Here is a 44,277-nt window from a genome sequence, read left to right on the forward strand (position 1 = left end):
CCGTCTTGCCGGACCCCTCCTTGTCTGTCTCTTCCCCGTTCCCCCCCCCGTCTCCTGCTCTCCCCTCCGCCCCTTCCTCCCCTCCGTTCCCCCCCCCCCCCCCCCCCCCGGCCTCGGGTGCGGCGGGCCGGTGCCGGCCCGGCTTGGCGGGCGTGCGGCGGCGGGCCTCCACGAAGAAGGTCGCCGCCAGGCTGAGCACGAAGCCCAGCGCACCCACCATGACGAGGTACTGGAGCCGGGTCTTGGTCTGCGCCTCCGGCTTCTGCGGCGGGACGATCGTCGCCATGCGGATCATGGCCTCCGGGTTCACCTGCTGCTGGGCCTGGAACTCCTGAAGCCGCTTCTCGGCGTACGCGGTCAGGATCTGGTCCGACTTCAGGACGGCCGCCGGGTTGGTCCCGGTGACGGTCAGCCACATGAACGGCCCCTGGGCGTTGTCGGCGATCTTCGCCTCGTACGCGCCGGTGAGCCCCTGCGCCTTGAGGCCGGCCTTCGAGTCGTCGGAGTTGAGGTTGCGGGCCAGGCCGTCGGCCATCCCGGTGAGCGAGGCCTGGGTGCTCAGGAAGGGGTTGCCGTCGAAGGCCACCGTGGCCTTCTTGGAGTTCAGCAGGGTGACCGTGCTCTGGGACCGGTACTCCACCGGGACCAGCAGGTACACGCCTGTCGTGAGCGCGGCCGTGATCAGCAGTCCGGGCAGCAGGACGTACCAGCGCCTGCGCATGACCCGCCAGATCTCCGCGAGATCCATCATTCTCCTTTCGAATGAACCACCGACCTTGGCCCGTGGGGGAATCGATTACTTGGGGTGTACGCGCGGAGAACCGGTAGTACGCTGCGGCTCTTCTTCGGGAGCGGTCAGGGCTTGGCCGTCATGCGGGCTTTCGGGCCTGAGTGAGAAGCCTTCTCGGCGACGAGGGGGAGGAGTCACGGTCTTCCCCCTCGCGGCCTGGCCCGCGTCGGGGCTAGACGACGGGCGCGGTGCCCGGGACGAGGTCGGTGGGTCTGAGCCGGGTGTGCGCGGTCCCGCCCTCCAGCAGGACCCGGGCGATGCGTTCGCTCGCCTGCCCGTCCCACAGCGCGGGGCAGCGGGGCGCCGGCGGGTCGTCGAGCACCCGGTTGACGGTGGCCGTGATGCGGTCCGGGTCGGTGCCCGCGAGGACGTTCGTGCCCTCCTCGACGGTGACGGGGCGCTCGGTGTTCTCCCGCAGGGTCACACAGGGCACGCCCAGCGCGGTGGTCTCCTCCTGGACGCCCCCGGAGTCGGTGAGCACGACCCGCGCCCCGTCCTGGAGCGCGATGAAGTCCAGGTATCCGGCGGCCGGGACCGGCCGGATGCCGCCCGGGACGCCGATCGCGGCCAGCCGCTGCGCGGCCCGCGGGTGCACGGGCAGCAGCAGCGGGCAGCGGCCGGCGATCTCGCCGAGGGCCTTCAGCAGGCCGCGCAGGGCGTCGGGGTCGTCCACGTTGGCGGGCCGGTGCAGGGTGACCAGGCCGTAGCCGCCGCGGGTGAGCCCGTACCGGTCGAGGACGTCCGAGGCGCGGGCCCGTTCCAGGTTGGCGAGGAGCGTGTCGATCATGACGTTTCCGACGACGTGGATCTGGTCCTCGCGGTACCCCTCCGCCCGCAGGTTCGCGGCCGCGTCGGGCGAGGGGGCCAGCAGGTAGTCGCTGACCCGGTCGGTGGCGACCCGGTTGACCTCCTCGGGCATGCTCCAGTCCCGGCTGCGCAGGCCCGCCTCCACGTGGGCGAGCAGCGGGCCCGCCTTCGCGGTGACCAGGGCGCAGGCCAGCGTGGAGTTGATGTCGCCGACGACCACGACCGCGTCCGGGGACAGCTCCTCCAGCAGTGGCTCGAAGGCCGCCATCACCCGGCCGGTCTGCTGGGCGTGCGTCCCGGACCCGGCGCCGAGGTACCGGTCGGGGGGCCGGATGCCGAGGTCGCGGAAGAAGACGTCGTTCATGGACTCGTCGTAGTGCTGGCCGGTGTGGACGAGGACCACCTCCGCGCCGCGGCGTTCCAGCGCGTCCATCACCGGTTTGATCTTCATGTAGTTGGGCCGTGCTCCGGCCACGCAGACGATCCTGGTCCGGGCCATGGCGTCAGAGCACCTCCACCGCGGGTCCGGACAGCCGGTTGCGGCAGTCGAGGACGAAGGAGGCGTGCTCGGTGACCATCGCGTAGTCGAAGGAGTCGTGGTCGGTGAGCAGGACGACCACGTCGGCGGCGGCCAGCTCCCGGCGGGTCGGCTCCACGCGTACGAGCCGGGCGTCGACCTTGATGCTCTCCACCACGTGGGGGTCGGCCGCGCGGACCCTGGCCCCCATGTCGAGGAGCAGCTGGGAGATGCGTACCGCCGGCGACTCCCGGGCGTCGCCGGTGTTCTTCTTGTACGCGAGCCCCAGGAGCAGGATCCGGGAGCCGTTGACCGAGCGGCGCCGGGCGTTGAGGGCGTCGATGACGCGGCGCGTGACGTACTCGGGCATGTGGTTGTTGATGTCGTTGGCCAGTTCGACGAAGCGGAAGCTCTGCCCCAGTTCGCGCTGCACCCGCCAGGACAGGTACGACGGGTCGATGGGCAGGCAGTGGCCGCCGACCCCGGGCCCGGGGGTGAACTTCATGAAGCCGAACGGCTTGCTGGACGCCGCCTCGATGGCCTGCCACACGTCGATGTCGAGGTGGCGGGCGAACATGGCTATCTCGTTGACGAGGGCGATGTTCACGTGCCGGAAGGTGTTCTCCAGGAGTTTCGCCAGCTCGGCCTCCTTGGGGGAGCGCACCGGCACCGTCTTGTCGACGAGGCCCCCGTAGAACTCCTCCACCGCCTTGAGGGAGGCGGCGTCGACGCCGGAGACGACCTTGGGGGTCTGCCGGAAGCCCCAGACGGCGTTGCCGGGGTCGATGCGCTCCGGGCTGTAGCCGAGGTGGAAGTCGGTGCCGGCGGTGAGGCCCGAGCCGTTTTCCAGGATGGGGCCGAACAGCTCCTCGGTGGTGCCCGGGTAGGTGGTGGACTCCAGGACGACGGTCGCGCCGGGCCGCAGGAAGCGGGCCAGGGTGTGTGCCGACTCCTCGATGTAGCTGAGGTCGGGGGCGCCTTCGTGCAACGGGGTGGGGACGGTGACGACGGCGACGTCGAAGCCGCCGCAGTCGCGCGCCTGGTCGCTGGGCCGGTAGGTGCCCCGTTCCAGCGCCCGGTTGATCCGCTCGGAGGAGACGTCCTCCACGTAGGACTCGCCGGCGGCGAGCCTCTTGACCCGCTGCGTGTCCACGTCGTACCCGATCACCTGGTGCCCGACCTCGGCGGCCCTGATGGCCAGCGGAAGGCCGACGTATCCCTGTCCCACGACGACTACGCGCATCAGCAACTCCTGTTCGCGGAACCGGCAGCAGACGGTGTGCGGCGGATGAGCTCCCGGGCCGTCATGGCCAGGAAGGCGGCATTGGTGGTGAGGTAGCGCTTGCCCAGGCGCCGCGGCTCCTGGAGGGTGCGGTAGAACCATTCGAGCCCCATGCGCTGCCAGGCCAGCGGGGCCCGCTTGGTGATGCCGGCCAGGATGTCGAAGGAGCCGCCGACGCCGTGCACCACGTGGGCGCCGGTGCGCTTGCCGTAGCCGGCGGTGAACATCTCCTTCTTGGGCGAGGTCATGCCGAGGAACAGCAGTTGTGCTCCGCTGTCCGCGACGGAGTCGGCGATGTCGGGCTGCTCGGAGTCGTCGAAGTAGCCGTTGCGGCTGCCGGCGACGCGCAGCTTCGGGAACCGCTCGGCGATCCGGCGGAGCATCAGCTCCAGTACGTCCTGCCGGGCGCCGAGCAGGTAGACCGGGATGTCCGCGGTTTCGGCGGCGGCGAGCAGCCGCATGAACAGGTCGATGCCCGCGACCCGTTCGGGCAGCCGTACGCCGAGTACGCGGCCGGCCCACACCACCGCCTGCCCGTCGGCCAGGACGAGGTCGCAGCCGGAGACCGCCACGGCGAGGCGGGGGTCCCGGCGCATGGCGACCAGTTTGGCGGCGTTGACCATGCCGATCTCGATCCGCTCGCCGCGGCGTACCGCGTCGAGGCAGCGCTGCACGGTCTCGTCCATGGTCAGGGCGTCGAGTGCGACCCCGAAGAGGGACTGCCGTCGGCTCATCTCTGGACTCCCCCCAGCCAGGCGTGCAGCAGCCAGCCGAACTCGTACGGCCTGCACTCGCGGTCCACCGAGAGCGGGCGGAACAGCCGGTCGAGCGGGGCCAGCCGCGCCTTCGGGGCCAGCCGGGTGGTGAGTCCGCGGGCGGCCCGGACGGCCTTGGCGGGGTCGCCGCGGTAGACCTTGCGCCAGGTGACGCCGTAGTCCTCCCGGATCATGGGCTCGCGGGGGGTGCCGTCGGGCCTGCTGATCTCGGGTACGGCCGTCATCCAGCCGAGGCCGCGGCGGATGGCGGCGCCGAAGTCGGTGCCGCCCGCGTCCGCCAGGTCGAACAGGGCGGTCGGGGCCATGGCGTGCTGGTGAACGCTGTACACCGGGTAGCCCTCCACCATGCCGCCGGTGCGGGCGTCATAGTGCCACCACCACTGCCCGCCGTCCCCCTGGAGGGTGCAGATCCGGGCGGCGCACATGTTCGCGGCGCGGAGGGCCTCCGGGTCGGGGCCGCTGGCGTGGAGCCGGGCCAGCGCTTGGATCGGGTAGGTCTGGTCGGCGAAGCAGGCCACGTGGGAGCGGTAGCCGGGGACCAGCCCGGGGGCGGTGGCGTGCGGGAACAGCGGGCTGTCGGTGGTCGCCCTGGACCCCAGCAGGCGGTCGCGGGCGGCCGCCAGGCGGTCCTCCACGTCGACGGTCTTCCGGGCGGCGACGAGGGCGGAGAGCACCCAGGCCGCCTCGACGGTGTACTGCGGCCGGCCGGGGTCGTCCAGGGCGGCCACCCGGGCGAGGGCGTCGCCCAGCTTGGGGTGGCCGGTCTCGGCGGCGGCCCAGGCGATGAGCGCAGCGTCGCCCAGGTTGCCGACCCCGGGCAGCCGCTCCACCAGCAGGTTCGTGAACGCGGCGGCGGTGTGGCCGCCGAACACGGCCTGCTGCCGGTCCTCGGGCAGGTACTGCGCGCCGAGGGCGGTGATGGCCGCGTACCGGGTGCTGGTCCCGCGCCGCTCGACGCGGCGGGTGCCGTCGGCTGCGGCCGTTCCCACCCGGGTGAAGACGAAGGTCTCCGGGCCCGGCAGGTACATCTGCGGCAGGCCCGTCTCGGCGAGCGCGAGCAGGCGCTCGGCGAGCGCGTGCAGCGACGGGTCCTCGTGTGCCAGTGCTCCTAATCGTACTGCGGTCACCGGGTCCCCACCCCGGCTTCCCGGGTGCCCCGCGCCCCTCGGCCGGACCCCTGTTGCAGGGCCGGGCTGTACGGCTCCACCACACCTACCCCCTCTGAATCGCCGTTCCGGGGAGGGGAGCGCGCATGACGGCGCGCGCGTCGGCGGTGACGGTGTGATCGCCCCCGAGACGCGGCCGTCCGGGGCCGCCCACTGGATCCCCCCAGCGATACCCCGGACCGGAGCACGCGCGGACGGCAGCGCCGTGCAGGCGCGTCAGCGCGCCTGCCGCCACCTCGTCCGCGATGCCCCCGCCGTGTACAACCCCCCACTGAACAAAGCCTGTTGCCTGCTCAGAACCCGTGTACAGGGACAAGGTATGCCCAAGGGTGTTCGTTGATTGCGGTTTTGAGGAAATGCCGGTGGCCCAAATTCCGACGGCCCGTCAGCCGGGCTTCCCGGGCCGGCCTCCGGCCTCTGTTTCGGGCCCGGCGTCCGGGCCCGGTCCGGCCGTGCCCGCAGGCCGTCCGGGGCCCGGTCCGGCCGTGCCCGCAGGCCCGGACTTCAGCCCTTCTCCGGCCGGTCGTCCCGCTCGGCCAGCACCCCGGCCGCCTCCTCGTACCTCGCGCCGGTACGCGGGCACTCCCACACGCCCGGCTCGCCCTCGCGCTCCACCAGGCGGACCCCGGCCCGGCCCACCCAGCCGATCCGCCGGGCCGGCACCCCCGCCACGAGGGCGAAGTCGGGTACGTCCCGGGACACCACCGCCCCGGCCGCGACCAGCGCCCACCGCCCGATGCGGACGCCGGCCACGCATACCGACCGGGCGCCCAGGGAGGCCCCCTCGGCCACCACCACCCCGGCGGCCTCCCAGTCGTCGCCGCGCTTGAGCCGGCCGTCGGGGTCGACGGCCCGCGGGTAGAAGTCGTTGGTGAGCACGGCGGCCGGGCCGATGAACACCCCGTCGCCGAGCTCGGCGGGTTCGTAGACGAGGGCGTAGTTCTGGAGCTTCACCCGGTCCCCGATCCGCACACCGGGTCCGACGTACGCCCCCCGCCCCACGATGCAGTCGCTGCCGAGCCGTGCCTTCTCCCGCACTTGCGCCAGATCCCAGATGGTGGTCCCGTCCCCGAGTTCGGCAGTCTCGTCGACCTGGGAGGAGGGTTGAATTCGGACACTCACGGGGCGGTCCCCTTACGCTCGCGAGGCATTCGGACACGCGCCGCAACCGGCGCACGGACGGAGCATATGCACCGCCGTCCCGCCCCGCCCGGCAGTTCAACCGACTGCCCACGCACCGGACTTGGCGCGGGCGCCCGGGCCACTGGCCGCCGGCCGGCGGTCGGTTCGCTCGCCACCCCGCCGGCCGGCGGGTACCCTGCCCGTCAACGGCGGCGACCGGGACGCGGACCAGGGGCCGGGGACCAGGGGCACGGGACCAGGGGGAGTCCATGGAAGACGGCGTACAGCGCCACCGCTGGATCATCACCGCGGAGAAGCTCTCGGAGTCCCACGGGGACGACGGCGGGCAGTTGGAGACCCTCAGCGCGTTCGAGGGCACCCGGGAGGAGGCCGAACGGGCTCTGGAACAGGCCGCGCGCACCATGATCGTGGGGACCTTCCTCCAGGAGCGCCGCCGGCTCGTCTACCGCCAGCTCGACGGCTCCTACCTGGTGCGCTGCACCGGCCGGATGGGCGGCCAGCACAGCAGGGTGGTGCGCGCCGCAACCCTCGTCTGGGACTCCGAGGCCAAGGGCGGCAGCTGACGGGCAGCCGGCACCGGTCCCCTGGGAAATGCGTTGACGGGCGGGGCGAGGAGGCGCTCGGATGGCCGGGTACGCGCAACTCCCCACTGCCGGAAAGGGACCCGTGCCCGCAGCCAAGATGCACCCCGACGAGCCGGACACCGACACCGCGCTGGTCCACCGCCTGATCGCGGCGCAGTTCCCGCGCTGGGCGGGTCTGCCCGTGAAGCCGGTCGACTCGCACGGCACCACGCACGTGATGTACCGGCTCGGCGACCGGATGGTCGTACGCCTGCCCCGCACCGCGGGCGCCGCCGAGGACATCGAGCGGGAGTGCACCTGGCTGCCCCGGCTCGCGCCGTCGCTCCCGGTCCCCGTTCCCGAGCCGCTGGGCGAGGGCGCGCCGGGCGAGGGCTACCCCTTCCCCTGGGCCGTGTACCGCTGGCTCGACGGCGAGGTCCCGGCCGCCGGCCGGATCGCCGACCCCGACCGGCTCGCCCGGGACCTGGGCGGCTTCGTCGCCGCCCTGCGCCGGATCGACCCCGCCGGCGGGCCCGCCTCCTACCGCAGCGAAACCCTGGCCGCGCGGGACGCCGCCACCCGTACCGCGATCGCGGGCCTGCGGACCCCCGCCGACATCGACGCCGACCCCGCCGCGGTGACCGCCGCCTGGGAGGCCGCCCTGCGGGCGCCGGAGTGGCCCGGTCCGCCCGTCTGGATCCACGCGGACCTGCAACCCGGGAACCTGCTCCTGGCCGGGGACCGGCTCGGCGCGGTCATCGACTTCGGCTGCACGGGTGTGGGCGACCCCGCCGTCGACCTGATCGCGGCGTGGTACGTCCTCCCGGCCGGGGCACGGGACGCCTTCCGGGCCGCCGCGAACGTGGACGACGCAGCCTGGGCGCGCGGCCGCGGCTGGGCGCTGTCGGTCGCCCTCCTCGAGCTGAACTACTACCGGGACACGAACCCGGCGATGACGGCCACCGCGCGCCGCGTCGTCCGGGAGCTCCTCGCCGACCCCACACCCACAGGACCAGACCGGTCGTAGGCCCGCCCGCCCGTCGCCGGCGGGTTCCGGCCGGTGATCCACGGACGACGGCCCGGCCGATGCCCCGCGACCCGCCGGTGACGCCTGCGTCCCTGCCCTTGGGCACCGCCCCTCCGAGGCAACGCGATCCGGCGCGCGGATCCGTCCCCCGCGCACGGCCCGCGCGGGCCTGGCGGGCCGCAGGTCACACCCGGTGGACGCGCGCCAGGTGGGCCGCGAGTGCCGCGGCCGCCGTCCGGCGCCGTGACCGGGGCGGTGCGCGTGCCCAGGTAGCCGTCCGGGCGTACGAGGAAGGCCGCCGAGCCGGCGGTCTGGTACATCCGGCGGAACTCGCCGCGGCCGTCGAGGTAGACCGGCAGCGGTCCGCCGTCCCCGGCGCCGGCCGGGTCGCCGCCGGGCGGGGCGAGGACGACCAGGGCGGCCGGGATGTCGCCCGAACCCCCGCTGCCGGCCGACCGGCGGGCCCCGGCGGCGAGTTCGACGCACGCGCCCAGCGCCTCGCCGGAGTCGGCGCAGAGGACCAGCACGTGCCCCCGGTCGCGCAGCAGGTCGTACAGCCGCAGCGGCACGGCGGCCTCCAGGGCGGCGCGGACCACGGTCGGCCACCATCCACCGCCGCGCGACCGGGCATCCCTCCGTCAACAGAAATGAGTGGTCAATCGCTCGAGCCGAACGCCCCCGCCCCGGTGCTGCCAGGCAATTCACCGACCCGGCACGGAGGTTGGGCGCCCGGGCGGCACGGCGGCCCCTTCCCAGGGGCTAGGGTGGCCGCCATGTCCGCCGCTGAGTTGATCCGCATCGTGTCCCGGGACTCGCCCATGGCCCTCGCCCAGGTGGAGCGCGTCCGCAGAGAACTGGCCGTGCTCCACCCGCACACCGCCACCGAGGTCGTCGCCGTCAAGACCACCGGGGACAAGTGGATGGGGGACCTCGCCGCCGTCGACGGCAAGGGCGCCTTCACCAAGGAGGTGGACGCCGCGCTGCTGGCCGGGGAAGCCGATCTCGCCGTCCACTGTGTCAAGGACATCCCCGCGGACCGCCCGCTGCCCGCCGGCACCGCCTTCGCCGCGTTCCTGAAGCGCGACGACGTGCGCGACGCGCTCGTCCATCCCGCGGGGCTCACCCTCGACGAGCTTCCGGCCGGCGCGCGCATCGGCACGTCCTCCGTCCGCCGCACCGCCCAGCTGGCCGCGAGCCACCCGCACCTGACCTGCGTACCGATCCGCGGCAACGCCAACCGCCGGCTCGACAAGCTCGCGGCGGGCGAGGCCGACGCCCTCCTCCTCGCCGTCTCCGGCCTGGAGCGGATCGGCCGCGCGGACGCCATCAGCGAGGTCCTGTCACCGCAGAGGATGTGCCCGCCGATCGGCGCCGGCATCCTCGCCCTCCAGTGCCGTGAGGACGACACCGCGCTGATCGAGACGGTGAGCGGCCTCGGCGACCCGGCCACGCACCGCGAGGCCACCGCCGAGCGCATGCTCCTGCACGTGCTCCAGGGCCACTGCAACGCGCCGATCGCCGGCTACGCGTCCACCGAGCGCGACGGCGAGCTCGCGCTGTACGCGAAGGTGTTCACCCCGGACGGCAAGCGGGTGCTGCGGGCACACGAATGGGCCGGACCGCTCGATCCGGCCACGCTCGGCACGTCCGTCGCCGTCGCCCTGCTCCGCCAGGGCGCACGCGAACTGATCGACGGGATCCCCCACTGACCCCGGACCGCGCCACGACCGGCTAACCGGCCGCGGCGGAAGCGGTCAGCCGGTGAGCCCGTTCCGCACGGAACGGGTCGCGCCGAAGCCGCTCTCGTGCACCCAGACGTGGGTGCACCCCGGGCACTGGAGGTGCAGCAGGCTGCCGGTGTTCGTCAGCAGGTACCGCCAGTGCTGCGAGCACGTCCGCCCCGTGGCGCACGGCTCGCAGCCGCGGGCGTCGTTGCAGTTGGGGCAGGTCACCCAGGCCCGGCGGCCGGGGTCGGCCTGCGGGTCAAGCGGAAGCATGTCCGCCGCCTTCGCGCCGGGGGAGCACTCCGGCCGCGACGAGGTCCTCGTACACCCGCTGCTGCTCGGCGTCGAGGCCGGAGTACAGCAGGTCGTACGCCTCCTCCTCGCCGCGCATGACCTCGACCGGGTCCCAGTCGGGCCCGAGTGCGTCGAGGATCTGGGCGCGCCGCAGCATCTCGTGCGCGGCGAAGTCGATGTCGAAGCCGATCGTCCCCTGGGCGTCAGGTATGCCGGCGGGGTCGCGGGGCGGGTCGTGGGGGGCCATACCCCAGGAACTTAGGTATGCCTTCTTTCCCAGGTCAAGGGAGGGTGTGCGGAGTCACAGCCCGGACCCGGCTCAACGGGGTGCGCCGGGCCGTACCGGCCTGAGCCGCGCCCCCACGGCGAGGCAGACCAGGGTGGCGGCGGCCGCGGCGGCGGGCACGACCGCCCCGGCGGCCGGCCGCGCGGCGAGGCTCCCGGCGACGACGCTGCCGATCGCGCTGCCCACCCCCATCGACTGGACGAGCCAGGCGTTGACCTCGTTGGCGCGGCGCCTCGGGGTGCGGCGGCCGAGGGCCAGGAAGGCGGAGCCCACCACCGGCGTCAGGAACAGCCCGGGCACGGTGACGGCGGCGACGGCACCGACACCCGGATGCGGTCCGTCGAGGCACGCCAGGGGGATCCACCCCGCGAAGAACGCGGCCGCGGACAGCCGCAGCTGCCGCAGCGGCACCCCGCGGCGGGCGCCCCACCCGTACGCCAGGCCCCCGAGGAACGCGGACGCGGAGAAGGCGGCCGGAATCAGCCCCGCCAGGGCGGGCCAGTGCAGGCTGTCGGCCGCGGAGACGGCCCACACGTTCATCGAGCCGATGGCCGACCCGGTACCGGCGAGCGCCAGGTACAGCGTGACCATGTCCCGCGCCGGCAGGCGACCGGGCGGCACACCCCCGCGCGGGACGGGCCCGGGCGCGGCCCTGCGGCGGTGGAAGGGCGAGGTGAGGACGAGGAGGGTGCCGGCCAGGCTCGCCAGGCCGGTCGCCGCGACGGCCGCCGCCGGGCCGTGGGCCGCGGCGAGCGCGGTGGTCAGCAGCGGTCCGGCGACGTAGAGCAGCCCCTGGGAGCCGATGTCGAGCCCCAGGGCCGTTCGCTGCTGCTCCGGGCAGGCGAGCAGGGCCGGCCAGAGGGTCCGCAGGCTCGTCTCCAGCGGCGGCGTGCAGGCCCCCGCCACGACCACCGCCGCCACGGCGGAGAGGCGGCCCGCCCCGGGTGCGTACACCAGCAGCCAAAGGCAGCCGGCGTGGACGGCGGCTGACGGGCCGATGGTCCGGACGCACCCGTACCGGTCCAGCAGCCGCCCCTTGACGGGCTGGACGAGGGCCGACGCGAGCACGTACACCGCGCTGAGCAGACCGCCGAACCCGACCGATCCCGCCGCCTGCGCGGCCCACAGGACCAGGGCGAGGGGCGCCATGCCCGAGGGCAGCCGCCCGAGCAGGGCGCCGGTGAGCAGCCTCGCGACGTGCGGCGTCCTGAGGACCGCACCGAGGGTGGGCAGATCGGCGGAGGGGGCGGCCGGGGGAATGGGTCAGCCTCCCCGCGCCGGCACGGGGTCCGCGAAGCCCGGCATCGCTGCTGCTCCTTCCGGGAGGCAGGGAAGGGGGATGCCTCCGCCTGGAGATTCTTCGCAGCCGCCGGTCCGGCCGGGAGCCACCACGGCCGTGATCACCCGAACGGAGGCCCGGGGGTCAGCTTCCCGGGGCCATGTCGTACGTGACCCACATGGTCCGGGTGGCCACCCGGTCGTACTTGCCGCGCGCCCGGTAGTTGTCGTCGGCGGTGATCCAGCGCACCACGCTCCAGCCGCGCTCGGCGGCGATCTCGCGCAGCCGGGCGAGCAGCAGATCCGCCGCGCCGGAGCCGCGCCCGGCGGGGTCGACGAAGAGGTCGTCGAGGAAGCAGCCGACCGTGGCCGACAGGGGCCGCGCGAACGGCCGGTAGTGGGCCAGGCCGACCAGTCGGCCGTCGCCGTCTTCGGCGACGAGGGCCTGCACCTCGTGGTCGGGGTCGTTCACCCACGACCACACGCGCACGGCCATCTCCTCGGTCTGCTCGACCCGGTAGAAGTCGGCGTACCCGCGGTAGAGGGCGCGCCACTGGGCGAAGTCCTCCGCGCGGACCGCACGCACCTTGATTCCGGCCGACATGGCCTCACACTCCCCGGTTCGAGACGACGGACGCACCCGCACGGAGCCCTTCGCGGTGCCGGTGCCGGTGCATGATGCCGATGACAGGAGACGATCATCCGGGAGGCGCCGCGCCGGGGCTGCTTCCGGGGTGTCGAAATGGGCTGCCCCGATGCGCCGCGCCGGACAATGCGCCGGCGCCGCTCGCCGTGCCCGCCCGAGCGGGGGCCTCCGCCACCTCCGGGACGGCACACGGAGGGCACATGGAACGGCGGGGGTTTTTCGATGGACAACGCCCGCTGTGTCGGTGATGGTTGGGCGATGGAGCACAAGATCACAGTTGCCCCCGCCATCAGCCTCTGGGCCGAGGAACACGGCGATCCGGCCGCCCCGCCCCTGTTGCTCATCATGGGAGCGAATGCCTCGGGCCTGGCCTGGCCGGACTCCCTCGTGGCCGCCCTCGCCCGCCGCCACCGCGTCATCCGCTACGACCACCGCGACACCGGAGCCTCCACCTGGTGTTTCGACGAGCGTCCGTACCCCATCACCGACCTGGCCGACGACGCGATCGCCGTACTGGACGCCCTCGGCGTCGACGCGGCCCACGTCGTCGCCATGTCCATGGGCGGCCTGCTCGCCCAGCTGCTACTGCTCGACCACCCGGACCGGATCCGCACCGCCACCTTCATCGGAACCATGCCCATGGACGGCGGCCCCGCCGGGAGCGAGATCGACCCCGAGCTCGCGGCCCTGTGGAACGAGATGGCCGAACCGCGCGACCGGGCGGCCGAACTCGACTGGCGGGTGGAGCACTGGCGCGTCCTCAACGGCGGGGAAATCCCCTTCGACCCCGAGGAGTTCCGGCGGTCGGAGGAGCGCATCATCGAGCACTCCGGGCGCCACGACTCCCCGGTCGCCCATGCCCGAGCCAGTGCGGAAGGCCTCGACCGGGCGTCGGAGCTGGCCGCCGTCACCGTCCCGGCCCTGGTGATCGACGCGCCCCGCGATCCCGTCGCCGGGACCGCACACGCACGGCACCTGGCCGGCCTGCTCGGCCGCGCCCGGGTGGCCACCGTCCCCGGCCTCGGCCACGCCCTCCCGGAGTCGGTCGTACCGCAGCTCGCCGAGCTGATCCTGGAACACACCGGCCAGGGCGGCTGAACCGCTCGGCGGCGGCGGACCTGTCCGCCGCGGCCCGGCCGGTCACCCGTCCGGGCGCCGGGTGGATCGATTCGGCTTGGGCCGGGCGGGTGGCCCTGCCCGCGACAGCGTGTCCCCCCGCTCCCACCGCGGCTACAACGATGCACGTCAGCGGGCGGGGTCCGCCGAGGCGCCAGGGTACGCCGAGGCGTCAGGGACGGATGCCGTCGCAGGCCACCCACAGGTGGCGCGGCCCGCGCAGGACTGCGTTCTGCCGGTACGGCGGCGGGTCCTCCAGCAGCCGCGGGTTCTCCAGCCGCCGCGCCAGCTCGCTCAGCGCCTTCTGCGCCTCCAGCCGGGCCAGCGGGGCCCCGAAGCAGCTGTGGATGCCGCTGCCCAGCCCCAGGTGCTGGACGTCCTTGCGGTCCGGGTCGAAGCGGTCGGGGTTCTCGAACCGCTGCGGGTCCCGGTTGCCGGCGGCCAGCATCAGCCACATCGGGGACCCCTTGGGGATGGTCACCCCGCGCACCTCGATGTCGGCCAGCGGGGTGCGCTGCGGCAGCATCTGCACCGGCGGCTCGAACCGCAGCAGCTCCTCCACCATCGGCACCGCCAGCCCCGGTTCGGCGCGCAGCCGCCGGAGCATGTCCGGGTTGCGCAGCAGCGTCAGCATGCCGTTGGTGATCAGGTTGACGGTGGTCTCGTGGCCGGCGATCAGCAGCAGCGCGGCCGTGCTGAGCAGTTCCATGGTCGACATGGCCAGGTCGCCGTGCCCGGCGGCCAGCTGGGACAGCATGTCGTCCTGCGGGTTCTTCCGCCGCTCCTCGATCAGCCCGGCCAGGTACATGCCGAGTTCCATCCGGGCGTCGTGGGTGGCCTTCTCCCGTTCCCCCGGGTCCGCGTCCGGATCCGGGTCCAGGCTCGCCGCGAGGGTGTCGGCCCATTCGTGGAACCGGGCCTCGTCCTCACGCGGTACGCCGAGCAGCCGGCAGATCATGGTCACCGGGAACGGGTACGAGAACTGGTCGACGATGTCGAAGCGTTCGGTGCCCCGGCCGCTGCCGGACACCCCGTTCGCGATGTCGTCGATCAGCCCCTTGACGGTGTCCTCCAGGTCCCCGCGCATGTTCTCGATCCGGTGCGGCGCGTGCGGCGGCCCGAACGGGCGGTTGGTCAGCCGGCGCAGCCGGTCGTGCTCGGGCGGGTCCAGCTTCAGGAAGCTCGGCGGCAGGGTCCCGCCCTCGCCGCCCTCGCCCTCCTCGCCCAGCGGGTCCGCGCCGCCCGCCGTCCGGTTGCGCGTGTCGGAGCTGAGCCGCGGGTCGTGCAGCAGGCCGCGGATCTCGTAGTACGTGCTGACCACGTACGGCCCCTCGCCGTCATGGTAGACCGGCGTCTTGCGCAGCTCCTCGTACAGCGGATACGGGTTGGAGCGGTTGGCGTAGTCCAGGATGTCGGTCAGGATGCCTTGTTTCATGGCGGTTCGGGCTCCTCCGGAGGGCGCGCGGGTCGGTCAGTGCCCGGCGGGGGTGAACGTCATCCGCCGGTCGGCCGGCGAATATCCGCTGAGGGTCACGGTCGGTCCGTGCGTGGGAACCGACGGGTCGGGGAAGTCGGCGTCCATCGGCTTGCTCCCGTCGGTGCGCCGGTCCATGGTCGGGAACGGCGGGGGGAACGGCGCGGTCAGCTCGATCTGCTTCTCGTAGAACTCCAGCCAGCGCGCGTTGTCGAAGGTGACCGCACCGATCACGCGTCCCTGGTACCCGTACACCCCGGTGAACCGGCGCTCGGCGAGCGAACCCTGGGTGATCATGATCTCGGTGCCCATGGACGGCACGCCGACGGACTTGATGTTCACCCCGAACTGGGAGGACCAGAACGCCGGCACCCAGATGTGCGGACGCCGGTCCGCGCTCTCGCTGAGCATGTTGTGGGCCGCGGTCTCCGCCTGGCAGACCGCGTTGCCCCAGTGCTCCAGCGACAGGAACTGGTAGCCGAACAGCGGGTGGGGGGAACGCGCCACGTCACCGGCCACGTAGATGTCGTCGGTGACGATGCCCATGATGTCGAAGGCCCGGCAGCCCGCGTCGCAGGCGATGCCGCGCGGACCCGCGCCCAGCCCGGAGCCCATCAGCCACTCGGTGTTGCGCTGCGCGCCCAGGCAGACGACGACCACGTCGCACTCCACCATGGCGCCGTCGGACAGGTGCGCGGCCCGGACCCGCCCGGTGGAGTCGCCCTCCAGCCCGGTCACCATCACCCCGGTGCGCAGGTCCACGCCGTGCTCCCGGTGGAGTTCGGCGGCCACCTGGCCGATGACCCCGCCGAGCGCGCCCACCAGCGGGGCGGCGGCGCGTTCGGCGACGGTGACCTCCACCTCGCGCTCCCGGCAGGCCGAGGCGATCTCGGACCCGGTGAACCCGGCGCCGATGACCAGGACCCGGCGCGGTCCCGCGTCGAACCGCCGGGCGAGCGCCGCCCCGTCGTCGCGGGTGCGCAGGACGAACACGCCGTCGAGTTCGGCCTCCGCCTGGTTCGGCCAGGGCCGGGCCCGCACCCCGGTGGCGATCACGAGCCGGTCGTACGGGACCTCGTCGCCGCCGGCCAGCCTGACCCGCTTCCCGGCCATGTCCAGGCCGGTCGCCGCCACGCCGAGCCGCCACTCGGCGTCGATCGCGCGGCGGCGGGGGAGCGCGGTGCGCTCGGCCGCGGACCTGCCCAGCAGCACCTGCTTGGACAGCGGCGGTCGGTCGTACGGCTCGTACGGCTCGTCACCGACCATGGTGAGCGAGCCCTTGAAACCCTTCTCGCGGAGCGTCTCGGCGGCCCGCAGGCCGGCCAGCGAGGCCCCCACGACGACGATCCGGCCGCTGCGCTTGAGCTGCTCCAGCGGCGTGTCAGGCATCCGAGGCCTCCAGGTCCTCGACGAGGATCGCCTGGACGGGACAGGCCGCGGCGGCCTGGGCCACGCGCTCGCGCTGGGCGGCCTCCGCCTGCGGATCGTAGAGGAGTCCCTCCTCCCCGTGCATCGCGAAGACGTCTGGCGCCAGGAAGGCGCACTGCGCGTACCCCTGGCACCGGTTCAAGTCGACGACAAGCCTCAGCAAGGTACGGTCCTTTCGGTGGCCCCCTCGGCTTCCCGGCCCAGAGTGCGGGATGAGGCCGGGAACGGCCCGTCAGGCAAGGCCGTTGGAGTGAGGCGCCCGCTGCGGCCCGCGCCGGGAGACGCGCAGCACGTACAGGCTGATGACCAGGGCCCACACCGGGAACACCAGCTCGGACCACGGCACGGACGCGCCCACCACCAGCAGGGCCAGCCCGACGAGCGACCCGAATGCGCTCAGCGGGCGCGGGAGGACGCCGAGCCTGCGCCCGATGGCCGAGGTGGCGAGGACGAAGACGGCGGCCATCCGCATGGCGTACGTGGTCAGCAGCGTGTACGCGAAGTGGCGGCCGAAGGCCTCCGGCTGATCCGCGGCGAGCACGGTGCCCGCCGCGGCGGTGGCGCCGAAGAGCGCGGCGACGAAGACCAGCCCGCTGCCCAGGAACACGGTCGCGAGGAACCGGTCCTCGGCCTCCCCCGTGTGCTCCCGCAGCGCGCCCATGAACCACAGGAAGGCGATGCCGGCGAACGGGACCATGTGGACCGCCGCGGTCACGCCGGACCGCCCGGCTTCGTCGAGGGTGATGTCCTCCCCGCCGGCTCCCGACGGCAGCGCCGTCCGCACGAGGACGATCGCCGCTCCCAGCAGCACGGCGAAGGCCACCCCCGCGAACCCCGCGGCCCGCGGTGTGCTCAGACCGGCCGCCCGGGACCTGCCCGGCATGTGTTGTCTCATCCCACCAGCAAGCCGCCTCGGCCGCGCTGCTGCCAGCGGGACCGCCCGCACGGGTGATTTGTTCCACCGACCTTGACGGAGTTCGGTGCCCGGGTCCGCGCCCTGGTCGCCGAACTCGCCGAACTCGCCGGGCCCCCGGCCTTCCGCAGACTGTGGGCCGCGGACCGTGCCGCGGCCACGGCTCACTCAGTAGACCAGCTTGTAGCTCACGTCGTGCGGCACCGGCTCCGGCGCGGCCTCGGGGTAGACCAGGCGGATCACGGTGAAGCGGTGCGTGCCCGGATGCTCGGGCCACGGCTGCGGGCGGCTCAGGGTGACCTGCACCGGGTACGCCCGGAACCGGCCGGCCGCGCAGTACGGGCGGCAGTCGTTGACCATGTCGGTGCCGGTGGCCGTCGCGGTGGTCGGGCCCCAGGTGTGCCAGCGCAGTTCGACGAGGCGGTTGTTGCCGTCGCCGCAGGCGAGCAGGTACTCCTCGGGGCGCACCTGCGGCTCCTCGAAGCAGTCGACCACCACGAGCGGCGCCGGTGCGGGGGCAGGGGCGGCCCCGGGCCCGGGTCCGGCTGCGCGGGCGGTCGGTACGGATGCGACGGCGAGTGCGGCTGCCGCGCACAGGAGTGCCGCGGTCCGCGCCCGGGCGGCGATGGTGCCGGTGCGTCGACGGGTGCCCGCTGTGTCCACGAGACCCTCCTTGCCCTTGCCTTGCCCTTGCGTTCCGCCGGGGCGACGGCTGTGCCACGGCCACCGCCAGCTTCCCCCATCGGGGCCCGGCCCGCACCCGCAGGCCGGGCGGGGGCCCTGCGTACGCCCCTTTCGCCCTTCGGGTCGCCTTCACGGGCCCCGGACCGCACCGATCCGGTCAAGCTGGATGGCCGTTCGATGAACCGCGAGCGGCCGACAGCAGGTCAGGAGCCTCAAGACAGCACGTCGGCACCCCCGTCACGGCGCGTTGACGGACCGCTACGCAGGGGTCGCACCCCGTGTGAGCTGGCCGAACGTCCGGTCGGTATCCGATATCCGAACGCCGTGTCCGTAAATCGGCCGTGCATATGCGGCCCGCCTTCGTGTCGGGCAGACTCGGCCACGCCGAAACGCGATATCGCAAGAAAGTATCGCGCTCAACCTTTGAATCGAAAGTTGGTCCGTCGTGCGTTACCGCTTCGCTGCCGTCTCCGCCGCTGCCCTCCTCTGCGTGGCCGGCGCCACGGGTATGGCGGAGGCCAAGCCCGCAAGCCTGTACGCCCCGTCCGCCATGGTCTTCGCCGTCGCCAAGGGGGACGACGCCGCCACCGCCACCTTCCTGCGTGCCTCCACCCTCAGCTGCGCGCCCGGCGCCCAGGGGACGCACCCCGACCCCAAGGCCGCCTGTGCGGCCCTGAAGTCCACCGACGGCAACCTCGACCGCCTGCTGTCCGCCCCGAACCCGGACCGCGCGTGTCCGATGCACTACGACCCCGTCACCATCACCGTCGACGGGGTGTGGGAGGGCAGCCGCGTCGCCTGGAAGCGCACCTTCTCCAACAGCTGCGCCATGAACGCGACCCTGAACGGCAGCCAGGTCTTCGTCTTCTGACCCGATTTCGCACCCGGCCCGACCGCCACGGGCCGGACCGCGTCGCGCTCCCCTCGCGCCGCGCCTGCCTCCGCCCCCGCGCTCCCCGGTGCACGTCACCGGGCACGTCACCGGGGAGCCGGACCGGATCGCTCATGCGGACCCGCCTCACCAGTAGTGTCTGCGGCCCGCCACAGCGTGCCCGGCCGCACCGAGTATCCACAGCACCACGCCGACAAGGACGAGGATCAGGCCGATCGTCCACAGGATCGAGATCCCGGTCGCCCAGCCGATGATCAGCAGAATCACTCCGAGGACAATCACGACAACCTCCCGGCCCCCCTGGATAAGGACTCCCTGCGTCTACCACCGTTGGGCCGCGGCATGCCTGCGGGCTGACGGAATTCCGTTCCACCCGCCGCCGACGGGCGGGGGAGCAGGCGGGAGGAGGGGCTTCAGCGCTCCTTGAGCACCGAGAGGATGTTGCCCGCGGGGTCCTTGAACCAGGCGATCGAGGGGCCGCCTTCGGCCTCGCGGAGGATGCCCTTCTCGTCCTGGTCGAATTCCTCGTACCGCTCGAAGACCACGCCCCGCGCCGCCAGGCCGTCGACCGCCTCGTCGATGTCCTGCACGGGGAAGTTCAGCACGGTGAACGTGGCGGGCTCGTGCTTGTCCTTCGGGTACAGCAGGACGTCGTTGCCGCCGGCCAGGTGGAGCAGCAGCATCCCGCTGTCCTCCGAGACCCGCAGCCCGAGCGTCGAGCCGTAGAAATCCTTGACGTCCTCGATCCGCCGTACCGAGAAGCCGCTGAATGCCCTGCTGTCCGCAAGCATGGCGCGTCCCTTCTTTCGGGGTTCGACTTCGGCCACAGAGGTGCGGCCCTCCTCGTCCATCGTCCCTCCGGAGCGGGGCGTGCGCACGGCCTCTCCGCCGGCCGCCCGGACCGTTCGCGTGGGGGGCGGAACGATCCGTTCGTCCGGAGGAGTTCCCCGCGGCCGGCCGAGTTCCTCAAGGAGGCCGCGGCCAACCCCCGCTCCCTCGGGCACCGGCACCCGGCGCTACCCGACCCGGCGATTTCGGCGGAGCCCGGACACGGCCCGGCCGGCGGGACACAATGGGGGAGGCCGGTTGGGGAAGGGCTGGGGAGGGTGCTGATGGGCCGGGCTCTGCGTATCGCGATACCCGCCGTACTGGTGTTGCTCGTGGTGCTCGCACCGCTGTACGCCCCGTACCTCAGCACGATCTTGGTATGGGAGCTGCGGAAGGCGTTCGCCGCGCTGGCGCCGCCCGCGGCGGCGGTCGCCGGGCTCGCCGCGCTGCCGTGGCTGGTCGGCCGGCTGCGCCGGAACGGCGGCGCGCCGGCGGGCGACGGGGTGAAGACCCTCGGGTGCCTGGGCGCCGTCGTGGGGGTGGCCATCGGGGTGGCCTGGCTGGTCTACGGGTCGTACCTCCAGGACCGCGCCTACATGGCCGGAACCCGGATCGCGGCCGATCCGGTGCCCGACCTCGCGGCCCGGTCCCCGTACCTGGTCGGCAAGGCGCAGGCCGCACCGCACCTGGGCGATGTCACCGGTGAGATAGCCGACATCACCTACCTGCCCGACGCGGACAGGTTCGCCACCCTGGTCGAGCGGCGCGGCTGGCTGACCGGGTACGAGGTCGGCCTGGTCCAGGAGGTTCCGCTGGGCGGCGGCGGCCGCTCCCGGCAGCGCTGCGCGTTCGACGTGGGCGTGGCGGACGCGCGGATCGGCGGCTGGTTCGGCCACAATCTGGGCCGGAAGATATCTTCCCGGGATCGGTGGGTGCGCTTCGAGGCCTCCGACGCCTACGTGACGTGCTCGGGGGAGACCCCCGTCGTGGTCGTCCCCCTCAAACGGCAGACCGGGATCCTGGTGGTGACGGAACGTCCCGCCGGAGTCGCGCTCTACAACGGGCGCACCGGAAGGCTGACCCTCACCACCGACACGGCCGAAGTGCCCGGCCCCTCCTATCCGACGAGCCTGGCGGCCCGACAGCGGGAGTCGACCGCCGCGGTCGGCAGCTTCGCCGACTGGTGGTTCGAGCGCAGCGGCTGGGACGCCTCCGAGGACGGCGCCAACGAGGGCAACGAGTCGGAGTTCACCCTGCGGTACCGCGACGGGTCGGGGCGCAGCGCGTACGTCGCCCCGCTCACGCCGCAGGGCGAGGCGAGCTCCGTCGTGGCCGTTTCGACGGTGCCGACCCGGCACCGGGGCGGCGGACTGGCTCCGCTGACCGTCCACCGGCTCGACCCCACCTGGCCCTCGCCCAAGGCGATCGTCGCCCTCGTCAAGGCCGAGTACCGGGACGTCTGCTGCTACAACGACGACCAGGTGTTCGAGGTCGTGCCCACCGGCGGCACCACCTGGACCGCCACCATCGGCAGCGAACAGAACATCCGCTACCGGGTGGAGGGCAGGGGGCAGGTCGGCGGCCGCGAGGTGTCCTGCCTGAAGGCCGCCGACGGCGCGCTCATCCGCTGCGCGTACGCGGCCCCCGGCTCGCCGGAGGAGCAGGAGCTCAAAAGCCGCGAGGACGCCAAACCGAAGGAACGGGCACCGGGCGCCCCGCCGGACGTCGGCGACCTGACCGCCTACACCCCCGAGCAACTGGCCGAACTCAACCGCCGCGTGAACGAGGAGGTCAACCGCCGCCTCAAGAACGGCAATCCGTAGTGGGCAGTCGGTCGTCGGCAGCCGGTCGGCAGCCGGTCGGCAGTCGGCAGGTGGTCGGGCGGTCGGTCGTCAGCCGCCGTCCAGTACGTCGCGCAGGGCCCCGGCGAAGGCCTCCGGGTCCCCGTGCTGGCCGTACTCGCCGCCGAGGAAGCCCCCGTGGTGGCTGGGGAACAGCGTCAGCCCGATGCCCAAGCCGTCGGCGACGCCTGCCGCGGCCCGCGCGGGGAACTGGCCCTCCGACTCCTTGCCCGCCGCGAGGACGATCCGCGTGCCAGCGGCGCGCAGCGCCGGGAAGTCCGGCCGGTACGAGGTGCAGCCGCGCATGTTCTGCCCCAGCAGCGGGTCCCGGCGCGAGCCGTCGTCCTCGGCCGGCAGCCCGAAGTCGGCCGGGTTCGGGGCGGGCTCGTCCCGCCAGTTCTCCGGGAAGGGGCCCGTCCGCATGACCGCCGCGAGGAACTTGGCCATCGCCGACCCCATCCCGTCCCGCAGGTACGTCGTGTGGATGTCCTCGCACACCGCGAGCGCCGCCTCCCGGTCCGGCAGGACCTGCGCCGTCGGCGGCTCGTGCGCGACGAGGGTCCGCACCAGCTCCGGATGGCGCGCGACCAGGGCCAGCCCGTTGACCGCTCCGCCGCTGCTGGCGAACACGTCGACCGGGGCCGGACCGGCGGCCTCGATGACCCGCCGCAGGTCCTCGGCGTGCTCCTCGGGCAGCGTCTCCGCCGCGCCGTCGGTGCGGAGGCTCCGGCCGGCGCCCCGCGGGTCGTACGTGATCACGGTCCGGTCAGTGAAGTGCGACGCAAGCGTGCCGAACCCGGCGGCGTCCATCGGCGAGCCGAGGAGGAACAGGGCCGGCGGCCGGCCGGCCCGCCCGGCTCCGCCGTCCGCGCCGCGCACGTCGTACGTGACCGTGGCGCCGGTCGATTCCAGGATGCGGGTCACGATCTCGGTCATGGTGGGCTCCTCCAGGTGAGTGCTGTCAGGAAGGCAGACCGCTCCGGCCGGCCGAACTCATCGCTCTCCGGCACAGATTTTTGCGTTGGGGCGGACCCGTCCCGGTTCCGCGCTTCGGGTGAGCCGCGTCTCACCCTGCCCCGCCCGCTTGTCTATGCAACGAGTTGCATAGCAGGATCACCGTATGGCGCTCGACCACGCGATCCTCGTCTCCCTGCTGGAGAAGCCGGGCTCCGGCTATGAGCTGGCCCGCCGGTTCGACCGGTCCATCGGCTACTTCTGGACCGCCACCCACCAGCAGATCTACCGCGTCCTCAAGCGCATGGAGGCCGACGGCATGCTCGCCGTCCGCGAGGTCCCGCAGCAGGGCCGGCCGGACAAGAAGGTGTACTCCGTCGCTGGCCCCGGCCGCGCCGCCCTCTCCCGGTGGCTGCACGACCCGATCGAACCCGAGAGCCTCCGCCACGAACTCGCCGTGAAGATCCGCGGCGCCGCCTTCGACGACCCCGCCGCGCTGATCGGCGAGGTCGAACGGCACCGCCGGGCGCACAGCGACCGCCTCGCCCACTACCTCGCCGGCGAGCTGCGCGACTTCACCGGACCCGATGCCCCCGCACCGCTCGACCCCGGCCGGGAACTCCAGCACGTCGTGCTGCGCGGCGGCATCGCCTACGAGCGGATGACCGTCGCCTGGCTCGACGACGTCCTCGCCACCCTCCGCCGGCTCGGCGCGGCACCGCCGGCCCCGACCGGCTGAACCCCACCGCCCGCCCCGCGACGTACCCGCCACCGCGCGGTTGCGTACCCGCGCAGCCGCCCTCCCGCGCAACCCTTCGACTCCCAACCCCTCGGAAGGCGAACCTCCATGACCGATCCGCTGCTGTTCAACCCGCACACGTACGACCCGGCGCACTTCGACCCCGAGACCCGCAGGCTGCTGCGCGCCACCGTCGACTGGTTCGAGGAGCGGGGCAAGCGCAAGCTGATCGAGGACTACCGCTCCCGCGCCTGGCTGGCGGACTTCATCGCGTTCGCCGCGAAGGAGGGCCTGTTCGCCACCTTCCTCACCCCGGCTTCCGCGGCCGGCGAGGGCGAGGGCGACAAGCGCTGGGACACCGCCCGCATCGCCGCCCTCAACGAGATATTCGGCTTCTACGGCCTGGACTACTGGTACGCCTGGCAGGTGACCATCCTCGGCCTCGGCCCGGTCTGGCAGAGCGACAACGCCGCCGTGCGGGCCCGCGCCGCGGAACTCCTCTCCCAGGGCGAGGTGTTCGCCTTCGGCCTCTCCGAGAAGGCCCACGGCGCCGACATCTACTCCACCGACATGCTGCTGGAGCCGTCCACCGACGCAGCCGGCGGCTTCCGGGCCACCGGCTCCAAGTACTACATCGGCAACGGCAACGCCGCCGGCCTGGTCTCCGTCTTCGGCCGCCGCACGGACGTCGAGGGCCCGGACGGCTACGTGTTCTTCGCCGCCGACAGCCGCCACCCGAACTACCACCTCGTGAAGAACGTCGTCGACTCCTCCAAGTACGTCAGCGAGTTCCGCCTCGAGGACTACCCGGTGGCCGCCGAGGACGTCCTGCACACCGGCCGCGCCGCCTTCGACGCCGCCCTCAACACCGTCAACGTCGGCAAGTTCAACCTGTGCACCGCCACGATCGGCATCTGCGAACACGCGATGTACGAGGCGGTCACCCATGCCCACAACCGCATCCTCTACGGGCGCCCCGTCACCGCCTTCCCGCACGTGCGCCGCGAGCTGGCCGACGCCTACGTCCGCCTGGTCGGCATGAAGCTGTTCAGCGACCGCGCCGTCGACTACTTCCGCTCGGCCGGCCCCGACGACCGGCGCTACCTGCTCTTCAACCCGATGACGAAGATGAAGGTGACCACGGAGGGCGAGAAGGTCATCGACCTCATGTGGGACGTCATCGCCGCCAAGGGCTTCGAGAAGGACAACTACTTCGCCCAGGCGGCCGTCGAGATCCGCGGCCTGCCCAAGCTGGAGGGCACGGTCCACGTCAACCTCGCGCTGATCCTCAAGTTCATGCGCAACCACCTGCTGGAGCCGGTCGAGTACCCGGCCGTCCCGACCCGCCTCGACGCGGCCGACGACGACTTCCTGTTCCGGCAGGGCCCGGCCCGCGGCCTCGGCTCCGTACGCTTCCACGACTGGCGGCCCGCCTTCGACGCGTACGCCGAGGTGCCGAACGCGGCCCGGTTCCGCGAGCAGGCGGACGCCCTGTGCGAGTTCGTCGCCACCATGGCCCCGGACGAGCAGCAGAGCCGCGACCTCGACTTCCTGCTCTCCGTCGGCCAGCTCTTCGCGCTGGTCGTGCACGCCCAGCTGATCCTGGAGCAGGCCCGCCTGACCGGCCTGGACCAGGACGTCCTCGACGAGCTGTTCTCCGTCCTCGTCCGCGACTTCTCCGGGCACGCCGTCGAGCTGTACGGCAAGGACTCGGCCACGGCGGACCAGCAGGCCTGGGCGCTGGGCGCGGTGCGCCGCCCCGTCGTCGACGAGGCGCGCTCGGCCCGCGTCTGGGCCCGCGTCGAAGCCCTGTCCGGGGCCTACGAGATGGCCCCGTAACACATACGGGAAGCGGGCGGCCTCCACACGCGATGCCGGTGGAGGCCGCCCGCCGCTGCCGTGGCGGCCGCCTCAGGCCACTGTCTCCGTCAGACCAGCGTCTCCGTCAGCAGGGCCGCCGTCTTGACGATCAGGGCGTTGTCCCGCGGTGCGGTCGCCTCCGGCTTGGTGGTGAGGATGGACAGCACCACCGGCGGCCGTCCCGGCGGCCAGGCGATGCCCACGTCGTTGTTGGTCCCGTACGAGCCGGCGCCGGTCTTGTCCCCGAGGGCCCACTCCGCGGGCACGCCCTTGCGCATCCGCTCGCTGCTCGTGGTGTTGGCCAGCAGCCAGCGGTTCAGCTGCTCCCGGTGCCGCGGGGACAGCGCGTCGCCGAGTGCGAGCCGCGTGTACGTCATCCCGATCGCGCGGGGGCTGGTGGTGTCGGTCACCCGCGAGGGCTCGGCCGAGTTCAGCGCGGGCTCCCACCGGTCGAGCCGGGTCGTGCGGTCTCCGATGGAACGGCAGAAGCGGGTGACCGCGGTGGGGCCGCCCAGCTCGCGCAGCAGGAGGTTGCCGGCCGCGTTGTCGCTCTGGGCGATGGCGGCGGAGCACAACTCGGCCACCGTCAGGCCGCTCGCGATGTTCTTCTCGTCCTGCGTGATCTCACCGCCGCCGGCGTCGATGACGTCCTGCCGCGTGTAGTGGATGCGCTTGGCGAGGTAGGTGCCGTCGTGGTCGAGGTCCCGCATCACGGCCGCCGCGGCGACCGTCTTGAACAGCGAGCACATCGGGAAGAGCTCGTCGGCGCGGTGCAGGACGGTCCTGCCGGTGGCGGTGTCCCTGGCGTACACCCCCAGCCGGACCCCGTGTTCGCGCTCCAGCCCGCGCAGCTGCGCCACGACGCCCCCGGCGCGGTGCGACGAGGCGGCACGGGCGGTGCCCGCCGGCAGTGCCACCGCCAGCACCGCCCCCGCCCCGGCGGTCAGCAGTGCGCGACGGGACGGTATGGCTCCCGGTGTCTTCACGTCAGCCTCTCCTCTGTCTTGCTCGTGGTGGTCGGTCACGTGACAGGAAAGACGCCCATCAAGATCGTTTCGGTTCCGGTTCATCTGCGCCGGGGCCGGGCCGGGGTCCGTGCCGGCATGCGCGCCTTGCCTCCGCCCGCGTCAGGCCTACCCCCGCCCCGGCCCGTACAGGAGTGCCTCCAGCCCGTGCGCGGCCGCCGCGCCGGTGAAGTCCGGCCAGCTGATCGCGCCGTCGCCGTCCGAGTCGATGAGTTCGAACGCGGCGGTCGCCTCCCGTACGGGCACCCCCTTGAGTTCCCGCCACACCGTGAAGTCGTGGAGGCCCATCAGCCCGTCCGCGTCCCGGTCGGCCACGGTGAACTGCGCGTGCAGGACCGCCATCACCTCCGGCGAGCCCGAGGGCGCGCGCGAGGCCGCCTCCGAGGCCGGCAGGGAGTCGAACCACTCCCGGTACTCCTGCCGGTCGATCCTCCCGTCGCGATCGCGGTCGACCAGCTCGGCCTGCCGCTCCCACAGCGCCTGGTTCGCCTCGATCAGGGCGCGCCCCTTCGGCGAGCTCGGCCCCATGCCGTACGACTGCAGCAGCTGCTCGGCGCTGGCCCGGTAGTCCGCCGCGGTCAGCACCCCGTCCCCGTTCGTGTCCAACCGGTCGAAAATCTCGTCGGCCACCGCCGCCCTCTTGACGCTCATGCCGGGAGCGTAGGCGGCAGCTCCTCGCGGGCCTCCCGATTGACGCGCTCGGGGGCGTGTCCCGGCAGGGGGAACCTCTGGGGTGAGCTCGGGCCGCGGACGCCGGCCCGGGACGAGGCGGACGTCTCCCGGCCGCGTACGTGCACGCCCATCCGGACGATCTGGCCCTGGCCGGGCGCCTCGATGGCTTCGTCGGGCGTTCAGGAGTCCGGGTTCAGGAGGCGTCTTGCCGCAGAGCGTCCCGCTCACCGAGCCGGCAGCGCACCACCGCTCGTCGCGCCGCCCGCCCCCGCTCACCGCACCTTCCTGTCTCGCGGCACGTCCCGCCAAGACGGTCGGTGTCCGAGGCAGAAAGGTTCACGAGACCCCGACCGGATCGGTGAGGTCGTCGACGGTCGGGGCCACGGTGCCGAAGAGGTCGGCGATGGTGGTCAGGGCGGCTGCCTGGAGGGTGGCGGCGGGCAGGACCGTACCGTCGGGGGCGGGCAGCGGCCGGGTGGCGGTGGCCTCGGCGACCACGGTGGGACGGTAGCCGAGGGTGAAGGCGCCCTGGGCGGTGGCCGCGACGCACATGTGGGTCATGAAACCGGCCAGCACCAGGTCCCTGCCCGCGCCCAGCTCGCGCAGGGTCTGCTCCAGGCCGGTGTCGTGGAAGGCGTTGGGGAGCTGCTTCACGACGACGGGTTCGCCGTCGACGGGCGCGACCTCCGCACTGATGGCGCCGATCTCGGCGCGGATGTCGTACGGGGTGCCCTCGCCGCCGTCGTTGACGACGTGGATGACCGGTGCTCCCGCGGCGCGGGCGGCAGCCAGCAGGCGCGCCCCGGCGGCGAGGGCCGGGGCGGCGCCCTCGAGGGCCATCACGCCGCTGCGGTAGGTGTTCTGGAAGTCGATCAGGACCAGGGTGGCGTTGGCGAGCCGGGGCAGCCCGTTGTCGAGGCCGATCACGTCACGCAGGCGGGTCGAAGCGGTCGCGGCGGTCATGGCAGGTTCTCCTTGGGTGAGGGCAGGGCAGAACAGGGGAAGACGGCGGGCTCGGGCACGGCAAGGCCGGCCGGGGTCCGCTCGCGAACAGGGGAGGCGTCAGCCGGTGGTGGTACGGAAGCGGCGGCGGTAGGCCGCCGGGGTGGTGCCGATCTGCTTGCGCAGCGCCCGGTGCAGGGTTTCCACCGAGCCCAGTCCGCAGGCGGCCGCGACCCGGTCCAGGGGCTGGTCGGTGCTCTCCAGCAGGCGGCGGGCCGCCTCCACCCGGGCGGCTTCGACGTAGACGCCCGGCGTGGTGCCGGTCTCCTGGCGGAAGACCCGGGCGAAGTGGCGTTCGCTCAGCCGCATCCGCTCCGCGAGGGCCGCCGTGGAGAGGTCTCCGTCCAGGTGGTCGGAGATGAACATCCGCAGCTCGTCGATGTCCCGGCGGGAAGTGGCGGGCCGGCTCAGCGGGACCGAGAACTGGCTCTGGCCGCCCTGCCGTTTGAGGTACATGACCAGCTGGCGCGCGACCGCCAGGGCCACCTCCTCGCCCAGGTCCTCGGCCACCATCGCCAGGGCGAGGTCCATGCAGGCGCTGATCCCGGCGCCGGTCCACACGTTCCCGCACCGTACGAAGATGGGGTCCGGGTCGACGGCCACCGCCGGGTGGTCGGCCGCCAGCTGCGCGGCCGTCGACCAGTGGGTGGTGGCCGTCTTGCCGTCCAGCAGCCCGGCCTCGGCCAGCAGGTGTGCGCCCACGCACACCGACGCCACCCGCCGGGCCAGCGGCGCGGTCGTCTTGATCCAGGCCACCACGTCCGGGTCGGTCCGGGCGACCGGCCCGTCGGGGTGGAGGTCCACGGCGCCGGGCACCAGCAGTGTGTCCAATACGCCGTCCACCTCGGCGAACGTGAGGTCCGTGACGAGCCGTACGCCCGCCGACGTGGCGACCGCGCCGGAGGCCGGGCCCGCCAACTGCACACGGTAGCCCGCCCGGCCGCCGGTCTCCCGGTTGGCCAGCGCGAACACCTCGGCCGGGCCGGTGACATCGAGGAGGTCGACATCGGGGAAGACCGCGATGACGACGCGACGGGTCGTGGACATGCACCCATCGTCAGGCCCGTCGCCCGCGGCCGCAATGACGGTGTTCCGTCACATCCGGACACGAGCCGGGCCGAGGGGGCCGAGGGGGACCTCCAGCCGGGGCCGTACGTCCACAGCCGCCGTGACGTGCTCGTCCGGCACGGAACCGACCGGCTTCCCCAACCGGGTCAGGAGCGGGCCCACGGCCGGCGGTGCCACGCGGTGCGTGTGGACGCGGTCGGGTGACCGGTCAGCCGGCCGTGCGCGTCCCGCGAGCAGGCTGGGCAGGGGCGTGACGGCTGCGCTCACCGGACGGCCTCCTCGCCTCCGCCGCGGGCGGGAAGCCACCGGCACACGATCCGGCAGCGCGGCTTGTCCACGACGTGCCCCGCAGGCAGCCGGTCGTCCGGGGGTTCCGGCCGGATACACGGCCAGGGTCAGGAGCGGGGCCAGGATCGGGGTCAGGGCCGGGGTGGTCGGGTCAGTACCTTGCTCGCGGAGCTCCCGGTCCCAGGCCAGGACGGCGGCCGCCATGGCGTCCGCGGCCGACTTGCCGTCCGGGCCGACGGCCTGCACCCCGAACTCCCAACGGGCCGCGCCCGTCGACTCGTCGTCGTGCTCGGTACGGCGCTGCACCAGGCAGGCCAACGATCCGCCCGTGACCACCGCCGCGGCTTCGTGCCCGTCCGGCAGCCGGAGGGCCCCCGGCCGCCTGCCGTCGCCGGTCAGCCGGCAGAACCCGGTCAGGGTGGTGGCCAGCCACAGCTCCAGAGCCTCCCGCGACTCGCCGCCGCGTACGGTCACACCGGTCCACTGCTCGACGGATCCCCCGTCGGATTCCCTGCCGGATTCCCTGCCCGCAACGGCCCGCTCAAGTCCGTCGAGCGGCCGGGGCGGAGTGTCCTCCCAGCGGATCCCGTACCCCGTCTCCCCGATCGGCACGGGCCCGCACGGGCTGACGGCGCCGGAGTACAGCACCCCGCGGCGCTTGGTGAACCCGATCACCCGGGTACAGCCGCCGAGGCGGAGCGGGAGCACGAGCCGGCCGCCCTCGGCGAGCCGGTCGCGCCAGGCCGTCGGTACGTCGTCGGCTGCGGCGGTGACCAGGACGGCGTCGAACCCGCCCGCGGGCAGCAGATGCGCCCGGACCCCGTGCGTGCCGCCGTCGAGGGCGGGCCGTACGCGGTCGGCGTACCCGGTCTCCGCCACGAAGCGGACGGTCCGCGCGTGGACGTACGGATCGGTCTGCACGGACACCACGGACCCGCTCTCACCGACCAGTTCGGCGATCAGGCCGGCGCTGTAGCCGTCGCCCCCGATCTCCAGCACCCGTTGGCCCGGACGCAGATCGGCGCGCCGGAGCATGACGGCCTGCACCTCGGGCTGGGACAGCGGGCGCGTCCAGGGGCGGGGTCCGGCCGATCCGCCCGATCCACCGGATCCGCCCGATCCGCCCGGCTTACCGGCGACTGCGGCGGCGACGGCCTCGTTGGCGTAGGCGAGGTCCAGCGGCTGCTCGGGGAGGAAGGCGTGCCGGGGTACACGGGCGAACGCCTCCCGCAGCTCCGGGGTGTCCGCCCAGCCCTCCTCCACGAGGCCCTCCACGAGCCGGGCACGAAGGAGCACCGCGGCGGGCGGCTCCCCGAACCGCAGGACCAGCGGCTGCCTGAGGTGACTGACATCGCTGACGTGTCGGCCTACGATGACGTGTCCATGCAGCGGATCATGACCGCGCTGCGGCACGACGTTCGAGTGGCGCGGGACCGGGTTCGAGCCGGACAGGATCTCCTGGCGCGCTTCCGAGCCTGCAAGGTCCCGGTCGGAGATCCGGATCATCATCTGGCGAACCTCCTGGACATCTTCGAGCGCACAGGAGACCTTCCTCGCGCGCCAGGGGGCTGGGTCGCGCCATCGGCACGGAAGGTGAGCGGAATCGCCGAGATCGCTGGGCGGCTGTGCCAGAGCGACCACGAACCATGGCGAACTGCACTGTCGCGGTGACGATCCGCACGGCGAACGCGCGGCGTCCCTGCTGCCGTGCCTCGACGGGCGGGCGGGTGCGGGCTTCAGTCAGCCGTGAGGGCCGCGTCCGTCATCCGCAGGTGCAGGCGGAGTGCGCTGCGGCCGTCGTCGGTCAGCTTCAAGACCCGCGTGTCGCGCGCGTGGACCAGCCAGGACTGCTCGACCGCGTGCCGGAAGACCGCGGCCCCGACACCGCCCGCCAAGTGAAGCCGTTGCTCGGTCCAGTCGATACACGTCCGCACATGTGGGCGGGGCGACGATGCGGTGGGTTCGTCGACGATGCCGAGATATCTCATCCAGCGGGCTCCCGCGGCGGTGAGCGTCGGCCCGTAGTCCCAGGCCAGAAACCCTTCGGCGGTCATCGCGTCCGTGATCGCGACGGCCAGCGAGCCGGCCAGGTGGTCGAAACAGATACGGGCGAAGGCCAGATCCCGGTGACGGCGGGCCGCGGTGAGGGAACGCACCGGCACCGGATGCTGAGGGGCCCGTGCGGCGAGTGCTTCGATCATCTCGGCGATGCCCGGATCGGCGAGCCGGACATAGCGGTTGCGGCCCTTGCGTTCCTCGGCCAGCAGGCCGCCAGCCACCAGCTTGTTGAGGTGGCTCGTCGCGGTGGACGGCGCGACGCCCGCGAGGCCCGCCAGTTCGGTCGCCGTCCAGGCCCGGCCGTCCAGCAGGGCGAGACAGAACGCAGCGCGCGTCCGGTCGGCCAGGAGGGCTGCCAGAGCGGCGAGATCCGGCTCTTCGGCGTACACGTCGGTGCTGGTCACAGGTCCATTGTCGGCAACCGTCACTTCGATGCCCATCGAAAGGTCGCGCGCCTAGCGTCTTCTGCATGACGACTGACACGCATCGAGTGATCCGCCCGAGCATCCTCTACTTCGGAACCCCGGTGGTCCTGCTTACCACCGAGAACGAGGACGGCACCTTCAACCTCGCCCCCATCTCCTCCGCCTGGGCCCTGGGACAGAACGTCGTCCTCGGCCTGGGCAGCGAGAACCAGACGCTGCGGAACCTGGCCGAGCGGTCGGACGTGGTGATCAACCTCGCCTTCCCCGAGCTGTGGGAGCAGGTCGAGCGCCTCGCGCCGCTCACCGGCGCCAACCCCGTCCCTGAGAGCAAGCGGGCGGTCTACCGCTACGAGCCCGACAAGTTCGCCGCCGCCGGACTCACCCCGCACCCCTCCGATCTCGTACGGCCGCCCCGCGTCGCCGAGTCCCCACTCCAGCTCGAGGCCAGGGCCGTCGCACTGAACCCGGGCGGCCAGGGCCGCTTCTTCGCCGTCGAGTGCGAGGTGCTCCGGGTCCACGCCCACGAACGCATCGTCGTCCCCGGCACGCACCACGTCGACCCCGAGATGTGGAGCCCGCTCATCTACAACTTCCGCCACTACCACGGCCTCGCTCCCGAGGTGGGCCACGGCTTCCGCTCGGAGACGGCCAAGGTCCCCGCGCGTACCGCGTGATCTGCCCAAGCCGGGAGTGAGCCCTCGCGGCAGCCGCCCCGGTGGCGACGGTCGAGAAGCAGTTCGGCAGGAGGTTTGTGAGCACCCAGTGAGCCGGCATTGCTGCGTGGGGCGATCCACGCACGGCTGCTGGTCGCTCTTTGGCTGGCCAAGAATCACCTGTGGCGGCCCAACTTTGACCCGACAACTTTGATCCCGACAACGCACTTGCCTAGTGAATCGGCTGGAGATCCCCGTGCGTGAGCACCAGCCCGAGGGGCGCGAGAGCGGCGGCGTGGAGTTCCTCGTCCGCGGCGACGAGCTGCGGCGCCCTGCCGCCGAGCGCGGGAACCCACTGCCGGTACGCGGCCACCTCCCGCTGGTGGAAACGGGGCCCCGCGTGCCGCTTGAGGTACCAGGTCCCGCCGCCGGCGCTGGTGAGTCGCCAGACCTTGTTCCCCTGCCGGGCCCAGGAGACGTCCTCGGCCCCGGCGATACGCCCCACCGCGCGCTCCGCGAAGGCCAACAGCGCCCGCGACGGGCCGGCCACGGGGGAGGGCCCGGTCCCGGTCAGGAGGCGGGTCCGGGTCGAGTGCTGCCCGTCCTCCCGGTGGGGGGACGGGCTCGCCGGGCTGCTGGAAGTGGACGGCGCCGGGATGGCCGCCGCAGTACGCGTCCAAGCCGGCCCGGCAATACGCCACCATCGGCTCCGGCAGCGCATCGAGGGGGTACCAGCTCATGGCGTCGCAGACGGCGGGCTCCATGGCCCGCGGCTCGCCGGCGAAGCGCCGGACCTCGAAGAACACGCCGATCCTGGCCCGGCCGCGGGGGCTGCGGTGGTGGACCGTGGTCGCCAGCGCCACGTCCACGCGGTCGATGACGATGCCGGTCTCCTCCGCGGCCTCACGGATCACCCCTTCCACCATGTCGTCGTGGGCCCGTCCAGGTGTCCCGACGGCAGGTGCCACAGACCGGACGCGTACACCGGTCCGGCGCGCCGGGACAGCAGGACCTCCGGGCCCTTTTCGCCGTCGCGGCGCAGGATCAGGTGGACGTCGACGGGCAGCGCGTAGCGCTCGCGGCGGGGCGGGGCGCTTCCGGCGTGCGGGGCGCTTCCGGCGTGCGGGGCGCTTCCGGTGTGCGGATCGGACGGCTGCCGCTGCTCGGGCTGCTCGGGCGGCACGGGCGGCACGGGCGGCACGGGCTTCGACGATCGCGGCGGGGCGGAGGCAGCGGAAGCGTCACCGGGCAGACTCACCATGACGCCTCAGCCCCAACCGAGTTCGCTGTACGGGCGTCCGGCGCGGATCCCCTCGATCGCGGTCCGGGCGTACGGGACGATCGGGTCCGGGAGCGCGTCGGCCGGCCACCAGCCCCAGGACACACAGCGGTCCGGCTCGCGCACCTCGGGCTCTCCCCGCCAGCGGCGGGCGCGGAAGACGAGCTGAATCCGCGGCTGCCCGCCCGGGTGGTCCACCACGTGCACGACATGGGCCAGTTCGGTGTCCGCCGGGTCGATCACGAGACCGGCCTCCTCCTCCGCTTCCCTGACCAGACAACTCACCGCGGATTCCTGTTCGCAGTGCCCGGCGAGGAAGTGGTGCGCGGCGCCCCCGTACGCGGCGTCGGGGTGCCGCAGCCCCAGCAGCACCGCGCCCGCCCGCTCCAGGTAGAGGTGGACACCGATGAGGTGCGGCCGCGCCCGCCCTCCGCCGCCGCTTCCGCCCCGGACCCGTACCGGTGGCCGCGGCTCGGCGCTCCGGTGGAGGTCGATGGCCTCCTGCGTCCAGGGGCACATGGCCGGATACGGGATCCGCTCGGGCTCGAAGTGCCGGAAGACGACCCCGTCGGTGAGGGGGAGGGCGTCGGCGTTGCCGTCCCAGTGCCCGAGGTAGACCTGGACACGGCCACTGGCCCCGTCGGGGCCGCGGGCGTCGACCACCGCGAACGGCTCCAGGGGCAGCACCAGGCCGGTCCCCTCCAGCAGCTCGCGCTCCACTGCTTCCCGGCAGCTTTCGCCCGCCTCGCGGTTCCCGCCGGGGAGGGACCAGGTGCCGGGATCGCAGATGGGCTGCTTGTTCGCGTCACGGAGGCGGAGCAGGTACCTGCCGCGCGAATCGACCAGCAGGGCAGCGGTTCCGTGCGGTTCGCCGGAGGCAGCAGGGCGCACGCTCGGGTCTCCTTCCAACGGGGGGCGGGGAGGGCGACGAACATGCTGCCCAGTCGTCCCGCGGACAAGCCCCCGGAAGGGCTTCGACCGCGCCGGAACCCCTGCGGTTGTCCGAATCCGGCGGCGTGACCGGGGCGGACCGCGCTGAAACTCACCCGAACGGGGCGGCTCACCCGAACGGGGCGGCTCACCCGAACGGGGCGGCCTGCGCGAAGTCCGCCCGGTTCATCCGGTGCCGGGCGCCGGCCGCCGGCCGCCGCGAGGCGGACATCAGCCGTGCCGGCCGCCGGGCCGGTTCGCCGAAGTCCACCGCGCCGGGCACGCACCCCTGCCCGAGCGCGGAGGCTCCGGAGCCTCCGGGGCTCCGCCTACTGCTTCAGGCCGATCTCCTCGCAGGCGGCCTTGTACTTGTCCGTGCAGATTTCGGCGATCGTGTAGACGCCGTCCTCGACCACGGTGGTCCTGACGTTGTCCTTGGTGAGCGCGATACCCGGGACGAGCACCGACGGCACGCCCTTGGTGGTGGGGCTGTCCACCTTCTGGTTGATGATCCCGTCGATGCGCTCGCCCTTGGCGAGGGCGACGGCCATCTCCGCGGCGGCCGCGGCCTCGGGGGCGTACCGCTTGTAGACGGTCATGTGCTGGTCGCCCGCGACGACCCGCTGCACACCGGCCAGCTCGGCGTCCTGGCCGGTGACCGGGGGAAGGTTGGTGACCCCGGCGGCCTTGAGGGCGGTGATGATGCCGCCCGCCATTCCGTCGTTGGCCGAGTAGACGCCGACGATCCTGGTCTTGCCGAGCGCCGTGAGAGCCGCAGCCATGTTCGTGTTGGCGTTCTCCGGCTTCCACTCGACGGTGTCGTACTCCCTGCCGACGGTCACCTTGCCGTCGAGGACGGAATGCGCCCCGGACTTGAACTGCTTGGCGTTCGGGTCGGTGACCGAACCGTTCATCATGACGATCTGGCCGTCCCTGGCCTTGTCGCCCAGCGCCTCCAGCAGCGCCTTGCCCTGGATCCGGCCGACGTCCTCGTTGTCGAAGGAGGTGTAGGCGTCGATCGGGCCCTCGGCGAGGCGGTCGTAGGCGACGACCGGGATGCCGGCCTCCTTGGCCTTCTTGACCGCGCCGGCGATGGCCTTGGAATCCACCGCGTCGATGATCAGGACGTCCACCTTATTGGTGATCATGATGTCGACCTGAGAACTCTGGACGGCCGCGTCCTGCTTGGCATTGGCGTAGACCACTTCGCCCTTGCCGCGCGTGAACTTGGCGACTTCCTTCTCGATGAGCGGCTTGTCGAACTTCTCGTAACGCGCGGTCTGGTTCTCCGGCAGCAGCAGGCCGACCTTGATCTCGTCGCCCTTGGCGGAGCCGCCCGGTCTTCCGTCGCCGTCCTCCGCACTGCCGCAGGCGGTGAGCGAGACGGCCATCGCGGAAGCGGCGACGGCAACGGCGGCACGGCCCAGATGCGTGTTCACGATGTAAACCTCCATGACAGGGCCGTGTCCTTGCGGCCGAGGTAGAGGCAGTCAACTGGGCTTTCCAGCCATCGTCAAGAAGTGAATTATTAACGAGATGACAACGTTGCCATCCCCAACGGATCCGTGCAATTCAGCCGCTTTCCTGCGTTTCATCGACCGGGTTTTTCGACGCAGCTTCAACTTGTGAATGGCGGAAGGTGCTTTGTCGTGGGCGGTGGGCGGAGGGCGGGGAAGCCGTCGGGCATCGGAAAACGAGACTGCCCGGGCCGAGGCACGACACGGTGCTCGGTCCGGGCGGTCGGTGCAGGCCGGCGGCGGTCTACCCCGGGTAGGGGTCGTAGCAGTCCGGAACGGGGTCGTAGAGGACGGCCCAGGTCTTGGGGCCGACGATGCCGTCCTTGGCGAGGCCGTGACAGCCCTGGATCCACTTGATCTTGGTTTGGGTGCGGCTGCCGAAGATGCCGTCGACGGTCAGCTTGGGGACTCCGCCCCAGATGTTCGACAGGCACTGCGCCTGTTTCACCGCCGCTCCCGTGCTGCCTTGCTGGAGGGTCGGCCGATAGGACGACGAAGTGTACGAGCATCCTCCGGGCGCCGCACTCGCCGACGGCGCGGTGACACCCAGTACTCCGACCGCGAGCGCGGCAACGCTGAGGACGGAGGCGATCCGGCGTTTCAAAAGTGGCTCCTCTCGGTGGGCCCCAGCCCCGACGGCTGTCGCTCTGGGCGGGGCAGACCGGGACTGTAGGGAGGGGGTCGTTTCCTGTCGAGACCGCCGGGGCGAACTTCGGCCAACGCCGGACCCGGTGCCCGGGAGGCGCGTAGTCCCATTGTTGGCCGTGGGCGTCCTCTCCGCAGGGGCGCACCTGCCGGGGTGTCCGGGCATCACCCGGGTGCGCTATGATCGATCCCGAGCTCGCCGCCGCAAGAAGCGGTGGTGGGACTGGCGTTGGTGGTCCAAGGAAAGGCACCCCACTTCCTGTGGGGGGATGCAGGTGCAAGGCCTGCCCAGCGCTCGATCAAGGCCCCGGCCTCCTCAAGGAGGCCGGGGCCTTCTGCATGTCCGCGGCCGCCTGCCGCTGCCGCTGGCGCTCCTGCCGCCGCGTCCGCGAGGCCAGGGGATCCGACGCAGGGCCGTGTGGGTCCACTCCGCCCCGTGGTGTGGCCCGAACGGCCCTGTCGGGCATCCCGCCGGCCGCCGAGGGTGGTAGTCGGTGCACCCAGGGCGGAAGAACCGCCGCCGCTTCGCCCGCCGCCCGCCACCGCCGACCGCCACGCCATGCCGTCACCGCCTCCGCCCCGACACCCGAAAGGAGTCGTGATGTCCGTCGACACGCAACCGGAGAGCGCCGGGCTCACCGAGGAGGAGCTCACCACGCTGAACGCCCACTGGCGCGCGGCGAACTACCTCGCCGTCGGGCAGATCTACCTCATGGCCAACCCCCTCCTGACCGAGCCGCTGCGCCCCGAGCACGTCAAACCGCGCCTGCTCGGCCATTGGGGCACCTCGCCCGGACTCAACCTGGTCCACACCCACCTCAACCGCGTCATCAAGGCCCGCGACCTGAACGCCCTGTGCGTCTGGGGCCCCGGCCACGGCGGTCCGGCCGTCCTGGCCAACTCCTGGCTGGAGGGCTCGTACACGGAGGTCTATCCGGACGTCACGCAGGACGCGGCCGGGATGGCCCGGCTCTTCCGGCAGTTCTCCTTCCCCGGCGGTGTGCCGAGCCACGTCGCCCCGGAGACCCCGGGCTCCATCCACGAGGGCGGTGAGCTCGGCTACGCGCTCTCCCACGCGTACGGCGCCGCCCTCGACAACCCGGACCTGCTGGTCGCCTGCGTGATCGGCGACGGAGAGGCGGAGACCGGGCCGCTCGCCGCCGCCTGGCACTCCAACAAGTTCCTCGACCCGGTCCACGACGGCGCCGTCCTGCCGATCCTGCACCTCAACGGCTACAAGATCGCCAACCCGACGGTGCTGTCCCGGCTGCCCGGCACCGAACTCGACGCCCTCATGCACGGCTACGGCCACGACCCGATCCACGTGTCCGGCGACGACCCGGCCGCCGTACACCGCGCGATGGCGCACGCCGTGGACACGGCCCTGGACCGGATCGCCGCCGCGCAGCAGGCCGCCCGCGCCGGAGGCAGCACCGACCGGCCCCGCTGGCCCGTGATCGTGCTGCGCACCCCGAAGGGCTGGACCGGCCCCGCCGAGGTGGACGGCCTGCCCGTGGAGGGCACCTGGCGTGCCCACCAGGTCCCGCTGTCAGCCGTACGGGACAACCCGGAGCACCTGCGGCAGCTGGAGGAGTGGATGCGCTCCTACCGGCCCGAGGAGCTGTTCGACGAGTACGGGGCCCCGCTCCCCGAGGTGCTGGCCGGGATCCCGCAGGGCACGCGCCGGCTCGGTGCGACCCGGCACGCCAACGGCGGACTCCTGCTGCGCGAGCTGCCCCTGCCGCCGCTGGAACGCCACGCCGTGGACGTCGACAAACCCGGCGCGACCCGGCACGAACCCACACGGGTCCTCGGGGACATGCTCCAGGACGTGATGCGGGCCACCTCCGACCGGCGCGACTTCCGCCTCGTCGGTCCCGACGAGACCGCCTCCAACCGCCTCGAGGCCGTCTACGCGGCCAGCGGCAAGGCCTGGCAGGCCGAGATCCTCGACGTGGACGAGCACCTGGAACGGCACGGCCGGGTGATGGAGATCCTGTCCGAGCACACCTGCCAGGGCTGGCTGGAGGGCTACCTCCTCACCGGCCGGCACGGACTGTTCTCCTGCTACGAGGCCTTCGTCCACATCGTCGACTCGATGGTCAACCAGCACATCAAATGGCTGCGCACCACCCGCCGCCTGCCGTGGCGCGCCCCGATCGCCTCGCTCAACTACCTGCTCACCTCACACGTGTGGCGGCAGGACCACAACGGCTTCTCCCACCAGGACCCCGGCTTCGTCGACCACGTCCTCAACAAGAGCCCCGAAGCGGTCCGCGTGTACCTGCCGCCGGACGCCAACACCCTGCTGTGCGTGGCCGACCACGTGCTGCGCAGCCGCGACTACGTCAACGTGGTCGTCGCCGGCAAGCAGCCCTGCTTCGACTGGCTGTCGATGGACCAGGCGAAGGTCCACTGCGCGCGAGGCGCCGGCATCTGGGCGTGGGCCGGCACCGAGGACGGCACCCGGGAGCCGGACGTGGTCCTCGCCTGCGCCGGAGACGTCCCCACCCAGGAGGTCATGGCCGCCGCCCAACTGCTGCGCAGCCACCTGCCGGACCTGGCCGTGCGGGTGGTCAACGTCGTGGACATCGCCCGTCTCCTGCCCGCCGGGGATCACCCGCACGGCATGGGCGACGCCGAGTACGACGGACTGTTCACCACCCACCGGCCGGTGATCTTCGCCTACCACGGCTACCCGTGGCTCGTCCACCGGCTGGCGTACCGCCGCACCGGCCACCGCAACCTGCACGTGCGCGGCTACCAGGAGATCGGTACGACGACCACCCCGTTCGACATGGTGGTCCGCAACGAACTGGACCGCTACCGCCTGGTCATGGACGTCATCGACCGCGTCCCCGGACTCTCGGTCCGATCCGCGGCCGTACGCCAGCGCATGGAGGAGACCCGGCAGCGCCACCACGACTGGATCCGCGAGCACGGTACGGACCTGCCCGAGGTCGCCGACTGGTCCTGGGACGGCTGAGGCCGGGGTCAGCGGAAGGCGGCCGCGTTCTCCGCCGCCCACCGGTGGAACGGCCTCGCCGGAGAGCCCGTGATCTGCGCAACGGTGTCGCGGACCCTCAGCAGCTCCTCGTTGACGTCCCCGCCCGTCACATCGAGGACGGCGTCCGCGACCTCGTCCCCCAGGAACGCGGCCATGTCACGGCGGGCCTCCTCCCGGCTGATGCCGGCCACGGGCACCTCCCGCCCCAGCGCCACTGCGATGGCGGCCACCTGCTGCCGCGCCGTCACCCGCTCCGGGCCGGTCAGGGCATACGTCCGGCCCCGGTGGCGGGCCCCGGCCAGCGCTGCCCGCGCCACCGAAGCGATGTCACCGGGGTGGATCGTGGGCAGTCCGATGTCCGCGTACGGCAGCCGGACCGGTCGGCGTCCGCGGATCGCCGCCGCCCACCACAGGGCGTTCGAGGCGAACTGCGTGGGACGGAGGACCGTCCACGCCATCCCGCTGTCCTTGAGCAGCTGCTCGGTGGCGAGGTGCTGTGCGGCTGGGCCGAGGTGCGGATGGGTCTGGACGGTGATGGACGACACCAGCACCACGTGCTCCACACCGGCCTGCCGGGCGGCGTCGAGGACCTCGGCGTCCGCACCCGAGCCCATGCCCGGTATCAGGAACAGCGAGCGCACACCCTCCAGCGCGGGCTTCAACGAGGCCGCATCGGCCAGGTCGCCCCGCACCGGCTCGACACCCTCGGGGAACGAAGCCCCCGCCGTATCACGCGTGAGCCCTCTGAGCGGCCCGGCACCGCCGGCGCGCAGTTCCTGCACCAGAGCACGGCCGATGTTCCCGGTGGCTCCCGTCACGAGAATCACGAGCTTCCCCTCCCGCCGTCAGATGATCAACGGAGCAAACGCTAGGAGCTCAACCGCACTTCAGGTCAAAGGGCGCAGCCGCCCGCCCGGTACGCCCTCCGAGTCGCAGCAGGTTCGTGCTGTGTGGCCGTGTGTCGCTGCCGCCGCGTATACGCGTGTGGGGCGGCCGGAATCCGGTCGCCCCACACGCGTGTTGTGCGCTGCATTTCAGTGGCGGTATGTCAGCGGGCCGCGCCGAAATCCTGCGTCCAGTAATGGTTCGGCTGTGCGTAGCCGATGCCGATCTCCTTGAAGGAGCAATCGAGAATGTTCCGCTTGTGGCCGGGGCTGTTCATCCAGCCCTCCATCACCGCTGCGGGAGTGCTGTAGCCGTACGCGACGTTCTCGCCGTACGTGCTCCAGGTGTACCCGGCGCGGGTGATGCGCCGGCCCGGGTCGGAGCCGTCGGAGCCCGTGTGGGACATGTTGGCGTGCGCGGCCATGTCCTGGCTGTGGCTCTGGGCGGCGGCGGTCAGCTTCGCGTTGATGGTGAGCGCCGGGCAACCGACGGCAGCGCGCTCCCGGTTGACGAGCGCGAGGATCTCGGCCGCGACGCCGGAGGCCGGGGCCGCGGTCGTCTTCGGCGTGGTCGGCGCCGGGACCTGCGGCTTTACGCTGGCGACCGGCTTCCTCGTCGGCTGCTGCTGCGCGGGCCGGGGTGCCTGCACGACCGGCTTCGCGGGGGCCTCCGGGCTGCTCTCGGCGGCCGTGGGGCTGCTGCTCTGGGTCGGGAGGGCCACAGGTGCCTCGGCGGCGGGGGAGCTCGCAGCGAAGGCGGGGGCGCCCTGCCAGGGGCGCATCTCGTGCCTGTAGGCGGCCTGCGTACGGCCGGCGTCCTGCCCGCCCAGGCAGGCCATGGCGGCCGTGGGTACACCCACGATTCCCAGGGCCCCGACGGCGATCGCTATTTTCCTGTAGTGCTTTTTCTTCTTCCGGTGCTTCTGCATGCGTGACCTCATTCGGTGATCGCGAAGCTTCCGGCACCCGAACTGCAAGGCGCCGGAGGAGCCGCCATTCTTAAAAGCCCGGCAACGGCCTGGCAAGTTATTGCTACTAATGCACATAGGAGATCCGGAACGGGGCTTGAATCGAGCCGCGGATCATGCATGGCCGCGGTACCGCAACTCCGGGAAGGGCCTGATGGGCGGCCAGAAGCGGTCGGGAGCAGGCAAAACGCCGGATTGGGCGAGAGTGCTGTGGATTCCGTTTCCACCGGAGAGGGGAATGTCGATTCCAAAACGGACAAATCTCGAAATGTCGGCGGGTGGATGTGGGGCTGTAGATTCCGTTTTCGGCCCGGGCGCCGTGACGTATGTCACGGATTCCGGTGCCGGCCGGCCACGGCCCCGCCGACCGGGGTACCGAACGGGCAAACAGGGCGAGAATGGGGGTCCACCACGGGATGGGCTGGGGGGCGGCATGCCGGTGTTGCTCGTACGGAGGAACGGCCGCGCAGGCGGCTGGCCCGCCTACCTCGGGGCGGTGGGCCTCGGGGCGGCGGCGCTGGCCCTGGCCTCGGTGTGGACCAGCGGGGCCTGGGCCACCGGCATCGGCGCCGCCGTGACCACCCTGTCCGGCCTGGCCGCCGAACGGCTCCGGCCGCACCAGGGCCCGGCCACGGTCGGGACCGTGATGGCCGGTGCCGCGACGGCAGCCGGGGCGGACGACCTGCTGCGCACCCCGGCCGGCCGGATCCCCTCGCTGCGCCAGGTGGACCGCCCCGAACTGGCCGGAGCCCACCCCGCGGACGGGCACCGCGCCGACGGGAGCCGGACCCCGGCCGCGTCCCCCGCCTACATCCGCCGCGACGCGGAACCGCAACTGCGCGAGGCCCTCCGCCGGGCGGGGTTCGTCCTGCTCGTGGGGGAGTCCACGGCCGGCAAGTCCCGGCTGGCGCACGAGGTGGCCCGCTCGCTCTTCCCCCGGCACGCCTTCGTCCGCCCGCTCGGCCGGGCGGCGCTGCCGTCGGCGTTGCGGACGGCCGCGCGCCGGCGGCGATCCGTCCTGTGGCTGGACGACCTGGAGGACTTCCTCGGCGCCGGGGGCCTGACCACCGCCATGCTGGCCGGGCTCTCCGCCGCCCCGCCGGGCCGGCGCGTGGTGCTGGCCACCATGCGCACCGAGGAGTACCGCCGCTTCGACGCCCGCGAGGAGAGCCGGCTCACCGGCTCCGACCGGGATGCCTGGCGCACCCAGCGGGACGTACTGCAGCGGGCTGAGGTGGTCCGGCTCGCCCGGCACTGGTCGCCGGAGGAGCGCCGGCGGGCCGCGGCCCACCGGCAGGACCCGCGGATCGGCGCGGCGTTACGGGCGGGGGAGCGCTTCGGGGTCGCCGAAGTCCTGGCGGCCGGGCCGGAGTTGCTCGCCGCCTGGCAGAACGCGTGGGCGCCCGGCGCCAATCCGCGCGGTGCGGCGGTGGTGGCCGCCGCCGTGGACTGCCGGCGGGCCGGGCTGCGCCGACCGGTGAGCCGGGAATGGCTGCGCGAGCTGCACGTGCCCTACCTGGCCGCGCGCGGCGGCGGCGACCTGCAACCGGAGCCCTTCGCCGAGGCGATGAACTGGGCCTGCGCGGCCGCGTACGCCACCAGCGGACTGCTGATCGGCAACTACACCCAGGGGTACGCGGCCTTCGACTACCTGCTGGGCACACCGGGCCTGGCCCCGGTCCCCGACCACCTGTGGCGTGCCCTGGCCACCTGGGTCACGCCGGCCGAGGCGTACGACATGGGGCTGCTGGCCCACCAGGAAGGGCGCCCGCGCCGGGCCGCCGAGGCGCTGTCCCGGGCCCGGCGGGGCGGGGTGTCCGGCGCCGACTTCCTGCTCGCCATCACCGTGGGGGACGCGGGGCGGCCACGCCGGGCGGCCGCGGAGCTCGCCGGGATCACCCGGCGGCGGGAGAGCCGGCTCGGGCCCCGCCACCCGGACACCCTGGCCGCCCGCCACCAGCAGGCCTTCTTCACCGGCGAGGCCGGCAACGCGCGTGCCGCGGCCGCCCTGTTCGCGGCCCTGGCCGCCGACACGGCGGCCGTCCTCGGCCCCGGCCACCCCGACACCCTCGCCGCCCGCCACCAACTCGCCTACTTCACCGGGCAGTCAGGCGACACCGTCGAGGCCGCCCGGCAGCTGGGCCGCCTCCTCGCCGACCGGCTGCCCGTCCAGGGCCCGGAACACCCCCAGGTGCTGGCCACCCGGCGCAGCCTCATCTGGTACAGCGCGGCCGAACCCGCCCGGACCGAGCAGCGGTTGGCCGAGCTGCTGGCCGACGCCGAGCGCTGCCTCGGCCCCGACGACCCGCACACCCTCGCCGTCCGCAGCAGCCGCGCCGCCCTCGCCGCCCGGGCCGGGCGGACCGCCGAGGCCGTGGCGGCCTGGGAGTCGCTGGCGGCCGACCGCACCCGGGTCATGGGCCCCGACCACCCCCACACCATCTACGCCCGGGTGGAGTGGGCCCGCGCCCTGAACGCCGCGGGCCGGCCCGACGAGGCCCGTGCCCTGCTGGTCCGGACCCTCGGCGAGGCGGAGCCGCTGCTGGAGGCCGACCACCGGAACCTCCGCCTCGCCCGCGATCTGCTGGCCGGCCTCACCGCAGCCGGTCCAGGGCGCGGGTAGGGCGCGGCAGGCTCGGCAGCGCACAGGCAGCGCGCCCTCCTCGGGTGCGGTGCGGCAGCGACCGGCCGGCGTCCCCGGGCTCCCGCCCGAGGACGAGGCCGGCGGACGGCAGCGGGGGGGGGGGGGGGGGGGGGGGGGGGGGGGGGGGGGGGGGGGGGGGGGGGGGGGGGGGGGGGGGGGGGGGGGGGGGGGGGGGGGGGGGGGG

General features: G+C 73.1%; 44 protein-coding genes and 1 pseudogene. 11 read left to right on the top strand and 34 right to left on the bottom strand.

The window, feature by feature from the left end; all coding sequences use genetic code 11:
• The 6 genes from AC068A_RS30640 to AC068A_RS30665 all read right to left on the bottom strand — a co-directional run.
• Nucleotides 1-748 (bottom strand): YveK family protein (locus tag AC068A_RS30640; RefSeq protein WP_478589521.1); only part of this gene is annotated, 748 nt, incomplete at its 3' end.
• 214 nt (nucleotides 749-962) lie between these two features.
• A complete protein-coding gene (wecB, locus tag AC068A_RS30645; RefSeq protein ID WP_478589522.1) occupies nucleotides 963-2,096 on the bottom strand; it encodes a non-hydrolyzing UDP-N-acetylglucosamine 2-epimerase in 1,134 nt (377 codons plus the stop codon).
• Between the two features lie 4 nt (nucleotides 2,097-2,100).
• The gene (locus tag AC068A_RS30650; protein ID WP_478589523.1) at nucleotides 2,101-3,357 is read right to left on the bottom strand and encodes a nucleotide sugar dehydrogenase; all 1,257 of its coding nucleotides are present in this window, start codon (nucleotides 3,355-3,357) and stop codon (nucleotides 2,101-2,103) included.
• On the bottom strand, nucleotides 3,357-4,130 hold the full coding sequence (locus AC068A_RS30655) for a WecB/TagA/CpsF family glycosyltransferase (RefSeq protein WP_478589524.1): 774 nt from the start codon (nucleotides 4,128-4,130) through the stop codon (nucleotides 3,357-3,359). Before AC068A_RS30655 ends, AC068A_RS30650 begins: the two co-directional genes overlap by 1 nt.
• A complete protein-coding gene (locus AC068A_RS30660) occupies nucleotides 4,127-5,299 on the bottom strand; it encodes a hypothetical protein (RefSeq protein ID WP_478589525.1) in 1,173 nt (390 codons plus the stop codon). Before AC068A_RS30660 ends, AC068A_RS30655 begins: the two co-directional genes overlap by 4 nt.
• A gap of 543 nt (nucleotides 5,300-5,842) precedes the next feature.
• Nucleotides 5,843-6,460 carry an acyltransferase gene (locus tag AC068A_RS30665; protein ID WP_478589526.1) on the bottom strand — a complete coding sequence of 206 codons (618 nt, stop codon included), beginning with the start codon at nucleotides 6,458-6,460 and terminating at the stop codon, nucleotides 5,843-5,845.
• Between the two features lie 269 nt (nucleotides 6,461-6,729).
• On the opposite strand from AC068A_RS30665, the gene AC068A_RS30670 reads away from it, so the two are divergent.
• Together AC068A_RS30670 and AC068A_RS30675 are read left to right on the top strand one after the other, a co-directional pair.
• Nucleotides 6,730-7,044 carry a hypothetical protein gene (locus AC068A_RS30670; RefSeq protein ID WP_478589527.1) on the top strand — a complete coding sequence of 105 codons (315 nt, stop codon included), beginning with the start codon at nucleotides 6,730-6,732 and terminating at the stop codon, nucleotides 7,042-7,044.
• A gap of 118 nt (nucleotides 7,045-7,162) precedes the next feature.
• A complete protein-coding gene (locus AC068A_RS30675) occupies nucleotides 7,163-8,071 on the top strand; it encodes an aminoglycoside phosphotransferase family protein (protein ID WP_478589560.1) in 909 nt (302 codons plus the stop codon).
• On the opposite strand, the gene AC068A_RS30680 is transcribed toward AC068A_RS30675, so the two are convergent.
• A complete protein-coding gene (locus AC068A_RS30680; RefSeq protein ID WP_478589528.1) occupies nucleotides 7,975-8,667 on the bottom strand; it encodes a hypothetical protein in 693 nt (230 codons plus the stop codon). The two genes, AC068A_RS30675 and AC068A_RS30680, sit on opposite strands and share 97 nt — an antisense overlap.
• A gap of 177 nt (nucleotides 8,668-8,844) precedes the next feature.
• Between AC068A_RS30680 and hemC the strand changes: the two genes are divergently transcribed.
• Nucleotides 8,845-9,780, top strand: a complete 936-nt coding sequence (gene hemC / locus AC068A_RS30685) for a hydroxymethylbilane synthase (RefSeq protein WP_478589529.1) — start codon at nucleotides 8,845-8,847, stop codon at nucleotides 9,778-9,780.
• Between the two features lie 45 nt (nucleotides 9,781-9,825).
• Here hemC and AC068A_RS30690 read toward each other — a convergent pair whose 3' ends face one another.
• The 4 genes from AC068A_RS30690 to AC068A_RS30705 all read right to left on the bottom strand — a co-directional run bounded on the left by AC068A_RS30690 (nucleotide 9,826) and on the right by AC068A_RS30705 (nucleotide 12,257).
• Nucleotides 9,826-10,068 (bottom strand): hypothetical protein, encoded by a 243-nt coding sequence (locus tag AC068A_RS30690; RefSeq protein WP_478589530.1) that lies wholly within the window; start codon nucleotides 10,066-10,068, stop codon nucleotides 9,826-9,828.
• On the bottom strand, nucleotides 10,055-10,336 hold the full coding sequence (locus AC068A_RS30695) for a DUF6400 family protein (protein ID WP_478589531.1): 282 nt from the start codon (nucleotides 10,334-10,336) through the stop codon (nucleotides 10,055-10,057). Before AC068A_RS30695 ends, AC068A_RS30690 begins: the two co-directional genes overlap by 14 nt.
• A 72-nt stretch (nucleotides 10,337-10,408) precedes the next feature.
• The gene (locus tag AC068A_RS30700) at nucleotides 10,409-11,635 is read right to left on the bottom strand and encodes an MFS transporter (RefSeq protein WP_478589561.1); all 1,227 of its coding nucleotides are present in this window, start codon (nucleotides 11,633-11,635) and stop codon (nucleotides 10,409-10,411) included.
• Between the two features lie 163 nt (nucleotides 11,636-11,798).
• On the bottom strand, nucleotides 11,799-12,257 hold the full coding sequence (locus AC068A_RS30705; protein WP_478589532.1) for an N-acetyltransferase family protein: 459 nt from the start codon (nucleotides 12,255-12,257) through the stop codon (nucleotides 11,799-11,801).
• Nucleotides 12,258-12,557: 300 nt separating this feature from the next.
• On the opposite strand from AC068A_RS30705, the gene AC068A_RS30710 reads away from it, so the two are divergent.
• Nucleotides 12,558-13,397 (top strand): alpha/beta fold hydrolase, encoded by an 840-nt coding sequence (locus AC068A_RS30710; RefSeq protein WP_478589533.1) that lies wholly within the window; start codon nucleotides 12,558-12,560, stop codon nucleotides 13,395-13,397.
• 190 nt (nucleotides 13,398-13,587) lie between these two features.
• On the opposite strand, the gene AC068A_RS30715 is transcribed toward AC068A_RS30710, so the two are convergent.
• The 5 genes from AC068A_RS30715 to AC068A_RS30735 all read right to left on the bottom strand — a co-directional run bounded on the left by AC068A_RS30715 (nucleotide 13,588) and on the right by AC068A_RS30735 (nucleotide 17,893).
• The gene (locus AC068A_RS30715) at nucleotides 13,588-14,850 is read right to left on the bottom strand and encodes a cytochrome P450 (RefSeq protein ID WP_478589534.1); all 1,263 of its coding nucleotides are present in this window, start codon (nucleotides 14,848-14,850) and stop codon (nucleotides 13,588-13,590) included.
• Nucleotides 14,851-14,886: 36 nt separating this feature from the next.
• A complete protein-coding gene (locus AC068A_RS30720) occupies nucleotides 14,887-16,278 on the bottom strand; it encodes an NAD(P)/FAD-dependent oxidoreductase (RefSeq protein ID WP_478589535.1) in 1,392 nt (463 codons plus the stop codon).
• On the bottom strand, nucleotides 16,271-16,477 hold the full coding sequence (locus tag AC068A_RS30725; protein WP_179174268.1) for a ferredoxin: 207 nt from the start codon (nucleotides 16,475-16,477) through the stop codon (nucleotides 16,271-16,273). Before AC068A_RS30725 ends, AC068A_RS30720 begins: the two co-directional genes overlap by 8 nt.
• Before the next feature lie 72 nt (nucleotides 16,478-16,549).
• Entirely contained in the window at nucleotides 16,550-17,200 is a 651-nt protein-coding gene (locus AC068A_RS30730; protein ID WP_478589536.1) for a hypothetical protein, read from the bottom strand.
• A 198-nt stretch (nucleotides 17,201-17,398) separates the two neighbouring features.
• The gene (locus tag AC068A_RS30735; protein ID WP_478589537.1) at nucleotides 17,399-17,893 is read right to left on the bottom strand and encodes a hypothetical protein; all 495 of its coding nucleotides are present in this window, start codon (nucleotides 17,891-17,893) and stop codon (nucleotides 17,399-17,401) included.
• 466 nt (nucleotides 17,894-18,359) lie between these two features.
• On the opposite strand from AC068A_RS30735, the gene AC068A_RS30740 reads away from it, so the two are divergent.
• Entirely contained in the window at nucleotides 18,360-18,785 is a 426-nt protein-coding gene (locus tag AC068A_RS30740; protein ID WP_478589538.1) for a subtilase-type protease inhibitor, read from the top strand.
• A gap of 147 nt (nucleotides 18,786-18,932) precedes the next feature.
• Here the strand turns inward: AC068A_RS30740 and AC068A_RS30745 are convergent, their stop codons facing one another.
• The gene (locus AC068A_RS30745) at nucleotides 18,933-19,088 is read right to left on the bottom strand and encodes a DUF6131 family protein (RefSeq protein WP_478589539.1); all 156 of its coding nucleotides are present in this window, start codon (nucleotides 19,086-19,088) and stop codon (nucleotides 18,933-18,935) included.
• Between the two features lie 131 nt (nucleotides 19,089-19,219).
• Entirely contained in the window at nucleotides 19,220-19,597 is a 378-nt protein-coding gene (locus AC068A_RS30750; RefSeq protein ID WP_478589540.1) for a VOC family protein, read from the bottom strand.
• A gap of 321 nt (nucleotides 19,598-19,918) precedes the next feature.
• Here AC068A_RS30750 and AC068A_RS30755 point away from each other — a divergent pair, with 321 nt between their 5' ends.
• The gene (locus tag AC068A_RS30755) at nucleotides 19,919-21,457 is read left to right on the top strand and encodes a hypothetical protein (RefSeq protein ID WP_478589541.1); all 1,539 of its coding nucleotides are present in this window, start codon (nucleotides 19,919-19,921) and stop codon (nucleotides 21,455-21,457) included.
• 69 nt (nucleotides 21,458-21,526) lie between these two features.
• On the opposite strand, the gene AC068A_RS30760 is transcribed toward AC068A_RS30755, so the two are convergent.
• Nucleotides 21,527-22,411: an alpha/beta fold hydrolase gene (locus AC068A_RS30760; RefSeq protein WP_478589542.1), complete on the bottom strand. Its 885-nt coding sequence runs from the start codon at nucleotides 22,409-22,411 to the stop codon at nucleotides 21,527-21,529.
• 184 nt (nucleotides 22,412-22,595) lie between these two features.
• On the opposite strand from AC068A_RS30760, the gene AC068A_RS30765 reads away from it, so the two are divergent.
• Entirely contained in the window at nucleotides 22,596-23,168 is a 573-nt protein-coding gene (locus AC068A_RS30765; protein WP_478589543.1) for a PadR family transcriptional regulator, read from the top strand.
• Between the two features lie 108 nt (nucleotides 23,169-23,276).
• Nucleotides 23,277-25,007: an acyl-CoA dehydrogenase family protein gene (locus AC068A_RS30770; protein WP_478589544.1), complete on the top strand. Its 1,731-nt coding sequence runs from the start codon at nucleotides 23,277-23,279 to the stop codon at nucleotides 25,005-25,007.
• A gap of 89 nt (nucleotides 25,008-25,096) precedes the next feature.
• On the opposite strand, the gene bla is transcribed toward AC068A_RS30770, so the two are convergent.
• The 6 genes from bla to AC068A_RS30800 form a co-directional block, all read right to left on the bottom strand.
• A complete protein-coding gene (gene bla, locus AC068A_RS30775; RefSeq protein WP_478589545.1) occupies nucleotides 25,097-26,014 on the bottom strand; it encodes a class A beta-lactamase in 918 nt (305 codons plus the stop codon).
• 147 nt (nucleotides 26,015-26,161) lie between these two features.
• Entirely contained in the window at nucleotides 26,162-26,704 is a 543-nt protein-coding gene (locus AC068A_RS30780; RefSeq protein WP_478589546.1) for an EF-hand domain-containing protein, read from the bottom strand.
• 357 nt (nucleotides 26,705-27,061) lie between these two features.
• Nucleotides 27,062-27,688, bottom strand: a complete 627-nt coding sequence (locus AC068A_RS30785) for an isochorismatase family protein (RefSeq protein WP_478589547.1) — start codon at nucleotides 27,686-27,688, stop codon at nucleotides 27,062-27,064.
• Nucleotides 27,689-27,787: 99 nt separating this feature from the next.
• Nucleotides 27,788-28,774 (bottom strand): GlxA family transcriptional regulator, encoded by a 987-nt coding sequence (locus AC068A_RS30790; RefSeq protein ID WP_478589548.1) that lies wholly within the window; start codon nucleotides 28,772-28,774, stop codon nucleotides 27,788-27,790.
• Between the two features lie 48 nt (nucleotides 28,775-28,822).
• Nucleotides 28,823-30,592 carry a class I SAM-dependent methyltransferase gene (locus AC068A_RS30795; RefSeq protein WP_478589549.1) on the bottom strand — a complete coding sequence of 590 codons (1,770 nt, stop codon included), beginning with the start codon at nucleotides 30,590-30,592 and terminating at the stop codon, nucleotides 28,823-28,825.
• A gap of 227 nt (nucleotides 30,593-30,819) precedes the next feature.
• Nucleotides 30,820-31,581: an ArsR/SmtB family transcription factor gene (locus AC068A_RS30800; protein WP_478589550.1), complete on the bottom strand. Its 762-nt coding sequence runs from the start codon at nucleotides 31,579-31,581 to the stop codon at nucleotides 30,820-30,822.
• Between the two features lie 29 nt (nucleotides 31,582-31,610).
• Here AC068A_RS30800 and AC068A_RS30805 point away from each other — a divergent pair, with 29 nt between their 5' ends.
• Nucleotides 31,611-32,240 carry a flavin reductase family protein gene (locus AC068A_RS30805; RefSeq protein WP_478589551.1) on the top strand — a complete coding sequence of 210 codons (630 nt, stop codon included), beginning with the start codon at nucleotides 31,611-31,613 and terminating at the stop codon, nucleotides 32,238-32,240.
• Nucleotides 32,241-32,451: 211 nt separating this feature from the next.
• On the opposite strand, the gene AC068A_RS30810 is transcribed toward AC068A_RS30805, so the two are convergent.
• The 7 genes and pseudogenes from AC068A_RS30810 to AC068A_RS30840 all read right to left on the bottom strand — a co-directional run bounded on the left by AC068A_RS30810 (nucleotide 32,452) and on the right by AC068A_RS30840 (nucleotide 36,393).
• The gene (locus AC068A_RS30810; RefSeq protein ID WP_478589563.1) at nucleotides 32,452-32,724 is read right to left on the bottom strand and encodes a hypothetical protein; all 273 of its coding nucleotides are present in this window, start codon (nucleotides 32,722-32,724) and stop codon (nucleotides 32,452-32,454) included.
• A gap of 259 nt (nucleotides 32,725-32,983) precedes the next feature.
• Nucleotides 32,984-33,145 (bottom strand): annotated as a pseudogene (locus AC068A_RS30815) (NUDIX hydrolase); the annotation flags it as partial.
• Nucleotides 33,130-33,420: a hypothetical protein gene (locus AC068A_RS30820; protein ID WP_478589552.1), complete on the bottom strand. Its 291-nt coding sequence runs from the start codon at nucleotides 33,418-33,420 to the stop codon at nucleotides 33,130-33,132. The pseudogene AC068A_RS30815 and the gene AC068A_RS30820, both read right to left, overlap by 16 nt.
• 66 nt (nucleotides 33,421-33,486) lie before the next feature.
• Complete coding sequence (locus AC068A_RS30825; RefSeq protein WP_478589553.1) at nucleotides 33,487-34,389, bottom strand: NUDIX hydrolase; 903 nt, start codon at nucleotides 34,387-34,389, stop codon at nucleotides 33,487-33,489.
• Nucleotides 34,390-34,576: 187 nt separating this feature from the next.
• Nucleotides 34,577-34,711 carry a hypothetical protein gene (locus AC068A_RS30830; RefSeq protein WP_478589554.1) on the bottom strand — a complete coding sequence of 45 codons (135 nt, stop codon included), beginning with the start codon at nucleotides 34,709-34,711 and terminating at the stop codon, nucleotides 34,577-34,579.
• A 46-nt stretch (nucleotides 34,712-34,757) separates the two neighbouring features.
• The gene (locus AC068A_RS30835) at nucleotides 34,758-35,819 is read right to left on the bottom strand and encodes a sugar ABC transporter substrate-binding protein (protein ID WP_478589562.1); all 1,062 of its coding nucleotides are present in this window, start codon (nucleotides 35,817-35,819) and stop codon (nucleotides 34,758-34,760) included.
• 370 nt (nucleotides 35,820-36,189) lie between these two features.
• On the bottom strand, nucleotides 36,190-36,393 hold the full coding sequence (locus AC068A_RS30840; protein ID WP_478589555.1) for a peptidoglycan-binding domain-containing protein: 204 nt from the start codon (nucleotides 36,391-36,393) through the stop codon (nucleotides 36,190-36,192).
• Between the two features lie 798 nt (nucleotides 36,394-37,191).
• On the opposite strand from AC068A_RS30840, the gene AC068A_RS30845 reads away from it, so the two are divergent.
• Nucleotides 37,192-39,576 (top strand): phosphoketolase family protein, encoded by a 2,385-nt coding sequence (locus tag AC068A_RS30845; RefSeq protein ID WP_478589556.1) that lies wholly within the window; start codon nucleotides 37,192-37,194, stop codon nucleotides 39,574-39,576.
• Between the two features lie 8 nt (nucleotides 39,577-39,584).
• On the opposite strand, the gene AC068A_RS30850 is transcribed toward AC068A_RS30845, so the two are convergent.
• Both AC068A_RS30850 and AC068A_RS30855 read right to left on the bottom strand, forming a co-directional pair.
• A complete protein-coding gene (locus AC068A_RS30850; protein ID WP_478589557.1) occupies nucleotides 39,585-40,424 on the bottom strand; it encodes an SDR family oxidoreductase in 840 nt (279 codons plus the stop codon).
• A 221-nt stretch (nucleotides 40,425-40,645) separates the two neighbouring features.
• Entirely contained in the window at nucleotides 40,646-41,410 is a 765-nt protein-coding gene (locus AC068A_RS30855; RefSeq protein WP_478589558.1) for a CAP domain-containing protein, read from the bottom strand.
• Between the two features lie 472 nt (nucleotides 41,411-41,882).
• On the opposite strand from AC068A_RS30855, the gene AC068A_RS30860 reads away from it, so the two are divergent.
• Entirely contained in the window at nucleotides 41,883-44,072 is a 2,190-nt protein-coding gene (locus AC068A_RS30860; protein ID WP_478589559.1) for a tetratricopeptide repeat protein, read from the top strand.
• The last annotated feature ends 205 nt before the right edge of the window (nucleotides 44,073-44,277 follow it).

This window comes from Streptomyces sp. NPDC043854, from assembly GCF_056436005.1.

Bases quoted from the DNA above. Each gene is read 5' to 3' on its own strand.
- wecB (WP_478589522.1), bottom strand. From the start codon at position 2,096: ATGGCCCGGACCAGGATCGTCTGCGTGGCCGGAGCACGGCCCAACTAC.
- AC068A_RS30650 (WP_478589523.1), bottom strand. From the start codon at position 3,357: ATGCGCGTAGTCGTCGTGGGACAGGGATACGTCGGCCTTCCGCTGGCC.
- AC068A_RS30655 (WP_478589524.1), bottom strand. From the start codon at position 4,130: ATGAGCCGACGGCAGTCCCTCTTCGGGGTCGCACTCGACGCCCTGACC.
- AC068A_RS30670 (WP_478589527.1), top strand. From the start codon at position 6,730: ATGGAAGACGGCGTACAGCGCCACCGCTGGATCATCACCGCGGAGAAG.
- AC068A_RS30675 (WP_478589560.1), top strand. From the start codon at position 7,163: ATGCACCCCGACGAGCCGGACACCGACACCGCGCTGGTCCACCGCCTG.
- hemC (WP_478589529.1), top strand. From the start codon at position 8,845: ATGTCCGCCGCTGAGTTGATCCGCATCGTGTCCCGGGACTCGCCCATG.
- AC068A_RS30690 (WP_478589530.1), bottom strand. From the start codon at position 10,068: ATGCTTCCGCTTGACCCGCAGGCCGACCCCGGCCGCCGGGCCTGGGTG.
- AC068A_RS30695 (WP_478589531.1), bottom strand. From the start codon at position 10,336: ATGGCCCCCCACGACCCGCCCCGCGACCCCGCCGGCATACCTGACGCC.
- AC068A_RS30705 (WP_478589532.1), bottom strand. From the start codon at position 12,257: ATGTCGGCCGGAATCAAGGTGCGTGCGGTCCGCGCGGAGGACTTCGCC.
- AC068A_RS30710 (WP_478589533.1), top strand. From the start codon at position 12,558: ATGGAGCACAAGATCACAGTTGCCCCCGCCATCAGCCTCTGGGCCGAG.
- AC068A_RS30715 (WP_478589534.1), bottom strand. From the start codon at position 14,850: ATGAAACAAGGCATCCTGACCGACATCCTGGACTACGCCAACCGCTCC.
- AC068A_RS30720 (WP_478589535.1), bottom strand. From the start codon at position 16,278: ATGCCTGACACGCCGCTGGAGCAGCTCAAGCGCAGCGGCCGGATCGTC.
- AC068A_RS30730 (WP_478589536.1), bottom strand. From the start codon at position 17,200: ATGCCGGGCAGGTCCCGGGCGGCCGGTCTGAGCACACCGCGGGCCGCG.
- AC068A_RS30750 (WP_478589540.1), bottom strand. From the start codon at position 19,597: ATGCTTGCGGACAGCAGGGCATTCAGCGGCTTCTCGGTACGGCGGATC.
- AC068A_RS30755 (WP_478589541.1), top strand. From the start codon at position 19,919: ATGGGCCGGGCTCTGCGTATCGCGATACCCGCCGTACTGGTGTTGCTC.
- AC068A_RS30760 (WP_478589542.1), bottom strand. From the start codon at position 22,411: ATGACCGAGATCGTGACCCGCATCCTGGAATCGACCGGCGCCACGGTC.
- AC068A_RS30765 (WP_478589543.1), top strand. From the start codon at position 22,596: ATGGCGCTCGACCACGCGATCCTCGTCTCCCTGCTGGAGAAGCCGGGC.
- AC068A_RS30770 (WP_478589544.1), top strand. From the start codon at position 23,277: ATGACCGATCCGCTGCTGTTCAACCCGCACACGTACGACCCGGCGCAC.
- AC068A_RS30780 (WP_478589546.1), bottom strand. From the start codon at position 26,704: ATGAGCGTCAAGAGGGCGGCGGTGGCCGACGAGATTTTCGACCGGTTG.
- AC068A_RS30785 (WP_478589547.1), bottom strand. From the start codon at position 27,688: ATGACCGCCGCGACCGCTTCGACCCGCCTGCGTGACGTGATCGGCCTC.
- AC068A_RS30790 (WP_478589548.1), bottom strand. From the start codon at position 28,774: ATGTCCACGACCCGTCGCGTCGTCATCGCGGTCTTCCCCGATGTCGAC.
- AC068A_RS30795 (WP_478589549.1), bottom strand. From the start codon at position 30,592: ATGATGATCCGGATCTCCGACCGGGACCTTGCAGGCTCGGAAGCGCGC.
- AC068A_RS30800 (WP_478589550.1), bottom strand. From the start codon at position 31,581: ATGGGCATCGAAGTGACGGTTGCCGACAATGGACCTGTGACCAGCACC.
- AC068A_RS30805 (WP_478589551.1), top strand. From the start codon at position 31,611: ATGACGACTGACACGCATCGAGTGATCCGCCCGAGCATCCTCTACTTC.
- AC068A_RS30835 (WP_478589562.1), bottom strand. From the start codon at position 35,819: ATGGCCGTCTCGCTCACCGCCTGCGGCAGTGCGGAGGACGGCGACGGA.
- AC068A_RS30845 (WP_478589556.1), top strand. From the start codon at position 37,192: ATGTCCGTCGACACGCAACCGGAGAGCGCCGGGCTCACCGAGGAGGAG.
- AC068A_RS30855 (WP_478589558.1), bottom strand. From the start codon at position 41,410: ATGCAGAAGCACCGGAAGAAGAAAAAGCACTACAGGAAAATAGCGATC.
- AC068A_RS30860 (WP_478589559.1), top strand. From the start codon at position 41,883: ATGCCGGTGTTGCTCGTACGGAGGAACGGCCGCGCAGGCGGCTGGCCC.